Consider the following 57,671-nt stretch of genomic DNA (forward strand, 5'->3'; position numbering starts at 1 on the left):
GTCGAACGAGAGGCGGGCCGTCCGCGCCGGCACGAAGGCCGCGGCGGGCGGAGGAACATCGGCTTCCATCGTCCGGCAGCCCACCTGCCCCGGACATCAACCCCTGTGACCGTCCTCGGACCACCCCCAGGGATTAGCTCCCCCCCGCTCCGTCATCCCCCGGTATGACGCTGTCGCCCCGGTGTCCGGCTGGCTCGCCCAAGATGGTCAGGCGCCCTCAATGCGTCGGCCCAAAGAGGCACTGCGCTTCGTCGCGCCGCTCGACGACGGCCCCCTGCGCGCGATATCGGGGCCCTTCGGCTGACCGGCAGGTGGATCACTTGAGGCGCCGGGTGGTGGGGCGGCCGTCCCAGCGGTAGCGGCTCGTTGCTCGGCGGATCAGCATGCGGAGGGTGACCAGTGCGGCGGCGAGGGAGGTAGAAGTCCGCGATGCTGCCGTTCTTCTCGGTGCAGTGCCGCAGCTTGCCGTAGTCGTTCATCCACGAGTGGGTGCGCTCGACCACCCGGCGTTTGCCGGTCTGGATCGGGCCGGCACACCCTTGCGTGCGATCTCGGCGGTGAATCCCAACTCTGTTGTCCGTGCACGGGCCTTGGAACTGTCGTAGCCACGGTCGAGGTTGACGTTACGCGCTTCACTACTCGGAGTAGTTGCGCGATGGTCGCCCCGTGACCAGGGGTTATGCAGAGATCACTGTTACACCACTCGACGGGACACCACCCGAACCATCACCGCAGCACGGTCACGCCCGCATCAGAAAGGCCGAGCAGCACAGGGAAGTCCTGCACGTTTCAAGGGGATTGACACCCTCAACTCCCTCTTCAGTCACACCTCCACGCTACGAGGGGAAGGCCATATAGGAGAAGAGCGCCTCCGACTCTCCCTTCGTGGGAGGCCGGGGGTCGTTTCTTCGTTTCGGGCTCAGTCCAGAGCCCACCTCGGCTGGCCGTCGGCGACGTTCAACTGCTCGCTCCAGTGCCGGTAGACAGTCACTTCGGCTGATGCGGAGCGCGGCAACGACCGCCACCACGGAAGCCACACCTCACTGGACGCGTTCGATCAGTTCCTTCAAGGCGACCTCGTTGTCTCCCGGGTTTCCGGAAACCAAGATGTCCTCCACCCAGTCAACGACCAAGTGGCCGGTGCGCCGCGCTCGACAGCTGACCGAGACCGACCGGCCGACGGTGCCGAGGTGGAGCCCACGGCCCCCGGACGGGGAGCCGCCCGTGGGGTTCGGGCCGCCCGGCACCGGTCGAGCCGACCCCGCAAAAGGTGGAGAAATGGCATGAATGGCACATCCCAAAGGTCCACGGTCCCGTGTTCGACGGACCTTGGTCCCTGTTGAGGGGCCTTCGGTCCCCGAGACACTTCCGGTATGGAGAACGTGGACTCGTTGGTCGTCACCTTGAGCGATCACCTTTGGACCTGGCTGCTCATCCCCCTGGTCATCGGCGCCGGTCTGTACTTCACGGTGCGATCGAGGATGGTGCAGCTGCGCCTGCTGCCCGAGATGTTTCGGGTGCTGAAGGAGAAGTCGCCGCCGCGCGCCGACGGCCGCAAGCCGGTGTCATCCTTCGGCGCCTTTACCGTCTCGGCGGCCGCCCGTGTCGGCACCGGCAACATCGCCGGTGTGGCCAGCGCCATCACTCTCGGCGGGGCGGGCGCCGTCTTCTGGATGTGGATGATGGCGATCATCGGCGCCGCGTCGGCGTTCGTGGAGTCGGCGCTCGCCCAGCTCTACAAGGTGCGCGGCGCCTCCGGCGCCTACCGTGGCGGGCCGGCCTACTACATGCAGCGGGCCCTGGGAAAACGTTGGCTCGGAGTCCTCTTCGCCGTGGTCATCACCCTCACCTTCGGCTTCGTGTTCAACGCCGTCCAGGCCAACACCATCACCGCCGTGGCCGGGGGATCGCTGCCGGAACTGAACAGTCCCTGGGCCAATCCGGTCACCGGCCTGCTGCTGGCCGCTCTGCTCGGCCTCGCCGTCTTCGGCGGAGTCCGTCGGATCTCCTCGGTGACCACCGTGCTCGTCCCGGTGATGGCCATCGTCTACCTGCTCCTCGGCCTGGCCGTGGTGCTGCTGAACATCACCGAATTCCCGCGCGTGATCGCAGACATCGTCGGCGGAGCGTTCGGTCTGCGCGAGTTCGCCGCCGGCGGCATCGGCGCGGCCATACAACAGGGCATCCGCCGCGGCATGTTCTCCAACGAGGCCGGCCTGGGCTCCGCCCCCAACGCAGGGGCCGCCGCCGAGGTCTCCCACCCGGTCAAGCAGGGCCTGGTCCAGTCCCTGGGCGTCTTCTTCGACACCCTCCTGGTGTGCACGATGACCGCGTTCATCATCCTGGTCACCACACCTGAGATCGCCGGCCGACAGGGCGCGGACCTCACCCAGAACGCCCTCAGCGGCACCCTCGGCTCCTGGGCCGGCCACATGCTGACCGTCGTGGTCTTCATGCTCGCGTTCAGCTCGATGATCGGGAACTACTACTACGGCGAGACCAACATCCAGTTCATCACCCGCAAGCCCTGGGTGCTGTCCTCGTACCGGTCGCTGGTCCTGGCCGCCGTGGTGCTCGGCTCGCTGGGCTCCGTCTCCATCGTCTGGAACCTCGCCGACGTCTTCATGGGTGTGATGGCCCTGGTCAACCTGCTCGCGATCATTCCGCTCTCCGGCATCGCCTTCCGCCTCCTGGACGACTACCTGACCCAACGCCGGGCCGGCCTGGAACCGGTCTTCACCCGGGACCGCATTCCCGGGCTCAAGGGCATCCAGTGCTGGGGTGCGGATCGCGCGAACGACGACGTCCGGTCTCCCGCGGCGACCACCGCCTAATACTGCAATCGCATGTGGCGTGACCGGTGGCGTTGGGGCTCGTTGGTATGACTGTGTGCTGATGAGGTGACGGTTGCGCAGGTTAAGTCGTGGTCGGAGGGGATAGCCGGGTTGCATGCCCGGTTCGCCCACCGGTTTGGCAGGTCCGAGCCGCGTGAGCGGGCTCTGGACTATCTTCATGGGCTGGTCGCGCCGTTGGAGAAGAAGAACGGCTGGGTGCGCCACGAGGCGCCATGTGACCGAGTGGAGGTGCGAGACCTCTACCGCCGGGCCGTCGCAGCGGCCGGGTAGAAGCTGGGGGCAGTCCAGGCCGGGGAACGCCGGTGAGGACGGGAAGCAGCCCTGACAACGCCGGGACGGCGCGGTACTGCCAGACGCGTCGGGTTCGGCAAGCAAGGCCAGAGGGCGTAGGAAGAGGAATCCGTGTAAAGCCCCGTAAGTCTTGTCACCGGGCTCCAATCTGGCGGATACGGGCCCGGGGTGCAGTGCGTGACCGCTTGCTTCGGCAGGCGGTCAACTTCGAAGCTGGCCTCCAACTGCCGGTGGGAAGGCCCACGCTGAAGGTCTGCGGCGTAGGCGTGGTGATGCTGCCGGGGTAGTAGCGAGACGCCGACCTGGCCGATCGGCACATGGTGAACGTGGGAACCGCCTGCGGTCGCCCCCTGATTTGCGGACATCCATCCCGGAGAGCGGGGGCAGGCCCGTTGCCGGCTGAGGGCCGCAGGTGGGGCGGAGGCCCCGTAGTAGTCCGGGCGGAGGAAAGCTCCGTGCATGGCGAAGGGGGTCAGCAAGTCGGCGGGGAGGATGCTGCAATGCCGGGAGGCCACGGGTGAATACCCCTGCACTGGAGTTCGCGCTGCTCACGGCCGAGCGCCGGGTACTGGAGATGCAGACCAAGCTGCACTGTTGGACGACCGACGATCGTGATCGCCGGTTCGATGACCTGTTCAATCTCGTTGCCGATCCCGCGTTCCTGCTGGTTGCGTGGGATCGGGTGAGGAGGAACAGGGGCGCTCGCTTGGCTGGAGTGGACGGGCAGACTGCCCATTCCGTGGAGGACGGGCAAGGTGTTGAGGCTTTCCTCGACGAAGTGCGGTCCGATCTGAAGGGCCGCACTTTCTGTCCGCTTCCCGTGCGTGAACGGATGATCCCCAAGCCGGGGACGGCAAAGCGCCGTCGGCTGGGTATTCCGACCGTTCGGGACCGGGTGGTCCAGGTGAACCGCCCCGGGTTTGATGGAGATCATCAAGACCCGGAAGGATGCCGATCATGGCTGCTCCCCGTAAGTACCCCGACGAACTGCGTGAACGCGCGACGCGTCTGGCCGTCGAGGCCCGCAAGGACCCGGCCGGCCGGGCCGGCGCGATCAAGCGCATCGCCGATCAGCTGGACGTGCACCCCGAGGCCCTGCGGGGCTAACGCCGCGCCAGAGCGTGGGCAGCGACGAGTGCACGGGCATCGAAACGGTCTCCCACCAGGTGGCCTACACTCGCGGCCATCCCACCACATGCCACCGACGCTACGGTCGGTGAGCCCGTCACAGAAGTTGAGCCAGAGCGGTTTCAAGTGGACGAAGCCTGTCCGCCGGATCTGGGCACCGAAAGGCCGTCAGGCGGGCGCTCAGGAATCCAGGCGGGCTGCTAGCAGCGCTTCGAAGGCGGCTGCAGATGCGGCGACGGCCTCGCACTGCTCGCACCGGGCGCGGCCCGGCTCAATCCGGCGCACGGTGCACTTCGGGCACCGCTCCCACCCCAGGTGCTCGCCGCACAGGGCGTGGTCGGGCATCGCCGGGCGAGGGCACAGGCCGTCGTCGCCGTCGCAATTGCCGAGCGCGTCCATGGAGGCATATCCGGGCCTGGTGGGCATCAGGAAGGTACCGGAAGCGATGACGGCGCCATCGTTGTCGGTAAGCGTGACAGAGTCGTCCTCTTCGACTGTGACGTCCAGGATGCCGGGGTCAGAGTGTCCCCAGACCCTTGCACCAAGGGCCCCGGTGATATCAACGCTCTGGCTCTCCCCTTCACTGGAGGCTTTCGTGGAGCGGAGATAGATGGCGCCATCATGGCTGCCAATGTCGACGCCATCAGGCGCGGCGCAGAGGTCCGAGGAGTCGGTGCGAGTGTTGGGGCCGACACAGTATGCAAGCCACAGAGGGTTGGATGATTTGTTGGTGACGGTACGAATCTTCCACATAACAGTGTTCTCCTATCCAGTGCATTAACCGCAGTCAGTTGGATCGGGCTTGATTCGGTTGACGGACATCCAAGATCGGGGGCTCTGCCCGGGCTGTATCCGGCCACGGCCATCGACATCACCACCCGCCGCGTGACCAGCTGGCCCACCTCCGACCACCCGCGCACCGAGCCGGTCGCCGACGCTCCCAACGACCATCCACGAAACTCGTGGGTTTCCTGCTCGTTGGCGGGGGGATCGAGGGTGGGAATATGGGTGGCTGACCACTTGCCGCGCAGGAGGATCTGCCACTGCGCGACCGCGCCGCTGGAGTCCGGGCGGACTGGGGCGTACGGACAGGCCGCGAAGGTGTCCGGGGTGTCCCCGAGGTCGGTCGGCACCTGGTGGAGGACGTTCCAGGTTGATGGGCGGCAGGCATTGCCGACTGCTGTGCGCCAGCCACGGGCCGGGGCGGGTGAGTTGCCGGACCACTGGGCGCGCAAGGCGGTGGTGCAGGCGACGCCGCAGGGAGTGGGCACATCGCACATGGCTGCGCCGGCACGGCATCACGCCGCAATGGCCTGCCCGCCGCTCGTACCGGCAGCAGCCGCAAGCAGTGCGGGCGTGGCCGGAGGAGGAATATCCGGCGATCGCCGTGCGGGTGAAACGGGAGCAGGCCGAGCTGGTCCGCGCCGACCGGGCAGACCCCGCTGGTGCAGGTCAACGGCCGCCGCTTCAGAGGCAACGTCATGCTTGCTGTCGCCTCACGTGGCGTCGTGTGGTTCACCATCTTCCCCAGCAAGTTCACCGCGGAGGTGATGTGCTCGTGCCTCGAACGCCTCGCCCGTCAGTCTGGTCACTAGGCCACGCGGATCGGCACCCGGTACCGCAGCAAGACCGTCCGAGCCCGGCCAGAGAAGAACACCGAGCGCCCCGAGCCGCACCCGATGCCCGGGCACAGCCACGAACCCAACCCCAACGAGATCCTGAACCTCGACCTGAAACACCACGTCCATGCCGCCCGCGCTACCTGCACCGACGACAAGACCCTGCGTTTCTTGCGCCGCAGACAAGGCCCCCCGCATCGTCTGCGGCTACTTCGCAGCCCGCCACGTCCGCTACACGACCCTGCAGGAAACTCGCCAATTTCGGCTCAATATATTCTTGACTGGTACATGTCGGATACCGGGCAATGGTAGGGCAAGGAGAACAGTGAAGCGCCCCGCCTGCAAACGAGTTGAGAACGATTACTGCGCTAGCAGCGAGGGGCTTCACTGTCGCCCGGCGCCCCAGGGCGCAGGAGGTCAGCCGTCAGTGCCCGCGGAACATCACATGAACCTGGCCGTCGAAAAGAGCGAGGCCTGGTGTCTCAGGCGTGCTGTAGCCCTCGGTGATGCTGAAATCATGGGTCCAGGAGGTACTGCCAGTAGGGGATGTGGTGCCACGCCCGACGTGTACATGGCCACCCTGGTCCTGGTTGAAGTAAGCCATCCACAACTGTGAACCGTCGGCGACCATCGCTGGTCCGTCCTGGGTACGCCAGACGTCAATATTACCGGATTGAGTCTTGACCCAGACGCCTGATTGACGAGTGGCGACACCAATACGGAATTCGTCCGCCCTGCGGGCAACGCGCAGAAAACCGTTAGCGTTGCAGGCCGCTACAGAGCTTGCAGTATTCCAGTCCGGGATGGCTTGTGGGTCACCCCACCGCCCCGGAATAAGACTGAATTCGGTGAGATAAGTTCTCCCGTCCCCTTCAGCTCCCCGAAACACCAGGCATAGGGTATTGGTCCCGAGTGCAGCAAGCGCTGGCGTCATTGAATCGATTGAACTGCCGGTGGTCGGGACGCGCTCCGGGTTGCTCCAGGCCGAGCCATTGTAGTAGCTCACCCGTACGGTGCGGTCGCTCTTGTCGATGAAGGCGCAATATAGCCAGTCGTTCCAGACAGTCAGCGTCGGGGTAAAGTTCGACGCGGACAGCCGGTCTGCGGGGCCTAGTGATGGGGGAGTTGGCCATTCCCAATCCGCGCGGCCGTTGGCGACACCGTAGCGATTCCACACCAGGGTCCCGTCAGGCGCGGCGAAGACGGCGTACAGCTTGCCTTTGTATTCGCAGAGAGCCGGCGCAGTCGAGGAACTCCACCTCAGGCCGGGTGTTACTTCGTACCAGCTACCCTCTCCCCTACGGATCCAGTGGTGGACAGGATGAAGGGGGGAGGTGAAGTTGTCGTCGAGGGAGACCTTGCCAAGCCTAGGAGCGAAAGCCCAGGCGAGAGCGTAGTCACGGCGCGCCCAGAAACCGCCGAACACCTCATTGACTGCCTTGTCACGCACCGCGGTCTGCCAGTCCTGCAGGTCAATGACGTTGGATGAGTTGGTTCCGGCCTTGGTGGGGAACTGGTCGCGGATGGCCTCTGGGGTGATGCCACGGTGATCGCCGGTGGCGAGGATGTTGAGGATGGCCTCTTGGGACATCTTTGCGGTCTCGGAGGCGATACGTACACCGTCGCCACCCTTGAGCATGGTGTCATCGCCAAAGATCTGGAACGGGGTGGTGCGTGCCCGGGAGGAGACCCACAGGGACTGTTCATTGTAGTAGTCGTGGATGGCCGCCGTGGACGCCTGGGTGACGGTGTTGGTCAGGAAGGTCAGGTAATTACTGTACGCGAGGCCGAGGTCAGAGCCGGATACGCCGGAGGCGGCCCTCCGCGCATCGTAGGTTGCCATCTCCTGGGCCGTTTCGGGGTCTTTGACGGTACCCATATAGGGCCAGCTGGTGTACATGCTGCCCGGGGCCAGCCCGGGCTGCAAGGCTGCCGTCATCGTCTTGATCTGAGCCCAGTCCCCAGTGGAGATCCACTTATCCTCGACCCAGTCGAGGAACCACTGCATGACCGAGGTCTTGTTGACGAGGTGGCCGGCGGCAAAGGAGTCCTGCAGGAAATGGTCGGCATAACCGTGATAGAGCCACGCCTTGTATCGGTTCTCGCCGTTCGCCCCTTCTCCCGCATCCCAGGACTTCTTCGCGTAGTCCCGGGAGATCATATGGAACTGATACCAGCGATGCCATGAATACGGTGCGAAATGGCACGCGTTACGAGCAAGCAGACCATGGTAATGGCCGACCCCCTCTGTGCCAACGTTAATTGTCAGGTTGTTGATAGCTCTGCCCAAGACAATTTTCTGAATATATCCATACCATGGCCAGTAGCCCGTACTGTCCGAAAAGGATGTATTGAACCAATCCTCATTCAGGAGCCAGTCCACCGCAATCTTGTTGAATGTCTCCTCACGCAGAGTCTGCAGGATGGGCAACAGGATGCCCTCGGACAGGGTGTCCAGGACGGCTGGCTGGGGCAGGTAATCGGCCAGAGTGTTCAACTCTCCATAGGTGACGAGCAGGCCGCTGCCCTGCATCCTGATGGCCCGAATGTCGGGGAAATGTTCCCGCATCTGCGCTTCTGTTACGTCCTTGGGATTCGTCTGCCACAGCCCCAAGAGCTGGCGCATCTTCCTCAGAAACGCCCCGGAATCGCCCTGGCTTTTGTTACTGGCTTTGGCCACTGCGTCCAGCGAGTTGGTATTGCAGTCGCCGAGCATGCGGTGTTCCCAGGAAGAATGGCACTGAACCAGCATCGTTGCGGTATCTGCAAGTCGCTGCGGAGCCGCTGCCGGGCCTGGTACCTTCCGGCCGGACACCACAAGAGTGGCAGCCTGGTCCGCCGCGTACTCACTGAGGTCGTCATACGGCTGCACCCGCTCCGCGCCAGCCGCGCCAGACCCACGGTCCCGCTGCACAGCGTGCGCCACCTCATGCGCCAGCAGCCATCGCCCCACGCTGCTTCCTGGATTGAAGCAGCCATCCCGGAAGAAGATATCGGCGCCCACCGTAAACGCCTCAGCTCCGAATTCCCGGGCCAGCCGGTCAGCCTCGGCACCCGTGTGGATACGCACCTGCCCCATATCCACGCCGAAGCTGCCTTCAAGCCACGACCGCACCTCTTGTTCCAGCGCCACACCCCGACCCAGCTCCCTTCGGACACGGTGCGCAACTAAATCACGAATCACTGGCACAGAAATCACCATCCCATCAGTGAGAAATCAGATAGAGATAACCTAAAAGGCGGTAAGATTCGCCGCGATAACACGGAGAGTGGAGGGCGATATTCAGCCGGTATCGCGGGGAGAAATAACTGGGTTATTGAAGCTCTTCCAACCTGGACAGCTGCAGGTAAGGAGGGTGTGGACGGCCTGGACGATGCGGCTGAAGCGTTTGGTGGAGCGTCGGGCCCGGCGGAGGATGCGCCAGATCTTCAACCGGGCGAAGGCACGTTCTCCGGGAGTCGGCAGCCTGGCGTGGACGCGGTTGAACCGCTCGTAGTGCTCAGGGAGTTCGCGGTGTCCGTAGTACGGAATGCGGAAGATGGAGCCAGCTCCCTGGTAGGCCCGGGTCGGCAAGGACGAGGACCTGCCGGGTGAGAAAGAACCGCACGATCCCGTGGGCTCTGGCCGCAGCCAGGTCGTGGGTCCGTCCGGGCAGCGCGCGGCAGAACCCACAAGCAGGGCCCCGTCGGCACGGCCTATGACCCGCACGTTCATCCCGTGCCGCTTGCGCTTCTGCGCGTAGTACCGCTTGTCGGCTGCGATCCGGTCGGTAGGGATGAGAGTGCCGCCAACGATGACGAAGTCCCCATCACCCAGGCGGCGAGGTCGATGACGGTCCAGTCGTAGAACCGCTACCCCTTCGCGCCGCGCCCGGCAGAGAGCTTCTGCCAGGCTCGCTTCGGCACCTTCTTCACCAGGGCATCGGCGCGGAACGTGCCTGCGCCGGTGGGTACTTCGACCGAGCTGGCCACCGCGAGGACATAGCTGATGCCGCGATCCTCCAGAGCCGTACGGAGTCCTGAGTTGCCGCCGTAGACCTCGTCCCCGGTGACCCAGCCGACGTGGCGTCCGGCATCCCCAGGGATCGTTCGCTCATCGTGCGGACCAGTTCCGGCTTGGTCGCGAAGACGGTGCCCCCGCCGAGGCCGGCTTCCCGGCAGCGGTCCGGATCGCACGTCCAGGAGCGCGGGATGTACAGCTCCCGGTCCACCGCCGTGTGCCCGCGCATCCCGGCGTAGACGAGGTAGACCGCGACCGGGGAGTTCTCGATCCGGCCGGCGGTGCCGGTGTACTGGCGCTGGACCTCGACCGTGTGGTGCCCTTCTTCACGTCGCAGGTCTCCTCGACAACCAGAACCGAGGCCTCGTCATAGCGGCGCTCGACGACGAACTCGCGCACGTCATCGCGGACGCCATCGGCATCCCAGACGGCCCGGCACAGCAGATGCTGCATGCTGTGCCGGGCTGGCCTCCCCAGCCGCCTCCGCGATCGTCCAGCAGTTCTTGCGCGGCAGGTCCGACCGCAGGCCCAGCACCAACCGCCCGGCCCGCAGCCGTGGTTCGACCCGGGCAAACCGGCCCGCGATCCGACCCATGGCCACCTCGAACGCCTCCCGCCAACGGGCGGGATCTATGTTGTGACCTGCGGCCACCGTCTCATCGTCACTCCACACAAGTCACGATGATCAACGGTGGCCGCACCTGTCTCCGCAACGGCCCCGACCAGCAAGATCACGATCTACAGCTGGAGTACCGAGGGGTTGGTGCCAATCCGTCGGCCACGCCCAGGGCTTGTCGCGGCTGATGGCTCATTCGGCCGTGTTCTCCTGGCCGGTGGGGTCGATTTCTTGGGCGGCCAGGCTGAGTCCTCGGGTCAGCTCGGCGTAGGTGTAGGACGTGAACGGGACATCGAGGCCGCCGGTGGCGTCGTCGGCGACGTCGCCGCGCCGAAAGGCGATGAGGCGTGCACGGCGGCCCTCGACGTCGCGCATGCGAATGGTGTGGTTATCGAGGGCGTCGAACGAGATCCACGCGTCTCCCTTGCCAGCGATGTTCATGCGCAGGGAGAACCTGATCTCGTCGTCGTAGATGTGGGCGCGTTTGATGCTGCGCATATCCCAGCTGCCCGTGCTGCCGGCGATGCAGTAGTCCTGACCCTTGCGCTGCTTTGGGCGGAGCCATCCTCCGGTGCGCCCGCTGCGGTATTCGAAGGGCGTGCCGTCGAGATTGCCTTCGGTGAGTTCTGTCGCTGTCGTGTCGAAGCGGAATTGGAGGACGGAGACGGCCGCAACGTCCCCCACCGTCCTGAAGGCGAAGTCCTCCCTGGTATCTGAGTTGCCCCCGTAGAACGTCACGGGGTAGAACCTGTCGCGGTTCTCCCAGTCGTAGTAGAGGACGAAGGGGGTGTTTCCGGCGAGGCGGACCTTGTATCGGTTGAAGCCGTCGTCCTTGATGAAGTGGAGTGCCACGGTGTCTCCTTGGTTGTTCCGGGGTTTGGGTAGGGCTTTGTGGAACTTGGCCCACTGCCGTTCCGGATTGGATCAGGCGTGGGTGAGCGTGAAGGTGAAGAGGCCGTGTTCCCCGCGGGTGCGGTTCAGGTCCTCGGGGAGATGCGAGGCGTCGGCGGTGTCGATTGATCGAGGCAAACGGGAGGGGCCGCGCGGCAGACACAGCGCGGTCCCTTCGTACCTGCGCCCGTCCTACGCTGCTGCGACCACCTTGGACTGCTTCAACCGCCGGACGCAGCTGTCACCGTAGGAACGGTGCTGCGAAGTCGTTGAGCCTGAACTTCTGTGCATAGTGGTCGATGCACTCGTGCTGGACGATCGCGGCGCCGTCTGTAGTGTCTCCTCCGTAGACGGTGACGCACTTGTCCGCGAACGTCAGGAGCTCGAACCGCTCGTCATTGTCGAGCGGGCGGATGCGAAACTTCTGTGCGGGGAGGTCCGCACATCTGGACTGCTCGATCACAGCGGTGTTCGCGGTGCTGTTCCCTCGAACCGTCAGGCACCTGTCCGTGAACGTTTTGATCTCCCACCGCCCGTGATCGTCCGAGTGGAAGGTGAACCTCTGGTCGTAGAGTTGCGTGCACCCGTACTGGTCGATCGGAGCATTGTCCTCGGTGCTTCGGACCTTCAGGCACTTGCCGATGAAGGTCACGATCCTGTAAGTCTGATCTTGTTGGATGGAAGCCCCGGATGCTGCGGCAGCCTGCGGCACCCCCATCAGGGGGAACAGGACTGCCGCCGTCGCGGCTGCCGTGACCACTGACCGCCACGGAACCTTACTCACCTTGCTGATCACTCGGATCACTCCCTTATTCACGGCGGGACGCCTCCCGCGCTGATAACCGGCGCCGGACCCGAACGGCCGAGCCGTTCTGGTCTGGGACCTGGAACTCGAAAAACTCTTCCTGCGGACCGGAGCGCGTTTCGCTCGGGTGGAAGCCCGGCGACGGATGCGGGACGACGTCCGCGGACTGCTCGGCCCCGTCGGCCGAAACAACAGCTGGCAGCTGGCTGAGTACGCCGGCCACGCCACCCCACACAGCCTGCAGCACCTGCTCTCCCGCAGCCGGTGGGACGCCGACGGCCTGCAGACACACGTCGCCGATCAACTCGGCCACGCAGACAGTGTTTTGATCCTCGACGACACCGGCTTCGTGAAGAAGTGCACCGCGTCCGCCGGAGTACAGCGCCAGTACTCCGGCACCACCGGGCGAACGGAGAACTGCTAGATCGGGGTGTTCGCCGCCTATGCCACCAGCCGCGGCCATGCCCTGGTCGACCGCGAGCTCTACCTGCCCAAGTCCTAGACCGACGACTGCCAGCGCTGCCAAGCGGCCCGCATCCCCGACGAGCGCGCCTTCGCTACCAAGGGCGACTCGCCCGCGACATTATCCGTCGCGCCCTCGCCGCCCCGCTCCGCGTCGCCTGGGTCACCGCAGATTCCGCCTACGGACTCCCACTTCCGGCGCTTCCTGGAAGGCCACGGCCTGTCCTACGTCGTCGCCGTACCCAAGCCGCAGTCCGTGCATGGCCCGCGCGTCGACCATGTCCTCGCCCAAGCCCCGCCCGAGGCATGGCAGCGTCTGCCCACGCGTTCCTCGCGATGATGGCCGTCCAAGAGCGAGAAAGTATCAGGGACTTCGCCAAAGGAGAGCGCGGTGGTCTTGCCGGGCAGCCACTCCAGGTTGCCGTGCTTGCCGGGTGGACGACGGGGTGCGCGCCGAAGCCGCCGTCCTCGTGGGAGGCGGCGATCCAGCGGTAGGCGGCCGGGCAGTGGTGGCTCGGCGGGAGGTCCGGGTCGTGGTAGATGGCGCCAGGGTTCTCGCCGACGCCGCGCTGGGGCTGGATCAAGGCTCTGCCTGCGGACACGAGCTACTGATGCCGTAGTCGATCTCCCCCGTCATCCGCTCTAGGGTTTCGCGCCTGATCAGGGCTGCCTGTACGTCGCTGAAGGACTGGGCGAAGCATTCATGAACCCCTCGGATGGGCTCCCGCGTCTCTCGCACTTGTTGAATCAAGTAGATGAGCGAGTCGAGGACTTCATCAAGCTCTACAGTTGCTTCACGCATCATCTGCGCTAGAGGCTTGCTGGATCCTCGCCGCGCCTCAAGCCGCCGCTGTCCCACATCGCTGTACTTTCGTGAGAGTGCGTAGTGGTTTTGGTGGGAGCACACCATTGCCTCCAGATGTCTTTCAAAATCAATTCCGTGATGGTGCTGGTGGTCATGGATGTCCCCGGCCAGACAGCAGGTGCGGGCTTTCCAGCCGGTAGCGCAGTGTCGGGGGCTCTGTCGGCTCCTCGGCCTGGTGATGGTGCTGGCCAGGGACGTTTTCAACGACGTGCTCAGCGGGGGGGGGAGTGACGTCCGCTGAGCCGTGGAAAGACAGCCACGCCCAAGGGTCATGGAGTCCGTGATCGGCATCAGAGGGTCACGGGCGAGCCGGTAGGTGGTCGTATGCCGGAGGTCTTGCTGCGACCCATCTGACCCGAGCGTGGTGTTCACGCGGACGGACATCGCTCCCGCGGCGTGGTGGTTGATCGGACGAAACGGCCGGCACAGTTCCAGCGCAGTGGGGCGTCTGGGCCAGTTGGCACCAGATCGTGGGCTGCTCCTGGTAGTGCCGCAGCCATGCGAATACGTCCGGTGAAGTCAGCAGCTGCTGCAGGGGCGAGGGGTCGCTTGCGTACCACCCGTGCCCAACTGGCGCCCCGGACCTGCACCGGAGCGCCAGTTGGGCAGTTCGCAGGCCTGGCTCCGGTCGAGGCCCAGAGGGCGACACGGTCCGAGGACAGCCGGTCGAACAGCCTGTTGAACACCGCATCGGGGATCTGACGCAGGATCCGCTGCGGCCGCCGCGGCCGGAACAGGCCCACCCACTGCGAGTGCCAGGGCGTCATCGGATTGTGGTGTTCGTCCACTCAGGTGCCGCGGTCAGCAGGAACGGGTTGATCAGGAGACCGATTCCGGCCTCGGAGGGTGAGTGCAGAAACTTTGCGGAGCACAGTCTCGTTGCTCGCGATCACAAATGCGGCGTGCCGTCTGATCGACTGCTTCCCGGTGGTCGGCTTGTGCCGGGCAGCTGGCCGAACACGCCGACGGGTTCGATCCCGATCGTTCACATTTCCTTGTAGTAGCGCCCCCTCTCAAATCCCTCTCTGCCGCCAGCCTGCGCCTTCCCGCAGGTAGTTGCTTCTTTCCTTCCCGCCTTGGACGGCCTTGGCCGCCGTCCCGGCAGGGCAGGTCCTCGGCGGACAGTATTGTCAGGTTATGTTGACAGGTTACAAGCTCGCCACTGGTTTAGCTATGGATTCATCGGCCGATACTTCTCCACACCCAGAAAGTCGAGGGCCCGTAAGGGCGTCAGGTGTAGGCCAATGATATCGATTACAGGTGTGGATCACGGAGAGGTTTCGAGAGGCTTCGAGGTTCCTGTCAGCCCGTCGAGCATTTCATGCGGACATGCACAAAGAGGCACTTCAGCCCAGTGCGTACAAGCCCGCGACATCGGAGACACTCCCTGTGCATGCCGGGTCTATCGAGATCTTGAAGGTGCCCGAGAGGTGCGGTTTCAGATTCTCCTCACGCCAGATGCGGGCAATGTAATGCCAGGGCGCCAAAATACCCTTGCGCCGCTTCAAATGGCCGGCCAGCGTCCACGTCGACCAGTGCGAGAGCCCGGAATCCGTCGGTGGGGACATCCTCGTCGAGGCGATTATCCGGGCCCACACCCGAGGCGGCACCTACACCCGAGGCCCGCCCCGGCATTAGTCCACCAGCTCAGCAACACCCCGCTCGGCATAACGGGACTTGCAGCGATCCACCGTCAACGGTGCCACCCGGGCGAGTTCGGCGATGTCCTTGTGCCACCGCCCTTGGCCGACCACAACACGATCCGCGCGCGAAGCGCCACAACGACCGGCACATCTCGCGAACCCGCCAACTGCCGTAGCTCGGCCATCTGTTCAGAGGAGAGATCCGTGCCAGAGTCAACGATCAAAGGCACCTCAGGTTCCACAATCAGGATCACAGGGCACTAGTCAGCGAATGCCGAGGTCATCCGGCAGTTCGAAGGTGCCTCTTCGCCGGTGCGGTTTCAGCTTCTCCTGGCGCCCCATCCGGGCGATGCAGTGCCAAGAAGCAGATGGCCGCGGTGTGTCAGAGGTGGGCAGCCAGGGCCCCTGTCGGCCCGTGCGAGCGCGGCGATGTTTGCGGGAAACCCTTCGCCAGCCCACAGCCAGATCCAAGCCCCCAGATTCCGTCGCAGCCGAAACATGCCGGGCTTTTGATCAACTCCGGCAGTTCTGAAGGCGTCACCAATAATCATGGGAAATGTCGACGCAACGCCATCATGCCGACTGGAGGCCGGAATGGATAATGCGCAAGATGCCAACTATCCCGCCGAAGCCGCGCGCAATAGAACTTCTGAACATTCCGAACTTGACGCGCTTGATGATCTACTTGTGGAGCGCAGTTATCGAATTATGTGCGCTTGGATATCAGACAGATCAATCTTTCGCAGACTCCAACAAATCGGGCCCTTCCGTCTCCCCTACCTGGCGTTGTGCAGCGATCCAGACGTGGTCAGTGAAATCGCTGGCTTGACCGTAGCAGTGGCCCTGAAGAAATTTCGCAACAACATCGGTGGCCGACACGGTTGGGATCCATCTCAGGGGTCCACTCTGAGCACTTTTTTCATCGGGCAATGCCTACTGTGCTTCCCAAATGAATATCGCCGTTGGCTCAGGGAAAACCGGTCGCTTCAATTCAGAGATGCCTCACCAGGCGAGATCGAGAACTCGCTCAGCGCATACAATAATGACCCGGAATTTATTGTCATGAAGCGACTTGCCATACACGGCATCCTCTCAACAGTCGACGAGCGCACTCGCCTGGCCTTGATCGCATATGCGATCGGCTATCCGCAACGCGACATCGCGACTATTCTGAAGATAACACCCAAAGCCGTGGAAACACTCATCTATCGCGCCAGGTCCCGAATACGCCATGAATTCCACATGTCTCAATAAGGGTTCTCGTCCTGCGGCTCAGGCTGGTGATCTCGCTGAGCCTCCGCCGACGACTCCCGTACAGCGCCTTGCCGTCCCGCGACTTCCAGCCCGACCCGGCTGCGGCCAACACCCGCTGGTGCGGTGACATCACCTATGTCGCCACCGAGGAAGGCTGGCTCTACCTATAAGTTACGTGGAATCACGCTCATGGATGGACCTGCTGTTGGGGGCGGTACTGGAGCCGCGGTGTCCCGTTGAGCGTGTTCGTGACGGTGTTGTCGGGGAAGTGGCCGGTCCTGGATCGGCATGCGCGGGCGGCCGAGTGGCTGCAGATCTGGTCGGATCTGGGCCGGGCGCCCCGAACGATCGATGCGTACGCCCGCGGGCTCGGAGAGTTCCTGTTGGTGTGCGAGCGGGACGGGATTGCCCCGGATACCGCGAACCGCAGCCATATCGCCGCCTTCGTAAGGGAGTTGAGGACTCGGTCGAGTCGCGGTGAGGCTAACGTGCTGGCCATGGACTCGGGAGCTGGCCCGGCTAGTAGGGTCGGGGACTGGCGCGGTGGCTTCCGCTCCGTTTCCAGCCCCCGCCGCTTCAAACCGTACGTGCGGTTCTCCCGCATACGGCTTTCCGACATCGTTCACCGACTGGCATGCGCCGTCGCCCTGCGTACGGTTCCGGTAAGGCGGTAGACCCGGAGCCGTGTGATCCACCCGTAGGTGAAACGGGTGGTCCAGTTCCGACCCCGCAGGCCGTCTTTTCGGCTGGCGAGGATCGCCAGCCGTTCGTGGACGTAGCCGTCGATCGCGTTGAACTTCCGCCCGGAGTTCCCGTTGCGGAAGTACGCTCCCCAGCCCCGCAGCACAGGGTTGAGGTCGGCGACCACGGCGGACAGCGGCCGTTCAGCCTTCGAAATGACGGTGGCTGCACGGACTTTGTCCCGCAGCACCCGCATCGCTCTGGCCGAGGGCCACCGCTGCAAGTAGTACTTGCCCCGCCATTTCCACGACTCCACTTTCCGGTGGTGGAAGCCGAGAAACTCGAAGCCCAGCCCGCCCCGGGTGAGGCAGGTGATGCCGGACTTCTCCGGATGCAGCCGCATCCCGAGCCGTTCCAGCACCCTCGCCGCCAACAGCTGGGCTTGCTCGGCCCGTTGTCTGGTCGGCGACAGGACCACGAAGTCGTCGCAGTACCTCACCAACACCCCCAGCCGGCGGCCCTCGACCTGCCATGCCTCATCGAGGACATGCAGGGCGATGTTCGCCAGCAACGGGGAGATCGGTGAGCCCTGCGGGGTTCCCGCCCCGCTCGGGGAAGTCACCCCGCCCTCCAGGACTCCCATCCGCAACCAGGCCCGGATCAGCTTCAGCATTGGCCGGTCCACCACACGCCGGGCCACTTGGGCCATCAGCGCGTCATGGTCGATCGTGCCGAAACAGTCCCGGATATCGGCCTCGAACACCCACTCCCGACCCTGGTTCGCCGAGACGCGCACAGCTTCGCACGCGTCGATCGCGGACCGCTTGGGCCTAAATCCGTAGCTCGCCTCGGTGAACTGGGCCTCGAAGACTGGTTCAAGGACCAGCTTCGCGGCCGTCATCACCACCCGGTCCGCCACGGTGGGAATCGACAGCGGCCTGAACTCCCCCGGCCGCCCCGGCTTGGGAATCTTCACCCGCCGAAGCACCGACGGACGATACGCATGCGTCCGCAGTTGCTCGGCCAGGCCCCGGAGGAACGCATCCACCCCAGAGGCCGCCACCGCGTCGACGGTCACGCCGTCCACGCCGGGGGCTCCCCGGTTCGCGCACACACCGGCCCATGCCCGCCGAAGAACGTCCATGCGGTGGACATGGCTGAACAGGGCATGAAACCGGCGTTCGGGTTCTTGCTTGGCACAGCGGTAGAGCGTCCGCTGCAAGGCTCGGACCTTGTCCAGAGGACGACCGCCCGGTCCTGCGACGGCGCCTTCCTCCCGGCGGACGGATCTAGCCGAAACGGCACTCATCCGGGCCCCTCCCTGTTCGCGGATCGCATCGATGAAGCAGGGGTCCTTCGCTCCCAGCGGGTTGTGTTGTCCCGCCGATCCGCACTACTACGACCCCCTCCGACTGCCTCTCGGCAGCCCGCCACTTCCCGGTTCCGCCGGTTATAGGCGAGCCACGCTTCCCGCACCGCAATTCGCGGGGCCGAGGAGGCTCTCTCCAGTTCCCAGGACAACCGTCCGACCATTCCACGCCCCTTACGCCGGGAGGTTCTTCGGCGACCGCTCCAGGTCCAAGATCGCCTTCCATGGCCTTCACCGAACAAGCACAGGCTCGGCTCCTCCTTGGCCCCGCCTCACGGCGGGCTTAAATGACGACGCTGCAGGCTTCACTTCATGTTGCGGACTGGCCGGTTGCACACCCCCTACGGGTGCTTGTCACTCCACTTCGACGCCACCCTTTCGAGGGACGCCGGGAGTCAGCTACCGGGGACCCTGGCGTCTCCCCGGACCGGACTTGCACCGGCTGGCTACCCTGGACTTGGCGCCCGGTTACATCGCTTCACCTCCTATGAGCTGGGGCGATACCCGAGCTGCTGGACATACGCTTGATCTTTAACCTTTGCGGCGGGGCCTTGGCATTGTTGGCTTCTTCGTTCGTCGTTTCGTTATGTCCATTTTGTGGACTGTGTGGACGTCGTGGCGGGGTGCGGGGTGGGTGTTCTTGCGGCCGGGAGGTCGGCCTGGGCCGGGGCGGGAGGGTTTCGGTGCTTCGGTCGGGCAGAGGGTCTTCGGGCGGAGGTGTCTGAAGTCGCGGCGGACTCGGGCAGGGGTGAGACGGTCGGACGGTTTCGGTTTCTCCCACGGCCGCCGCAGGTCGGCCGCCGGCGGCCGGGCCAGACGTAGTTGGGCGTATGCGGCCAGGATGAGCCAGGTCCACCGGTCGGCGGCTTCGGGGGTGCGGATCTTGGGGTGGGTCCAGTCGAGGGTCTGCTTGAACAGTCGAAAGGTGTGCTCGATGTCGAAGCGTCGCAGGTAGACCTGCCAGAGCAGGTCGACCTGGGTGGGGGTGGCGTCGGTGCCCGACCACCACAGCCACACCGGTTTTGGGATGGCGCCGCTGGGCAAGTGCTCGACCCGCAGATGGATCACAGTTCCCTCGATGAGTGGGAGGGTTCCCAGTTCGGCGACCCAGGCAGAACGGTGTGTCAGCCGTGGGTGGAGACGGTCCCATGCCCGGGCGGTGGCGGTCCCATACAGCCGGGTCTGCGTGAGGGTCTGCGTGTCGGGGATGTCCCAGGTGGACTGGTCGCCGAAGGCGAACTCGCTGCCGTGACGCGGCGGGCGGCGCATCGTATGGGGCTTTCGCGGTGGGACGGACCGACGCAGGACACGGTCCGAACGCATCCGGCCAAGCACCTGAACCGGCAGATCCTTGAGCAGGAACGCCAGGCGGGGCACGTCGTACCCAGCATCTACCACGATGAGGATCTCCTGGTCGGCGTCCTTCCACTGCCCTGCCTCCATCAGTCGGCCGACCAACTCGCGCATCTGCCGGGCGGTGACCGTGGCGGCGTCGTCGCCCGGTGCCAGTCGCAGAGCGTCCAGCGGCGCGGTCCACGAACTGCGGCCCGTCTCCAGCGCGCAGATCACCGAGTACGGCCAGCCCGGAACGGGATTGTTGGTCTTTGCCGCGGCCGTAGGAGTGGCACAGGATCCGCTGCGGTGCGGTGAACCGCCCCGGCTTTTCAGCGAAATCCATCAGGCTCATGCGGGCAGCTTCGCGTGGCGCTTTGACGTCCCGTCCACTGGGTCACGAGTGGTATGGTCGCCCGCTTCAGTGCGGCCGGTGGTCCTTGTGAGACTCCCGGTCGCCATTGCTTCGGTTACAGGCGCTCGCCCGGAAGGGCGCTGTACACCTTCCGGAGCATTTCGAGAACCGGATCGTTCGTTGCGAACTCCGTGTCGTCGATGGCGTTGATCGTGCGAACGCCGATGGAGGTGTTCGTCGCGAAGGCGGCCCGCATGCGGGGAAGTTCCTTGAGAGTGACCGGAGCGGTGATGGTCTGTTCGTGAGCCTCCTGGAGCAACTGCATGGTGACGCCAGGAAGAACAGGAGCGTCGGGCCAGACCACGGTTCCGGCCTCGTCCACGAAGCCTAGGTTCCAGGTCCCTCCCTCGGACACCCGCTCATCGGTTTCCACGAAGACGGCGTCGTCGAAGCCGGCTACCTGCGCTTCGCGGCGCAGCCTCAGCTGACTGAACAGCCCGGTGTGCTTCACCAGGGCCGTGTCCCGACTGAAGGTGAACGTCTTTGCCTTCAGCGGCGGGGGAGACGTCGCGCCTGTCGGCCTGGAGGTCACCAGGATCTGCGGATGCGCGTCGGCACCAGGATGCCCCACTTCCAAGGCAGGGTCGAAGACGGTGACCCGGATGTTGAACGACCCAGTGCGCTCCCGGGTGGCCTGACGGACGTAGCTCAGGACCAGCTCAGGGGCGAGGTCCGTTCCGAACACCACTCGGCAGTCACGGACGAGCCGCTCCATGTGGAGAGTCAGCCCGCGGATGGCGCCGTCGTCGCAGCGCATCGAGGTGAAGTGCCCGTAGTTCGTGAGCGCCAGGGTCTGGAGCTCTTCGAGCGATACCGGTTTTCCGTTGAGTTCGGTCATGTGCCCAAGTCTGGCACCGAATTGGGACATAAAGTCCTGGTCAGAGAAGAGAGTTCGGAAAAGTTCGGTGCCAGGGCGGTGGGAGGTCCTACTCCACAGCGCCTTTCGCGGCGATGCCTCAGACATGTTCAGCACGCATCGGCTGCCCTCCCAGGCACCTCCTGTGAACGGGGGAACGGCGCGCATGGATCCCGGAACGGCTGCACTCCGGGATCACCGTCCGCGACACCCGGTTCAAGAGGTTGGGCGAGGTCATGGCGGTGGCCTGGTCCGGCTGTGACCGGCGTCAGACATGGCGGGCCTGGCTGTGACCGGGAACCCGCGCATGGACGACCTGATCGCACTCGGAGGTTCCCGTGATCCCGCTCTCCCATGACAGAGCCACGGAACTTGCCCGCCGCGTAGCGATGGTTCGCTCCTCTGCGCTCCTCGGCGCCGAGTGCCGGCCCGTGCATACGGCTGGGGCTCGTACCCTTGCCCGCTACCCTGCGCACCGAGAGCGAGCGTGGCACCTGCCAGGTCTGCCTCGTTCCGCGACCGCTGCCTCGCCCTCGCGATCGTCACGGACGACACCCGCGACGGCATCCGCGGCGGCCTGTTTCCCCTCCAGCAGGTGGCGCTCAACCGGCCGCCGGCGATGTCGGAATGTGCCGTGGCCAGACGCGCGACCAGTGCCATATCAGGCAACGTTCGCCCTGCCGTTGGTGTTGCTCCCGTTCCTCTTGGCGGAGCCGGCCATCCCGGCCAGGGATGCCCCGGCCTCCCCGCCGCCTGTGCGTGTGCCCGAGGCGGCCGTCGTCATGGTCGAAGTCCGGACATCGTGCCGAGCGGGTACTTGGCTGAGGAAAGTCCGCTGTGTCCTGAATTGCCATGAGTTGGCTGCCATGCGCCGACCGGTCGATCGCGGCCAATTCGGCGGTGATATCGAGCCATTTTGACTGGCATCGGGGTCCGATCTCCACATCTTATAAATGGCTGAAATTCGATGAACGCTCTGCCGGTTTGGTGGTGCGGTTCGGGGTGGGGGGCTCTCCGTGCCCGGCGGGAGCCCGAGGTCAGTGCGGCATTCGAGGTGGGTAAAGTGCCGAACGTCCCTACTTTGAGGGACTTGGCTGGCGATGGGTGATTCGGTCCGCTTCGGATGCCGTCGGCCCGTGCCAGGGGGCGTTGGACGGACCGATTGTGGCGTGTAAGCATCCCCGCGTGATCTACAAATGGCCCATATGCAACGTATTGGTAGGGCCGGTCCATGGTCGTTCCCCTGCACCAGTGATGGCCCACCAGCTCGAACCAGAGGTGGGCGAGCCCGGACGGAGCCCCGTGGGTCCGCGTGCCCAAAGCGGTCACGGGCCCTTCGCGCCCGTGCGTACGGCGGCTCTCCTCGTTCCTGACTCCTCGCGCTCATCCATCGGTTGGGGCCCGGCTCAGCCGGCCGGCCCGCACCGCACCGCGCCTGGCGGTATCGCGTCCGGGGCCGTCGCCGGCCGGGTGCGCCGATTCCCGGAAGCGCCCGCTCCGAAGGCCTCCCGCCCGGAAGGGTTACGGCTGTCCGCGCGGCTCGCTCCCGGTACCTGCCGCGGCCCCGCGGCGCCCGCCTCCGGAGGCCGTGCCAGAAGTGGGGCGGGTGACGGGCCCCGCCCGGGACGCGCTCCGGGGCGGTGATCCGGGTGACTCCGTGGACGCGCGCGGCGCGGTAGCCCGCCCGATGTGGCGCCGGCTCCCGTCATCCCGAAGTGTCACCCCGTGCCGCGCGGTCCGCCCGCGAGTTGGACCGCCTCCCCGCCGTGCCGAACGGCGAAGACCACCCCATGTTGTGAGAGAAAGCGTGACCTTGTGAACGCCGTCATGAATCCGCCATCCGGCATGTCCTTCAACGTCCTGGGGCCGGTGGCGGTGTCGTCCACCGTCGGCCCGCTCCCGTTGGGGCCGGCCCGCCAACGCGCCGTGCTGTCGGCGCTGTTGCTGGCCCCGGGTCAGGTGATGGGGTCCGAGCGGCTCGCCGAGGCCATATGGCCGACCAGCCCTCCCGGCAACGCGGTCGCCAGTCTCCACAGCTATGTCTCACACCTCCGCCGCCAGCTGGAGCCGGACTGCCCGCCGTGGGGGCGGAACCGGATCCTGCGGCGGGAGTCGCAGGGGTACCTCATCGCCGTCGAGGCGGACCGGGTGGACGCCCGGCGCTTCGAGTTCCTGCTGTGCGAGGGGCGGCAACTGCTCCGGGAGGGGAACTACCCGGAGGCCAGCCGGGTGCTCAGGGCGTCCCTGGAGCTGTGGCGGGGGTCGCCCTACGCTGAGCTCGGGGACTACGAGCCCGCCATGTGCGAGGCGGCGCGGCTGGAGGAACTGCGCCTGGCGACGCTGGAGGTCCTCTGGGAGACCGAGCTGGCCTGGGGGCAGGACTACGTCACCGCCATCGCCGAACTGGCCGCGCTGAGCGCGCGGTTCCCCGCCCGCGAGCGGCTGGGGTGGCTGCTTATGGTCGCCCTGTGCGAGGTGGACCGGCAGGCGGAGGCGGTGGCGGTCTACAACCGGATCCGACGGGCGCTCGCCCAGGAACTGGGAGTGGACCCGGGACGGGAACTCCGGTCGCTGTTCGCCCGGATCCTTCGTGACGAACCCGTCGGACGGGACTGCCTGCGACGCTGACGGCTGCCGGGGGACGCTGCAACCGTCCCCCGGCGAGCCTTCGGCGGCATCCCGTCGTTCAGTGGATCCGTCGGTGGTGGCCGGCCCAGTACGGCTCCCTGAGCCGGCCCTTCTGGACCTTTCCATTGCTGGTGCGAGGCAGGGTGTCCCGGAACTCCACGGAGGTGGGCGCCTTGTAGCGGGCCAGCCGCTGTTTGCAGTGGGAGATGATCTCCTCCTCGGTGGGGCGGGCCCCCTCGGCCAGCACGACCAGTGCCTTGACCGTCTCGCCCCACCGCCGGTCCGGCACGCCGATGACCGCCACCCCGGCGATAGAGGGGTGGCCGAGTAGGCAGTCCTCGACCTCCACCGAGGACACGCTCTCCCCACCGGTGACGATGACGTCCTTCACCCGGTCGAAGAGGACGAGGTGCCCCTCGTCGTCGAAGTCCCCCACATCACCGGTGCGGAACCAACCGTCCTCCAGCGCGGTCGCGTTCGCCCCCTCGTCCTGCCAGTAGCTGTCCAGCACCATGTTGGAGCGCGCCAGCACCTCGCCCTGGGGACCGGTCCGCAGCCGCACGCCCAGTGCGGGGGCGCCGGCCCGGGTCAGCCCGCCGTCCCCCTCGGCACCCGGCAGCCGACGGTTGAAGGTGAGCAGCGTCGTCTCGGTCAGGCCGTAGACCTGGAGGAACTCCCAGCCCAGTTCGTTCTCCACCTGGGAGACCAGCCGTTCGCTGACGGGCGCGCCCGCGCAGACCACGCGGACCCGGCCGCGCCCGGGGACCTCGCCCGGCCATTCCCGGGCCGCCTCGATCACCGCGTTCCACACGGCGGGGGCGCCGAACGCCAGGGTTACGCCGTGCTCCTGGACCCGGCGCAGGATCTCCGCACCGTCGATCCGGCGCAGCAGCACCTGCTTGGCGCCCAGCCCGGCGAGGAGGAACGGCACGCCCCAGCCGTTGCAGTGGAAGGTGGGCAGGGTGTGGAGGTAGACGTCCCCCTCCCAGATGCGGGCGTGGACGCCGAAGGTCATGGCGTTGAGCCAGATGCTGCGGTGGGTCAGTGCGACGCCCTTGGGGCAGGAGGAGGTGCCCGAGGTGTAGTTGAGGGTCGCGACAGCGTTCTCGTCGGGCCGTGACCAGGGGCGCGGCTCGACGTCGAACCGCATGACCTCACGCTCGGTCTGCTCGCCGAGGACGAACCGCTTCGGCCCGTCGACCGTGTCGAGGGCGGGGTCCACGTCGGGGTCGACGAACACCACCGAGGCGTCGCACTGGCGCAGGATGTAGGAGATCTCCTCCGGCGTCAGCCGGTAGTTGACCGGTACGCAGACCCGTCCACTGGCCGTGACCGCGTAGAGCAGTTCCAGCAGCCGGGCCGAGTTGGGGCTGACGACCGCGACGCGCTCGCCCTCGCTGATCCCCAGCGCGTCCAGGCCGGCCTGCCAGGCCCGTATGCGCCGCAGCAGACCGCCGTATGCGGCCGTGGGCACGGGGGCGGCCGGCTGGAGCGGCTCATCGACCAGGGCTGTGCGGTCGGCGGCGGTTGCCTCGGCGCGGACGAGGAAATCGGCCATGGTGAGGGGAACGTGCATGAGGTGTCCTCCGACGGAAGTACCGGGAGAGAGGCGAGGAGAGCCGGGGCGATGTACCCCGGTGCGCAGCGGACATTCCGGTCGTCCGAGGCCGCGCCATCGCTTCAGGCGCCCATAGTGGCACTCCCGATCGCATCCAGAAACCCTGGTCTTCAGGCGCCAAGTTCTGTCCAAGAAAGCATCAAGAGTGGTCGGCGACGATGCAACCAACCGCGGGCCGTCCACTCACCGAGATCCGCCTCGGACGTGCCGGGGACGGCCGGTCCCCGCCGGCCCCGCGGTGGTGCACGGGCACGAGGTCGGGAGAGACGATGCGAGACAGGGAGCCGGGCTTGGTGACCACCTGGGCCGCCCGAGGGTGGGTCGAGGAGGAGGGCATCGGCAGCGCGACCCTGCGCCGCCTGGTGCAGACCTGGCCGCGACGGGCCGCGGTGACGAACAAAGCCGAACTTCTGGAGGAGACGGCCGACTACGACGCGCTGGTCCCCGACTACCCGCTGGAGATCGTGCCGTTCGCCGAGCACCCGCTCTTCCGCGCGGCCGCGCCGGAACAGCGGCAGCGGGTGCTGACGGGCATGTGGATCGGCTACAACGAGCGCGTCATCGCCACCGAACAGCTCATCGCGGAACCAGCCTTCGACCTGGTGATGCACGGCGTCTTCGCGGGCAGCGACGATCCCCGCATACGCAAGAGCGTGCAGCAGGCGGTCGTGGACGAAAGCTTCCACACCTATATGCATATGCTCGCCATCGACCGCACCCGGGAGCTGCGCCGCATCCACGAACGGCCCGCGCAGCCCGAGCTCATCACCTACCGCCGGCTGCGCCAGGTCCTGGCGGGGATGCCGGAGCGGTGGGAACGCGACGTCGCCGTCCTGGTCTGGGGCGCGGTCGCCGAGACCTGCATCAACGCCCTGCTCGCCCTGTTGGCCCGGGACGCCACGATTCAGCCCCTGCACTCCTTGATCACCACCCTGCACCTGCGGGACGAGACCGCGCACGGCTCGATCGTCGTCGAGGTCGTCAAGGAGCTGTACGCCCGGATGAACCCCGAGCAGCGGCGGACCCTGGTGCGGTGCCTGCCGCTGGCTCTGGCTGCCTTCGCCGAACAGGACCTCGCCACGCTGCGGATGGAGCTGGACGCGGCGGGCATCCGTGGCACCGAGGAGATCCTCGGGGACCTGCGGGCGACGACCGGCGGCAGCCGGCTCGTCCGCGATTTCTCCGGCGCCCACAAGATGATCGAACAGCTGGGAGTGACCGGCGAGGTCGACTTCGACTTCCCCGAGCGGCCCGACTGGTCGCCCCACGCGGGCACCCACCACTGACGCCGGCCCCGGCGCACCCTACGGTCCGCGGCGCACGACGGTGGAGAACCAGCCTTGCGCAGTGCAGAACACGACGACCGGCCGCCTCACCCTGCCAGGAAGGAAGCGATGATGGAACTGCACGAGGGAGGCGACCGGCTGCGGCAGCGGCTGGCGGTTGCTCGGGGCCGGGAGCGACAGCGTCTGCTGCTGGACCTGATCCGCACCCACGCCTCCGCCGTCGTCGACGGGAACGGCCCGCTGCGGCTCGATCCCGCTCGGGCCTTCGGCGAGCAGGGCATCCGCGGGCGGGCCGCCGCGCGGCTGCGCGAGCTGCTCGGCGAGGCGACGGGCCTCGTCCTCCCCGCGACCATCGTCTTCGACTACCCGACCCCGCGGGCGCTGGCCGAGCGCATCGGCGCCCTGCTGCTCGGCGCCGACGGCGCCCCCGGGGCCACCGTCGGTCCGGGATCCACGGAGGCCGACGAGCCGATCGCGATCGTGGGCATGGGCTGCCGGCTGCCCGGCGGCGTCAGCTCCCCGGACGACCTCTGGGAGTTGGTGCGCACCGAGACGGACGCCATCTCCGAGTTCCCCACCGACCGCGGCTGGAACGTCGAGTACGACCCGGACCCCGACCACATCGGCACCACGGTCACCCGGCACGCCGGATTCCTCTACGACGCACCGGACTTCGACGCCGACTTCTTCGCGATCAGCCCCGGTGAGGCGGTCACCATCGACCCCCAGCACCGGCTTCTGCTGGAGACGACCTGGGAGGCCATCGAGGGGGCCAGGATCGACCCGACCTCGCTGCGCGGCAGCCGGACCGGTGTGTTCGTCGGCCTGATGTACAGCGAGTACGGCGCCCGGATACGGCAGGTGCCGCCGAGCGCCGAGGGCTACCGCGTGGTGGGCAGCATGCCCAGCGTCGCCTCCGGCCGCCTCTCCTACACCTTCGGTTTCGAGGGCCCCGCGGTCACCGTGGACACCGCCTGCTCGTCTTCCCTGGTGGCGATGCATCTGGCGGCCGAGTCGCTGCGCAGGGGGGAGTGCTCGCTTGCCGTGGCCGGCGGCGTCACCGTGATGTCCACGCCCTGGGGCTACATCGAGTTCAGCCGTCAGCGCGGCCTCGCGCCCGACGGGCGGGCCCGCTCGTTCTCCGCCGACGCGGGCGGCAGCAGCTGGTCCGAGGGCGTGGGCGTGCTGGTCCTGGAACGGCTCTCCGACGCGCGGCGCAACGGACATCACGTCCTGGCCGTCGTCCGCGGCTCCGCCGTCAACCAGGACGGCGCGTCCAACGGCCTGACGGCGCCCAACGGCCCGGCACAGCAGCAGGTGATCCGTCAGGCGCTGGCCGGCGCCGGACTGACGACGGCCGATGTGGACGTCGTGGACGCGCACGGCGCCGGCACCCGGCTCGGGGACCCGATCGAGGCCCAGGCCCTCCTCGCCACCTACGGCCAGGGCCGGCCCGCCGAACGGCCACTGTGGCTAGGGTCGTTGAAGTCCAACATCGGCCACACCCAGGCCGCCGCCGGCGTCGCCGGCGTGATCAAGATGGTGATGGCACTCCGCAACGGGGAGCTCCCGCGCAGCCTCCACATCACCGAGCCGACCCCCGTCGTCGACTGGTCCTCCGGCGCTGTGGAACTGCTCACCGAGGCCCGGCCCTGGCCCGAGACCGGCCGCCCGCGCCGGGCCGGCGTCTCCTCGTTCGGTGTGGGCGGCACCAACGCCCATGTCATCCTGGAACAGCCCGAGTCCGAGCCCGAGGCGCCGCGCGCGACGGCCCCGGCGTCCGACGAGGACGGCGCCGCCGCCCGGCCGCTGCCCTGGCTGCTCTCCGGCCGCGGCGAGGCCGGCCTGCGGGCCCAGGCCCGCCGCGTCCGGGACTTCCTGGCGGCCCACCCCGAGGTGCCGGACACGGACGCCGCCCACTCGCTGGCGGCCTCGCGGGCCGCCCTGCCGGACCGGGCCGTCGTGGTGGCCGCGGACCGCACCGAGGCGCTCGCCGGCCTGGCCGCCCTCGCCGACGGCCAGGAGACCGCGGGCACCGCCCTGGGCACCGCCGCCAACCGCGACGGCCTCGTCTTCGTGTTCCCCGGCCAGGGCTCCCAGTGGCCCGGCATGGCCGCCGAACTCATGGGCACCTCACGGGTGTTCCGCGAGTCGATCGAGGCGTGCGACAAGGCCCTCGCCCCCCACACGGACTGGTCGCTCACCAAGGTGCTGTGCGGGAGGTCCGGCGCGCCCACCCTGGAGCGCGTCGACGTCGTACAGCCCGCTCTGTTCGCGGTGATGGTCTCCCTCGCCGCGGTATGGCGGTCGTTCGGCGTGGAACCCACCGCCGTCGTCGGGCACTCGCAGGGCGAGATCGCCGCCGCCCACGTCGCCGGCGCCCTCTCCCTGGAGGACGCGGCCCGCATCGTTGCCCTCCGCAGCCGGGCACTGCGGGTGCTGTCCGGGCGGGGCGGCATGGTCTCCGTCGCCGCCCCCGTCGACCGGGTGCTCCGCGAACTGGGGCGCCGGCCCGGCCCGGTGTCGGTCGCCGCCGTCAACGGGCCACGGTCCGTGGTGATCTCGGGCGGCCCCGCGGCGCTGGACGAGGCCATCGAGGCGTTCACCGCCGACGGCGTGCGCGCCAAGCGGATCCCCGTGGACTACGCCTCGCACTCGCCGCAGGTCGACGAGATGCGCGAGACCTTGCTGGAGGCCCTGGCCGGCGTCGAACCGCAGCGGGCGGCGGTGCCGTTCTACTCCACGGTGTCCGCCGAGCCCATCGACACCACCGCCCTGGACACCGAGTACTGGATCACCAACCTCCGCGAGACCGTCCAGTTCGACCGCACCGTCCGCCGGCTGATCGCCGACGGCCACACCGGCTTCGCCGAGATGAGCCCGCACCCGGTGCTGACGGTCGGTATCCAGGAGACGGCCGACGACGCGGCCGCCGACGGCGTCCTGACCCTCGACTCACTGCGGCGCAACGAGGGCGGCCCGGCGCGGCTGCTGGCCGCGGTCGGCGAGGCCCACGCGCACGGCGTCGCCGTCGACTGGTCACCGGCCTTCGATCACGCCGACCCCCGCCTGGTGGACTTGCCGACCTACGCCTTCCAGCGGCGCCGCTACTGGCTGGAGGACGACGCCGCGCCGCAGGCGGACGTGAGGGCGGCCGGCCTGGACGGGGTGGACCACCCCCTCCTCGGCGCCGCGATCCCGCTCGCGGACGGCAGCGGCACCACGCTGTACACCGGCACGCTCTCGGCCGCGGCCCACCCCTGGCTCGCCGACCACGGCGTCGCCGACGTCCTCGTGGTGCCCGGTACCGCGCTCGTCGAACTGGCCCTGCACGCCGGCGCGCAGACCAGCTGCGAACTGCTGGAGGAGCTGGTCCTCCAAGCCCCGCTCCTCCTGCCCGAACAGGGCACCGTCCGCCTCCAGCTGACCCTCGGCGGACCGGACGTCACCGGCCGCCGCGCCGTCACCCTCTACTCCCGCGCGGGCGACGCCGGCGCCGACGAACCCTGGACCCGGCACGCCGAGGGCACCCTTGCCCCCGGCGACGGGCACGGCGAGAACCTCCCCCGGCCGTGGCCGCCGGCCGGCGCCGAAGAGGTCGCACTCGACGACTGCTACCGGCAGCTGGCCAAGAACGGACTCCACTACGGGCCCGCCTTCCAGGGCCTGAGCCGCTGCTGGCGCCTCGACGGGGACGTCTACGTCGAGGTCGGGCTCCCCGAGGGCGGCGGCGACGCCGGCCGCTACGGGCTGCACCCCGCCCTGTTCGACGCGGCGCTGCATGCCGCGGCGTTCGTCGGACTCTCCGGCACGGCCCCGGACGACGCGGTGACCCGGCTTCCGTTCTCCTGGAACGGTGTCGCCCTGCACGCCGCCGGCGCCGACCGGCTGCGCGCCCGGATCCGGTTCACCGGACCCGACTCGCTGTCCCTCACCGCCACGGACCCCACCGGCCGCCCCGTCGCCACCGTGGCGTCCCTCGGGATGCGCCCGGTGGCAGCCGAGGCCCTGCACCGGGCCGCGGCCTCGGCCGGCACCTCGCTGCTCCAGCTGGAATGGCGTCCCGCCGCCCGGTCCGAACCCCGCGTCCCCGACGCCCGGCGCTGGGCCTGGACCGGCCCCGAGGACCCCGCGACCGCCGCCGGCCACGAGCACCACGCCGACCTCGCGGCCCTGCGGGCCGCCCTGGACACCGGCGCCCCCGCGCCCGATGTCCTCGTCCTCGCCCAGCCGGCCGTCGCGGCGGAGCCCGACCCGGCCACCGCCGCGCACCACGCCGTCCACCGCGTCCTGGCCGCCGTCCAGGACTGGCTGGCCGACGACCGGCTCGCCGCCTCCCGCCTCGTCGTCCTCACCCGAGGCGCCGTCGCGACCGCGCCCGGTGCCGCGCCCGACCCCGTCGCCGCCGCCGTGTGGGGGCTGGTGGCCTCGGCGCAGTCCGAGAACCCCGACCGCATCACCCTGGTCGACCTCGACGCCCACGCCGCCTCCGCCGCCGCGCTCCCGGCCGCCGTGGACAGCGGCGACGCCCGGACCGCGGTGCGCGAGGGCACCCTCCTGGTACCGCACCTGACCCGGGCCACCACCCCGGCGTCCACCGGCGGACCGCTCTGGCGCACCGACGGAACGGTCCTGGTGACCGGCGGACTCGGCGTACTGGGCCGGATGACCATCCGTCATCTCGTCGCCTCCCATGGGATCCGGCGCGTCATGGTCGTCTCCCGCTCCGGGGCCGCGACCGACGGGGCCGCCGGGTTCGTGGATGAACTCACCGCCCAGGGAGCCGAGTTGCACCTGGTGCCCGGTGACGCCGCCGACCGCGGCGTCCTGGAGCGGGCCCTCGCCTCGATCCCGGCCGACCAGCCGCTGACGGCCGTGGTCCACCTCGCCGGCACCCTCGACGACGGCGTCCTCACCTCGCTGACCCCTGAGCGCGCCGACCGCGTGCTCCGCCCCAAGGCGGACGCGGCCTGGCACCTGCACCAGCTCGTCACCGACCCGAACGTGGCGTTCGTGGCCTTCTCGTCCCTGTCGAGCGTGCTCGGGCCCGCCGGCCAGGGCAGCTACGCGGCGGCCAACGCCTTCGTGGACGCCCTGGTCACCCGCCGCCGCGCCGCCGGGCTCTCCGGCCTCGCGCTGGGCTGGGGCCTGTGGGAATCCCGATCGGCGCTGACCGGCGACCTGGACGAAGCGGACGTACGGCGGATGGCCCGCTCCGGCGTCCGGCCGCTCTCCGACGACCAGGGCCTCGCCCTGCTCGACCTCGCCCGCGCCACCGACGCCCCCGTGGTCTTCCCCCTGCACCTGGACACCGCGGCCCTCGGCAGCGGCGACGCCGACGTCCCGCCCCTGCTGCGCGGACTCGCCCGCACCCCGGTGCGCCGCGCCGCCGCCCGCGCCACGGCACCGGAGGCTGCCGCCGGCGACTCCCTGGCCGCGCGCCTGGCCCGCGCCCCGGAGGCCGCACAGGACGCCCAGCTGCTGACGCTGGTCCGCACCCATGTCGCCGCAGTCCTCGGCTACGACGACCCGCGGACCGTCGGCGAACGCCGCACCTTCGTGGAGATCGGCTTCGACTCGCTGCGCGCCCTGCAACTGCGCAACCGGCTCAACGGCGCCACGGGACTGCGCCTGCCGGCCACCCTGGTCTTCGACCACCCCACCCCCGTCACGCTCGGCCGACACCTGCGCACCCTGCTGGTGCCGGACGCGCCAGCGGCAGGGGACACCGGCGACGAGGCGACAACGTCCCGTCCGGACACGGTCGTTCCTGATCCCGCACCGGCTACAGGCGGAGGAAGCGAGGCGATCGAGCAGCTCCGCTCGGCGGCCTCCCTGGAGGAAGTCTTCGACTTCATCGACGACCAGCTCGGCCAGTAGCCCGGTCCCGCTCGAACCCCACCGGGAGGCGCCCGATGCGTGTGCTCTTGATAGACAACTACGACTCCTACACCTACAACCTGTTCCAGCTGATCGCCGAGGTGTACGGCAAGGAGCCGACGGTCCTTGTCAACGACGCCCCCTCCTGGCCGGAGCTCGACCCGGACATGTTCGACTGCGTGGTCATCTCGCCCGGCCCGGGCCGCCCCCAGCACCCGGCCGACCTCGGCTTCTGCCAGGAGGTCCTGGACCGTTGGACGGACGTGCCCGTCCTGGGCGTCTGCCTGGGCCACCAGGCCATCGCCCACCGGCATGGCGCGGAGGTGACCGAGGGCACGCCCCGTCACGGCCACCTGGCCAAGGTCCGCCACGGCGGCCAGGATCTGTTCGACGGCCTGCCGCAGAACTTCGTCGCGGTCCGCTACCACTCGCTGCGGGCCACCGAACCGCTGCCGGAGGAGCTGGAGGCCACCGCCTGGGCCGAGGACGGCACCGTGATGGCGCTGCGGCACCGCACCCTGCCGCGCTGGGGCGTGCAGTTCCACCCCGAGTCCGTAGCCAGCGAATGGGGCGCCCAGCTCCTCCAGAACTTCGCCAGGCTGGTCGGCGCCGGCTACGCGGCCGCGCCGGTGGAGCGGCCGCGCTGGGCCCCCGCCCGGGAAGCGACCCCCGCCACCGGCCCCGAACTGCGGCCCGTCGTCGAGGTCCTGGACCGGGCGGTGGACACCGCGGAGCTGTTCACCGCGCTGTTCGCGGCCGGCGACAACTCCTTCTGGCTGGACAGCAGCGCGCCGGGGATCGGCGGCGCCCGGTTCTCCTTCCTCGGCGACGACTCCGGCCCCCTGGCCGAGACCCTGACCTACCGCACCGGCGAGAACCGGGTGGCCGTCCGCGACGCCCACGGCGAACGGACCGAGCCCGGCAGCATCTTCGACGTGCTCCAGCAGCGGCTCCGCACCCGCCGCCTCACCACGCCGGACCTGCCCTTCGACCTCAACGGCGGCTACGTCGGCTACTTCGGCTACGAGCTCAAGGGCGACTGCGGGAGTCCCAACGTCCACACCGCCGAGACCCCGGACGCCGTGTGGATCTTCACCGACCGCCTGGTCGTGGTGGACCATCAGGAGGAGAGGACCTACGTCCTGGCTGTCACGACCACCGGCGAGGACGAGACCGCGGCGGCCCGCGCCTGGGCGGAGGAGACGGCCCGCCGGGCCGCCGTCCTGCCTGACCCCGCCCCGGCCGACGGGACCTCCCCGGCCGCCTCCGCGCCCTCGGAGCGGGGCATCTCCCGCGACCGCGCCGCGTACACCGCCGACATCGGTGCCTGCCTCGACGAACTGCACAGCGGTGAGAGCTACGAGATCTGCCTGACCAACCGCATCATGCTGCCCGCCGTCAAGGACCCGCTCGGCTACCACCTGCTGCTGCGGAGCCACAACCCCGCCCCCTACGGCGCCTTCCTGCGCCATGGCGAGCTGAGCGTGGTGTGCTCCTCCCCGGAGCGGTTCCTGCGGATCGCCCCGGACGGCGTCGCCGAGAGCAGACCGATCAAGGGGACCGCGCCCCGCGGCGCGGACCCGGCCAGCGACGAGGCGCTGCGCCGGTCGCTGACGGCGTCCGCCAAGACCCGGGCCGAGAACCTCATGATCGTCGACCTGCTCCGCAACGACCTGGGCCGGGTGTGCGAGGTCGGCTCCGTCGACGTCCCCGCCTATATGGTCACCGAGTCTTACGCCACGGTGCACCAGCTGGTCACCACCGTCCGGGGCCGGCTGCGGCCCGATGTGGACCCGGTCGCCTGCGTCCGGGCCTGCTTCCCCGGCGGCTCGATGACCGGCGCCCCGAAGCTGCGGACCACGGCCATCATCGACCGGCTGGAGCAGGAGGCCCGCGGCATCTACTCCGGCACCATCGGCTACTTCGGGCTCTCCGGCGGTGCCGACCTCAACATCGTCATCCGCACTGCGGTGACCACTGGCTCGGGCACGGTCATCGGCGCCGGCGGCGCCATCGTCCTGGACTCGGACCCTGACGAGGAGTTCGACGAGGTGCTCCTCAAGGGCCATGCGCTGGTGCGGGCGCACGGCCTGCTGAACGGGACGGACGCGCCCGCCGGTGCCCGGTGACCGGCCGGCCGGACCATGACCGCCACCGACTCCAAGACCGCATCAGATTTCGCGGAACAGAACGCGGGGCGGCACCGCTCCCGTACGCCGAGGGAAGGATCGAACATGTCGACCACCGCACACGCCGAGCCGTCTTGGGCGGATCTGCCGTTCCTGGACTTCACCGACCCCAGCTTCGCCTGGGACTCCCCTGAGGTGGCCGAGGCCCGGGAGAAGTCCTGGATCGCCCGCACCCCGCTGGCCCTCCTGGTGCTGCGGTACGACGAGGCCGACCAACTGGCCCGTGACAAGCGGCTCGTCTCCGGCTTCCGCGGCCTGGTGGAGCTGGTGGGGACCCCCCAGGGCCCGGTGCGCGACTTCATGGTGGACTTCCTGCAGAGCCTGGACGGCGCGGACCACCGCCGGCTCCGCGGGCTGGCCACCCACCCCTTCACACCCCGCCGGATCACCGAGGTGCAGCCCTTCGTCCGGTCCACCGTGGAGCAGCTGGTCGACAAGCTGCCGAAGGGCGAGTTCGACTTCGTGCAGCACTTCGCCCACCCGCTGCCCGCCGTGGTGATGTGCCAGTTGCTGGGTTTCCCGCTGGAGGACTACGACACCGTCGGCCGCCTCTCCATCGAGACCAACCTCGGACTGGCGCTCTCCAACGACCAGGACGCGCTCGCCAAGGTTGAGCAGGGCCTCGGCCGGATGTTCGACTATCTGGTGGCGGCCATCGAGAAGCGCAAGGTGGAGCCGGGCGACGACCTCACCTCTGACATCGTCCGCGCCTTCCGCAACGGCACCCTGGACGACTACGAGCTGCGCACCCTGGTCGCCACCGTGCTGGTCGCCGGTTATGAGACCACCAACCACCAACTGGCTCTCGCCATGTACGACTTCGCCCAGCACCCCGACCAGTGGATGAAGCTCAAGGAGAACCCCGAGCTGGCTCCCCAGGCCGTCGAGGAGGTGCTGCGATGGAGCCCCACCCTGCCCGTCACCGCCACCCGTACCGCCGCCGAGGACTTCGAGGTCAACGGCATCCGCATCCCCACCGGCACCCCCGTCTTCATGTGCGCCCACGCGGCGCACCGCGACCCCCGGGTGTTCGCTGACGCCGACACCTTCGACATCACCGTCAAGCGCGAGGCGCCCTCCCTCGCGTTCGGCGGCGGCCCGCACTTCTGCCTGGGCACGGCGCTCGCCCGGCTCGAACTCACCGAGGGCCTGGCGGCGCTGGCCACCCGGCTGGACCCGCCGCAGATCGTCGGTGAGATCACCTGGCGGCACGCGCTGGGCGTCGCCGGGCCGGACACCCTGCCGCTGCGCTTCGGCGCGGCCTGACGTCCCCCGGGCCGATGGTGCACCAACTGCGCTCTCGGTGCCACCGACGGTGAGTTCCACGAGGTCCTGAATCTCCTTTGAAGGGCAGCACGTTCGACATGACCAATGACGTCAAGACGCTGGAATACCTCAAGCGCCTCACCGCCGAGCTGTTGGAGACCCGGGAGTGCCTGCGCACCGCGGAGGCGTCGACCCAGGAGCCGGTCGCGGTGGTGTCGATGGGATGTCGTTACCCGGGGGGAGTGTCCTCGCCCGAGGACCTGTGGCAACTGGTGGAGAGCGGTACCGACGCGATGGCGCCGTTCCCCGCCGACCGGGGCTGGAACGTCGAGGAACTCCTCGACCCCGAGCAGTCCGGTCGGACGTACACCCTGGAGGGCGGGTTCGTCGACGGGGCCGCGGAGTTCGACGCGGACCTGTTCGGGATCAGTCCGCGCGAGGCCACCGCGATGGACCCTCAGCAGCGACTGCTGCTGGAGACCGCCTGGGAGACCCTCGAACGGGCCGGTCTGGACCCCGAGTCGCTGCGCGGCCGGCCCGTCGGGGTCTTCGTCGGGTCCCTCTACGTGGCTGGCGGCAGCGGCGTCGGGACGGCCGAGGGCACCGAGGGCTACCACATGACCGGTAACGCGGCCAGCGTCCTGTCGGGACGCCTCTCCTACGTGTTCGGCCTGGAAGGCCCCTCGGTCACCGTGGACACCGCCTGCTCGGCGTCCCTGGTGGCCGTGCACCAGGCCGTCCAGGCGCTGCGGCAGGGCGAGTGCGAGATGGCCCTGGCAGGCGGCACCACGGTGATGACGACGCCCGGCGTCTTCAGCGAGTTCAGCCGGCAGCGCGGGCTGGCGCCGGACGGCCGGTGCAAGGCGTTCTCCGACGCGGCGGACGGTACCGGCTTCGGCGAGGGTGCCGGCCTGGTGCTGCTGGAGCGGCTGTCCGACGCCCGCCGGAACGGACACCCGGTCCTGGCCGTCATCCGCGGTTCCGCCGTCAACCAGGACGGCGCCTCCAACGGCCTGACCGCCCCCAACGGCCCGTCCCAGCAGCGCGTCATCCGCGCCGCCCTCGCCAACGCCAAACTCGGCCCGGCCGACATCGACGCCGTCGAGGCGCACGGCACCGGCACCCAGCTGGGCGACCCGGTCGAGGCCCAGGCGCTGCTGGCGACCTACGGCCAGGGCCGGCCCGCGGACCAGCCGTTGTGGCTGGGCTCGGTCAAGTCCAACCTGGGCCACACCCAGGGCGCGGCCGGCATCGCCGGCCTGATCAAGATGGTGATGGCGGTCCGGCACGGGGTGCTCCCCAAGACCCTGCACGCCGACGAGCCCTCCTCGTACGTGGACTGGACCTCCGGCGGGGTCCGGGTGCTCGGCGAGAACCACGACTGGCCTCGGACCGGCCGCCCGCGCCGGGCCGGTATCTCCTCCTTCGGGATCAGCGGCACCAACTCCCATGTGATCCTGGAACAGGCCCCCGCCGACGACACCGCCGAGGGGGAGCAGGCCGCCCCGGGCCCGCAGCCGCACCGGGTGCCCTGGGTGATCGCCGCTCGTGGCGACCGCGCCCTGCGCGGCCAGGCGGAGCGGCTGGCCGCCGAGGTGGTGGCCCGTCCGGAGCTGCGGCCGGCTGATGTCGGCTGGTCCCTGGCGACCTCCCGCGCGGCCCTCGACCAGCGGGCCGTGGTGTGGGCCGCCGACCGCGAGGGCCACCTCGCCGGACTCACGGCGCTGGCCGAGGACCGCCCCGCCCCCGGCGTCGTCCGGGGGACCGTGGCCGACGGCCGACTGGCCTTTCTCTTCTCCGGCCAGGGCAGCCAGCGCCCCGGCATGGGACGCGAACTGGCCGCCGCCTTCCCGGTGTTCGCCGAGGCCCTCGACGAGGTCTGCCGCCAGCTGGACCCGCACCTGGACCGCCCGCTGAAGGATGTGCTGTTCGCCGCCGAGGGCACCCCCGAGGCCGCCCTCCTGGAACAGACCGCCTACACCCAGACCGCCCTGTTCGCGCACGAGGTCGCCACCTTCCGCCTGCTCACCCACTGGGGCCTCACCCCCGACCTGCTGCTGGGCCACTCCATCGGTGAACTCGCCGCCGCACACGCCGCCGGCGTTCTGTCACTGGCGGACGCCTGCGCACTCGTCGCCGCCCGCGGTCGGCTGATGCAGGAACTCTCCGGCGCCGGCGCCATGGTGGCGATCCAGGCGACCGAGGCGGAGATCCTGCCCTGGTTGACGGAACACGCCGGTGAACTGTCCCTCGCCGCCGTCAACGGACCCGACGCCGTCGTGGTGTCCGGCGCCGAAGGGGCCGTGCTGGGCTGCGTCGCGCACTGGCGGGACCGGGGCCGCAGGACCAAGCGGCTCCAGGTTAGCCACGCCTTCCACTCCTCGCAGATGGACGGCATGCTCAAGGAGTTCGGCCGGGTTGCCGAGAAGCTCGCTTTCCACCCGCCCCGCATCCCGGTCGTCTCCAACCTCACCGGCGAGGTCGCCGGCGCCGACCAGCTGTGCTCGCCCGCGTACTGGGTCCGCCACGCCCGCGAGACCGTCCGTTTCCACGACGGCGTCCGCCGGCTCCTGGACGAGGGCGTGCGCGCGTTCCTGGAGGTGGGCCCGGCCGGAGTGTTGACGGCCATGGTCCAGGACTGCCTCGCCGCGGAACCCGGCGCCACCTCCGCCGTGCTCGCCGCCGTGTCGCGCGGCGGCCGCCCCGAGGCCGACACCGCGCTTGCCGCGGTGGCCGAGGCGTACGTCCACGGTGTCCCGGTCGACTGGACCCGGTTCCTCATGGACACCGGCGCCCGCCGGGTGGACCTGCCCACCTACGCCTTCCAGCGCCGCCGCTTCCCCTGGAACCAGCCCGGCCCCGACGCCGACGTGACCGCGGCCGGCCTCACCAAACTCGGCCACCCGCTGCTCGGCGCCGCCCTGGAACTCGCCGACGACCAGGGCACCGCCCTCACCGGTCGGCTGTCGCGCCGCACCGAGACCTGGCTCGCGGACCACGTCGTCCTCGGCGCCACGCTCGTCCCGGGTACCGCCGTGGTCGAACTGGCCGTCCGCGCCGGCGTCGAACTCGGCTGCCGCCGCCTGCTCGAACTGACCCAGGAAGCCCCGCTGAACCTCCCCGACCGGGGCGCCGTCCACCTCCAGGTGCGGGTGGGACCCGCCGGGGAGCAGGGCCACCGCCCGCTCGCCGTCCACTCCCGCCCCGAGGACGCCGCGGCGGACGAGCCTTGGGTCTGCCACGCCCGTGGCATCCTCGCCCCGGAGGCCGCCCCCGCCCCGGCCGGGCCCGGCGCCGCCTGGCCGCCCGCCGGCGCCGAACCCGTCTCCCTCGACGGGTTCTACGCGGACCTGGCGGCCGCCGGCTTCGCCTACGGCCCCGCCTTCCGCGGCCTCTCCCGCGCCTGGCGGCTCGGCGACGAGGTGCTCGCGGAGATCGCCCTCCCCGAGGCGGTGCGGTCCGGCGCCGGCCGCTACGGCGTCCACCCGGCGCTCCTCGACGCCGCCCTGCACACCGCCCTCCTCCGCCGGGACGGCGCCGCCCCGCCACAGGTGCGCATCCCGTTCTCCTGGCAGGAGGTGACCTTCCACGGCGGCGGCGAACCGGCGCTGCGCGTACGTCTGACCCCGACGGGGACGGACACCGTCGCCCTCGCCCTGTGGGACGGGCACGGCGCCCCGGTGGCCTCGGTCGAATCCCTGGTGAGTCGGCCCGTCTCCGTCCGACAACTCCGTGCCTCCCGCGCCCAGGACGCCCTCTTCCACCTCGACTGGACGCCGGCCACGGCCGCTTCGGCGGCCGTGCGCTGCGCCGTCCTCGGCGACGAGAAGCTGGCCACCGCCCTGTCGGCCCCGGCCTTCGCCGACCTCGGTGCGCTGACCGCGGCGATCGGCGCCGGCGAGCCTGTGCCCGACCTCGTCCTGCTGTCCTGCCGAGGCGACGGCGCCGGCGACGCCGAGACCGCCGAGAACAAGGCGGCCGCCGCGCGCGCTCTGACCGGCCGCGTCCTCGCCGTGCTCCACGGCTGGCTCGCCGAGGAGCGGTTGGCCCCGGCCCGCCTGGTCCTGCTGACCCGGGGCGCCATGCCCGTCACCGCGGGGGAGCCGGTCACCGACCCGGCCGCCGCCGCGGTCTGGGGACTGGTGCGCTCCGCGCAGGCAGAGCACCCCGGCCGCTTCGTACTGGCCGACCTCGACGGGCACGCCGCCTCGACGGCGGCCCTGCCCTCGCTCCCGACCGCGGACGAGCCCCAACTCTCCGTCCGGGAGGGCCGGGTGCTGGTGCCCAGGCTGGCCCGCGGCGTCCCGGCGGGCAGTCTGGTGCCGCCGCCCGGCACCCGGGAGTGGCACCTGGAGCGGACCGGCGCCGGCAACGCCGTCGACGACCTGGCCCTCACCCCGTTCCCCGAGGCCGCCGCCCCGCTGGCGCCCGGACAGGTCCGGGTCGCGGTGCGCGCCGCCGGCCTGAACTTCCGGGACGTGGTGATGGCCCTGGGCATGGTGCCCGACCAGCGGTCGCTGGGCGGCGAGATCGCGGGCGTGGTCACCGAGACGGCGCCGGACGTCACCGGACTCGCCGTCGGCGACCGGATCCTGGGCCTGGCACGCGGCAGCCTCGGCCCGGTCGCGGTCGCCGACCACCGGATGCTCGCCCGGATCCCCGAGGGCTGGTCCTTCGACCGGGCCGCCTCCGTCCCGGTCGCCTTCCTCACCGCCTACTACGGCCTGGTCGACCTGGCCGGCGTGCGGCCGGGCGACCGCGTGCTGGTGCACGCCGCGGCCGGCGGCGTCGGCATGGCCGCCGTCCAGCTGGCGCGGCACCTCGGCGCCGAGGTGTTCGCGACGGCCGGCCCCGCCAAGTGGGACACGGTGCGCGGCCTGGGCGTCGACGACGAGCACCTCGCCTCCTCGCGCAACGGTGAGTTCGAGGCGCGGTTCGCCGCGACGGCCGGCGGCCATGGGCTGGACGTGGTCCTCAACTCCCTGGCCGGGGAGATGGCGGACGCGTCACTGCGGCTGGTCCGCCCGGGCGGCCGGTTCATCGAGATGGGCAAGACCGACATCCGGGACACCGACGAGGTCGCGGCCGCGTACGAGGGCGTCGCCTACCGCGCGTTCGACCTGATGGACGCCGGACCGGAGCGCATCGCCGGGATGCTGGCGGAGATCCTCGCCCTGTTCGACGGCGGGCATCTCCGGCCGATCCCGGTGACCACCTGGGACGTCCGGCAGGCCCCCGAGGCGTTCCGCCACTTCTCCCAGGCACGCCACATCGGCAAGATCGTCCTCACGGTGCCGCCCGCCTGGAATCCCGACGGGACCGTCCTGGTCACCGGCGCCTCCGGGGCGCTCGGAGCCCAGGTGGCCCGGCACCTGGTCCGCACCCATGAGGTCGGACACCTGGTCCTGGCCAGCCGCCGCGGCCCCGACGCCGAGGGCATGGCGGAACTCACCGACGAGCTCGCGGCGTTGGGCGCGACGACGGTACGGGCCGTGGCCTGCGACGTCGCCGACCGGGCCGCAGTGGCCGGCCTGCTGGCCGCCGTTCCGGCCGAACACCCCCTGACCGCCGTGGTGCACACGGCGGGTGTGGTGGACGACGGCCTCCTGGAGTCCCTGACGCCGGAGCGGATCGACACCGTCTTCCGGCCCAAGGCCGTCGGCGCCTGGCACCTCCACGAGCTCACCCGGGACCGGGAGTTGGCCGCCTTCGCGGTCTTTTCCTCCGTCGCCGGCACGCTGGGCGCCGGCGCCCAGGCCAACTACGCGGCCGCCAACGCCTTCCTGGACGCGCTGGCCGCCCACCGCCACGACCAGGGCCTGGCCGCCACCTCACTCGCCTGGGGCATGTGGTCCGGAACCAGAGGCATGGCCGCCGACCTGGCCCGGGCCGACCTGGACCGCATGAAGCGCTCCGGCATCACCGGCCTGACCGCCGACGACGGCCTCGCCCTCCTGGACACGGCCCTCGCCTCCGGCCGACCGGTCCTGCTGCCGGTGCGCCTGGACACCCGGGCCCTGCGCGCCACCGCCGCGAGCGGATCCCTCGCCGCACCCCTGCGCGGTCTGGTCCACGCCGCCGCCACGGAGGCCGCGCCGGCCCCGGCCGTGGACACCCTGCGCGACCGCCTGGGGGCCCTCGCGCCCGAGGACCGCCACCAGGCCCTGCTGGACGTGGTGCGCGGCCAGGTCGCCCTGGTCCTCGGCCATGCCGACCCCGAGGGCGTGGAACCCCAACGCGCCTTCAAGGACCTCGGGTTCGACTCGCTCACCGCCGTCGAGCTCCGCAACCGCCTCAACGCCGCGACCGGACTGACCCTGCCCACCACGCTCGTGTTCGACCACCCGACCCCGGCCGCCCTCACCGACCATGTCGAAGGCATCCTGCTGGTCGGCCTGGGCTCGCCCGTCGCCCCCCTCCTCGCCCGCCTCGACGAATGGGCCGCCGAACTCGCCACCGTCCGGCTCGACGACGGCGAACGGGAACGGGTGGCGGCCCGGCTGCGGGCGCTCGCCAGGCAGTGGGGCGGGGACCCCCGCGCCCAGGACGACGCGACGACCCTCGTCGGCGCACTCGACCAGGCGACCGACGACGAAGTCATCGACTTCATCAGCAAGGAACTCGGCATCTCATGATCCCGTGTCGCATCCCGGGTGCGAGGGGACAACGGTGACTTCGACACGAGGTGGATTCACATGGTGAGCGACGACAAGGTCAGGTACTTCCTCAAGAAGGTGACCGCCGACCTCCACGAGACGCGCGGCCGCCTGAAGGAAATCGAGGACGCCGCGGGCGAACCCGTCGCGGTCGTGGCGATGGGCTGCCGCTTCCCCGGCGACGTCCGCTCGCCCGAGGACCTCTGGCGCCTGGTCGTCACGGGACAGGACGCGGTGACGCCGTTCCCCGCCGACCGCGGCTGGGACCTGGACGGCCTCTACGACCCCGACCCCGACCGGGCCGGGAAGACCTATGCCCAGAAGGGCGGCTTCCTTAACGACGTCGCCTCCTTCGACGCCGGGCTGTTCGGCATCAGTCCGCGTGAGGCCCTGGCCCTGGACCCCCAGCAGCGCCTGCTCCTGGAGGTCACCTGGGAGACCTTCGAGCGCGCCGGCGTCACTCCGGCCGCCCTGCGCGGCAGCCGCACCGGCGTCTTCGTCGGCACCAGCAGCCAGGAGTACGCCTTCCTGGTCCGTGATTCCCGTGAGAACCTGGAGGGCTACTCGACCGGCTTCCTCGCCAGCGTCATGTCCGGCCGCCTCGCCTACACCTTCGGCCTCGAAGGCCCCGCGGTCACCGTGGACACCGCCTGCTCGGCGTCCCTGGTCGCCCTCCACCAGGCCGTCCAGTCGCTACGGCAGGGCGAGTGCGGCCTGGCCCTGGCCGGCGGCGTCGCCGTCATGGCCACCCCCGGCATGTTCATCGAGTTCAGCCGCCAGCGCGGGATGGCCGTGGACGGCCGCTGCAAGGCGTTCTCCGCCGCCGCCGACGGCACCGGCTGGGGCGAGGGCGTCGGCATGCTCCTTCTGGAGCGGCTGTCCGACGCCCGCCGGAACGGACACCCGGTCCTGGCCGTCATCCGCGGTTCCGCCGTCAACCAGGACGGCGCCTCCAACGGCCTGACCGCCCCCAACGGCCCGTCCCAGCAGCGCGTCATCCGCGCTGCCCTCGCCAACGCCAAACTCGGCCCGGCCGACATCGACGCCGTCGAGGCCCATGGCACCGGCACCGCCCTTGGCGACCCCATCGAGGCACAGGCCCTTCTGGCCACCTACGGCCAGGACCGCCCCGACGGCGAACCCCTCTGGCTGGGCTCGCTGAAGTCCAACATCGGCCACACCCAGGCCGCCGCCGGCGTCGGCGGCATGATCAAGATGGTGATGGCCCTGCGCAAGGGCGTCCTGCCGCCCACCCTCCATGCCGACGAACCCACCCCGCACGTCGACTGGTCCGCCGGCGCCGTCGAACTCCTCACCGAGGCTCGCGACTGGCCCAGCGACGGCCGCCCCCGCCGAGCCGGCGTCTCCTCCTTCGGCATCAGCGGCACCAACGCCCACCTCATCCTGGAACAGGCCCAGGACCACCCCACCCCCGCCGACGGCCGGGAACCAAACGCCCCCGCGGAGCGGCGCGCCGACCAGCCCGCCGGACCCGCCCCCTGGCCCTGGACCGTCTCCGCCCGCACCGCCCGCGGCCTCCGCGATCAGGCGGCCCGGCTGCGCGACCACGTCTTCGACCACCCGGAGCTCTCCCCGCCGGACGTCGGCCACACCCTGCTGGCCGCGCGGACCCACTTCGACCACCGCGCCGTCGTCCTCGGCACCCACCGCGACGACTACCTCAACGGCCTCGCCGCGCTCGCCGAGGGCAGGAGCGCCCCCGGCCTGGTCGAGGGCGTCGCCACCGAACCAGGCAAGCCCGTCTTCGTCTTCCCTGGCCAGGGCGCCCAATGGATCGGCATGGCCGCGGAGTTGTACCGCGACGCCCCGGTCTTCCGCGACAAGCTCCATGAGTGCGCCGCCGCCGTCGAGCCCCATGTCGACTTCTCCCTGGTCGACGTCGTCCGCGGCACCGACGGCGGCGGCTCCCTGGACCGCGTCGACGTCGTCCAGCCCGCCCTGTGGGCCATGATGGTCTCGCTGGCCGCCCTCTGGCGCTCCTACGGCATCGAACCCGGCGCCGTCGTCGGCCACTCCCAGGGCGAGATCGCGGCCGCCTGCGTCGCCGGCGCCCTCTCCCTCGAACACGGCGCCCAGATCGTCGCCCTGCGCTCCCGCCTCGTCGCCGAACGCCTCTCCGGCCGCGGCGGCATGGCCTTCCTCGCCCTCCCCGCCGACCGGGCCCGCGAACGCCTCGCCACCTGGGGTGTGCGCCTGTCGATCGCCGCCGTCAACAGCCCCTCGTCCGTGGTCGTCTCCGGCGAAACCGAGGCCCTGGACGAACTGCTGGCCGCCGCCGAACAGGAAGGCGTCCGCGCCATCCGCGTCGCGGTCGACTACGCCTCCCATTCCGCCCACGTCGAATCCCTGGAGGCCGAACTCGCCCCGCTGCTCGCCGGGATCACCCCCCGAACGGTCGCGATCCCGTTCTTCTCCACCGTCACCGGCGACGTGATCGACACCGCCGGGCTCGACGCCGCGTACTGGTACCGCAACCTGCGCCGGACCGTCCAGTTCGACCCCGCCCTGCGCCGGCTCGTCGCCGCCGGACACCGCACCTACGTCGAGATGAGCCCCCACCCCGTCATCGCCGTGTCCGTCGAGGAGGTCCTCGACGACACCGCCATCGGTGGCGTCGTGTTGGCCTCGCTGCGCCGCAACGAAGGAAGCCTCCAGCGCTTCCTGACCTCCGTCGCCGAGGCCCAGGTGTGCGGGGTCCCGGTGGACTGGACGGCCCAACTCGGGCGGGGACGCCGGGTCGTCGACCTCCCGACCCACGCCTTCCAGCGCCGCCGCTACTGGCTGGAGACCGTCCCCAGGTCGGCCTCTCCCGGAGCGGCTCCGGCCGCGGCCGTGTGGGAGGACGACGAGGAGAACGAGCCCACCGGCTTCCGCGGCCGCCTGGACGGCCTCCCGCCCACCGAGCGGGAACGCGTCGTCCTGGAGACCGTCCGCGAGCACGCCGCCGCCGTCCTCAACCTGGCCTGCGCGGCCGACGTCGACGTCACCCGGCCCTTCACCGACCTCGGCTTCGTCTCCATGACCGCGATGGAGCTCCGCAACCGGCTCGACACCGCCACCGGCGTCCGCCTGCCCCCGGCCGCCGCCTTCGACCACCCCACCCCCGAGAAGCTCGCCGCCCACCTGCTCGACCGGCTGACCGACACCGGCCGGCACACCGCCGAACCGGTGCGTACCGCACTCGTCGCCGATGAGCCGATCGCCATCGTCGCCATGGGCTGCCGCTACGCCGGTGACGTCGCCACCCCCGAACAGCTGTGGGACCTGGTCGCCTCGGGCCGCGACGCCACCTCCTCCTTCCCGGCCAACCGCGGCTGGGCCACGGACCTCTACGACCCCGAGCCCGGCCGGCAGGGACGCACCTACGTCCGCCGCGGCGCCTTCCTGCGCGACGCCGACCGGTTCGACCCCCTCCTGTTCGGCATCAGTCCCCGCGAGGCGCTGGCCATGGACCCGCAGCAGCGCCTCCTCCTGGAGGTCACCTGGGAGGTCTTCGAACGGGCCCGGCTGTCGCCCGAGTCCGTCCGCGGCAGCCTCACCGGCGTCTTCGTCGGCATCGCCGGCCAGGACTACCTGCCGCTGCTCCAGTCCGCTCCCGACGACACCGCCGGCCACCTGATGACCGGCACCTCCAACAGCGTCGCCTCCGGCCGCCTCGCCTACACCTTCGGCCTCGAAGGGCCCGCCATCACCGTCGACACCGCCTGTTCCTCCTCCCTGGTCGCCCTCCACCTCGCCGTCCAGGCCCTGCGCCAAGGCGACTGCACCTCCGCCCTGGTGGGCGGGGCCACCATCCTCTCCACCCCCGGGGCGTTCGTGGAGTTCAGCCAGCAGGGCGGGCTGGCACCCGACGGACGCTGCAAGGCGTTCGCCGCGGCCGCCGACGGCACCGGCTGGGGCGAGGGAGTCGGCGTGCTCCTCATCGAGCCCCTCTCCGAGGCCCGCCGCCACGGACACCCCGTCCTGGCGCTGATCCGCGGCACCGCCACCAACCAGGACGGCGCCAGCAACGGCCTCTCCGCCCCGAACGGCCTCGCCCAGCGGCGCGTCATCCGCCAGGCCCTCGCCAACGCCGGCCTCACCGGCCGGGACGTCGACGCCGTCGAGGCCCACGGCACCGGCACCACCCTCGGCGACCCCATCGAGGCCGAGGCCCTCCTGGACACCTACGGTCAGGACCGGCCGGCCCACGCCCCGCTGTGGCTCGGCTCGGTGAAGTCCAACCTCGGCCACACCGCCGCCGCGGCCGGCGTCGGCGGTGTCATCAAGATGGTGATGGCCATGGACCGCGGCGTCCTGCCGCCCACCCTCCACGTCGACGACCCGACCCCGCACGTCGACTGGACCGCGGGCGGCGTCGAACTGCTCACCGAGGCCCGGAAGTGGCCGGACCAGGGCCGGGCCCGCCGGGCCGGCGTCTCGGCCTTCGGCATCAGCGGCACCAATGCCCACGTCGTCCTGGAACAGGCCCCGAACGACTCCGTCACCGGAGCGGCCGGGTACCCCGCCGCCGAACTCCCCGCCCTGCCCTGGGTGCTGTCGGGCCGCACCGGGAAGGCCCTACGGGCCCAGGCCGAGCGGCTGTGCGGATTCGCGGGCGAACACCCCGACCTGCCGGCGGCCGACATCGCCCGCTCGCTGGCCGCCACCCGGGCCGGTCTGGAACACCGCGCTGTGCTCCTTGGCCGGGACCGCGACGAACTGCTGGCGGCCCTGACGGCCCTGGCGGCGGACGACGCCTCGGCCTCCCTCGTCCGGGGCACGGCCCGTGCACGGGGCCGGGCGGCACTGCTCTTCACCGGGGAGTCCGGTGGGCGCGGCGGACTGGCCCGGGAACTGTACCTCCGGGCACCGGCGTTCGCCTCGGCCGTGGACGAGGTGGCCGCCGTCCTCGCCGCCCACCTCGACCGCCCGCTGGGGGAGGTCCTCACCGGGGACCGTGAGGCGCCGGACGACCCGGTCCTCGCCCGGGCCGCGCTCTTCGCCGAGGACGTGGCACTGTTCCGGCTCATGGAGCACTGGGGCCTGCGCCCCGGCTTCCTCGTCGGCCACGGCGTCGGCGAAGTGGCCGCCGCGCACTGCGCTGGCGTGCTGTCCCTGACCGACGCGGCGGCCCTGGTCACCGCCCCGGACCGGGCCTGCGTCGCCGCCGACCTGCCCGTGCGTCCGCCGGCCGTTCCCCTGGTCTCCAGCCGGACCGGCCGCCCCGTCGCACCAGAGGAGCTGCGCTCCCCGGAGCACTGGAGCGGTACCGGCGAACCGGCGGGCGCCGTACGGTGGTTGGCCGCCGAGGGAGTGCGCGAGATCCTGCGGATCGGCCCGCCGGCGGCGGAGCAGGCTCCCGGCGGCGACGACGACGTCCTCGTGGTGCCGACCCATAGTGCCGACGGCGGATTCGCCACGCTCCTCGACGCGCTGGCCCGGCTCCACGTCAGGGGCATCGCGACGGACTGGGAGCGCATGCTCGCCGACAGCGGAGCGAACCTGGTGGAACTCCCCACCTACGCCTTCCAACGCCAGCGGTTCTGGCCCGAGTTGACCGGGGTCTCCTACGGTGCCGTCGGCTCCCGGGAGACCGGCGGTGGCGCGGGCGGCGAGCGGGGTCGGGAGTTCCGTGAGCGCCTGGCCGCCGCGGCGGAGGACGAGCGGGAAGGGATCGTCGCCGCACTGGTCCGCGAGCACGTCGCCAAGGTCCTCCGACTGGCCGACACCGCCTCCGTCGACGACGAAACCCCCCTCCCCGAGCTGGGCTTCGACTCGCTGACCGCGGTGGACCTGCGCAACCGCCTCGGGGCGGACACCGGCCTCCGGCTGCCCCCGTCCCTCGTCTTCCAGCACCCGACGATCACCGCCCTCACCCGGCACCTGGCCGCCCAGCGGCCGACGGCGGACTCCACGGACACCCCCGGGAACGGCACCGCCGACGCCCCGTCCACCCTGGCTCCGCTCTTCGCCCGTGCCCATGAACTGGGCCGCACCGAGGAGCTTCAGGAACTGGTGCTGCGCGTCGCGGACTTCCGCCCCACCTTCGACGCGCCCGAGGAGCGGTTCCGCCTCCCGCACGTCCGCCTCGCCCGCGGCTCCGCACTCGCCCGGCTGATCTGCTTCCCGACGTTCGCCGGCGGCTCGGGAGCCCATCAGTACGCCCGGTTGGCCGCCGCCTCCGACGGCGAGCGCGACATCTGGGTCCTGCCGGCCCCCGGGTTCACCTGGCAGGAACCGCTCCCCGCCTCCGTCGGGGCGCTGGCCCGGCTCCAGGCCGACAGCGTCCAGGAGTGCGCCGACGGTCAACCGGCCGTCCTGGTCGGCTACTCGGCGGGCGGCTGGCTCGCTCACGCCACCGCGGCCGCCCTGGAGGAGCGCGGCGCCGCCCCCGCCGCCGTCGTCCTCCTGGACAGCCACCACCCGGACAGTGCGATGCTCCCGCACCTCCACGCCCACATCGGCCGGTCCCGCACCACAGGGGAGGGCGATGTCCTCTGGATCGAGGGGACCCAGGACGACGCCTACCTCACGGCCATGGCCCACTACGCCCGCCTGTTCCACGGCTGGACCCCGGCGGACATCAGCGCGCCGACGCTGCTCGTCCGGGCCGTGGAACCCCCCTTCGACGGGGCGCCGGACGACTGGCGCACGTGCTGGAACCACCCGCACAGCAGCGTCGACACGGCCGGAAGCCACTTCTCGATCATTCGTGAGCACAGCGCGTCCACCCTGCGCTCCGTACACGACTGGCTCAAGGTCCTTCACTGAGGACGCGAAGGTCTCGACATGAGAGCGATCAACTCTCCGGGCCGAACGGCAGGGGCACGGTCTCTCATCCGGACTCGACGCCCGGGAACAAAGAGTGCTCACCTGCCGCCGGCTACCACAGGGAGTCTGCCGGATGCCCGACTCCCCGAACTGATGAGGAACAAGATGACCACTACCAGCGCAAGCTCCACCCAGCTTCTCGACCAGGACGTCATCGAAGGGCAGTCCGGCTACACGAAGTCGTTCCTCAACCTGTACGACCTCGCGGTCTTCCGGGGCACCGCGCCCCTCGCCTGGCAGTGCCCGCCGGCCGTCTCCCGTCAGCTGTACGACACCTGCGTCGGCACCGACCATGTGGAGATCGGTGTCGGCACCGGCTACCTCCTCGACCACGCCACGTTCCCGGTCGACAACCCTCGGATCACCCTCGTCGACCTCAACCCCAACTCCCTGGCGCACACGGCCCACCGCCTCCGCCGCTACGACGTCACCATGGTCCGGGCCAACGTCCTTGAGCCCCTGCCGCTCCCCGAGCGGTCCATGGACTCCGTCGGTATGAACTACCTGCTCCACTGCGTCCCCGGCAGCATCAAGGAGAAGGGCATCGCCCTCAAGAACGCCGCGGCCGTGGTCCGCCCTGGCGGCGTCGTCTTCGGCGCCACCGTGCTGTCCTCCGGCGTCCCGGTCAGCGTCCGCGGCCGCTGGACCATGAACTGGCTCAACAAACAGGGCGCCTTCCACAACGACCAGGACGACTACGACGACCTCCGCGACCAACTGGCCCGGCACTTCGACCGCTTCCAGCTGACCTCGCGCGGCTGCGTGGGCATCTGGCGGGCCTGGACGGCGGGCTGAGGCGGAAGAAGTGGGCGGTGTGGCCCGGCAACAGGAATGAAGGCAATGGGCGTCGGGGTGAGAGGGGCGGGGTCCGGCTGGAGGGCCGGGGACGGTGCCTTCGGAGCGGGGTCTGGTTCCCGGTCCGGGAGGCGGGGCGGGGTGGCCGGGTGCGGGGCGGTCGGGCGGTCGGCGTCCAGGAGGATCTTGCCGGGATCGTGGACGGCCCGCGGCTTCCGCCACGGAGCCAGAGCTGGGGATATGGCCTGGTCAAGGCCCGTCTTGCGGACTGTTTCGACGAGTAGGACTGATCCGGCCGGGAGGGAAAGTGCCTCCGGCTGGAGCGGGAACAAGGGCCTCAGCAATCCTCATTCTCGCAGGTCAGAGGCGCTTTCTGCTTTCCTGGCCGCCTGTCGGACAACCCGCTTCATGAAAGCCACCGGAACTCGCGCCCAGGACGGCAGAGCGGGGCGGCGGTGCGATCGTCGACGCGACCCCTGTCGCTGCCGGGTGTGGGGTTGCGGGCCCACCCGCGTCGAGGGCAACAGGCAGGTGTACGGCGTTGCCTGGGGCGTGAAGGGGAAGTGCGGGTCATGGCGCTCAGCGCGTAAGGTGGTTGGCGTGACTGGCGAGAGTGATCTGCAGAAACTGCTGAGCGGCATGCGTCCGGAGCTGAATCCGGGCCGTTATGTGTTCACCATGGTCGAGGGCGGTGTGCCCTCCGGCGTTGCCCCTGTGGTCACAGTCGCCGAGCGCGAGGGCCTGACCGTGGTTGTGCCGCTTGAAGAGGCGGATGCGGCGGGGATGGCATACGACTACGTGGCCGGCTGGATCACTCTGCGCGTCCACTCCGCGCTTGAGGCGGTCGGCCTGACCGCCGCGATCTCGCGGGAACTCTCCGACGCCGGCCTGAGTTGCAACGTCGTCGCAGGGTTCCACCACGACCACCTGTTCGTCCCGTACCAGCACGCTGACCGAGCGGTCGCCCTCCTGGAGAGCCTGGCGCAACGCTCCGCCTGAGCCGGCACGGGAGAGGACCGGTCGCAGCCACTCGTTCCGTAGTCGGTGCGGTGACTGCCCACTACGCGGAATTGCCTTCAGCGTCGGGTAGTTGACTCTTCGGTGACTACCCGGATGATCGTCTTGCCGGGGATGCGTTTGTCGGGGGAGAACGCGGCGGGTGCCTCGGCGAGCGGCCGTACGGCGCCGACGTTTGCCTTGAGCCGTCCGTCTCTCAGCCGTGTTGCGAGGTCGGTGAGTCGAGCGCGGTCGGGTTCGACAACGAAGAAGACGGCCCTCCCCTGCCGGGGTTGGACTTTGGGCGGCATGGCGACGCTGACGAGGGTGCCGCCGGCGCGTACCAGGGCGGCCGAGCGGTCGAGGATTTCCCCGCCGAGCACGTCGAACACGACGTCGACTTCGCCGACCTCCTCCAACTTCTCCGCCTCCAGGTCGACGAAGGCGTCCACGCCGAGCGCGAGCGCCCGGTCCCGGGCGTTGGCCCGACCGGTGCCGATGACCCGGGCCCCGACCTCGCGGGACAGCTGTACCGCGATCGAACCGACGGCGCCTGCGGCGCCGTGGATCAGAACGGTCTGCCCCGCGGTGAGGCGGCCGTGGTCGAACAGGCCCTGCCATGCGGTCAGCCCGGAGATCGGCACCGCGGCGGCCACGGTGTGGTCGATATCCGCCGGCAGCGGAGCCAGGTTGCGGGCCTCCACCGCGACGTACTCGGCGAGCGTGCCGTTGCGGGCCCAGTCGGTCAGGCCGAACACCCGCTGGCCGACACTCAGCCCGGTGGTGCCGAATCCCAGCTCGGCGACGACTCCGGACATCTCGTGCCCGGGTACGCTCGGCGCCCGGTCACGTCCTGCGCGGTCAGTCCACGTACCGGGCCATTCCAGCTCTCCAGGGGTGAAGCCCGCAGCGTGTACGCGCACGATGACGTCGTTCTCGGCCGCGTGGGGATAGGGCATGTCCGCTGTCAGGGACAACCCGGCGATACCGGCGTCACGGTCTCGAATGGTGATGGCTTGCATGGCAGGTGTCCTTACTGGTGTGTCGAGGTCCGCGACCTCATCGGGAAGATGAGGCATCCCCTCCCGGACGCGACAGCTCGGATGCGGGAAAGCGTGTCCGGATCGAGCCCCGCGGCAGGCGGCGATCACCGACCGCGCTCCGCACCCGTATCGGCAGCGCAGACGTGGCCTTCCCGGTGGAACACCAGGCCGGCTCACCGCCGACCTCGACGAAGTCGTGTCGTCCCGAACGCCACTGGTGCCCCGCACACACTCTTGGCCACGCCTTCACCACCATGGATGAGCTTGCGCCCCGCGGCAACCTTGCCGCCGCCGTCGGTGACGTGGACGGTCTGCGCGTGCAGGAGCTTGACCAGGCACTCCAGACAGCCGGACTTGCGGTCGACGTGGCAGAGCGCCGACACGCGCGCCGCCTTTGGTGCCTGTGGCGTGGACTGCTCCACCTTGGCCAGGCACCTTCGCGCCTGCCAGGCAAGCCGCCGGCAACCGGTACGGAGAGGTGCAGCACCTCAACGATCCGGCCGCACTCGGGGGCCTTTCCAGGCGCAGGGCGAAGCTGATGCGGACGTGCTTCAGCAGTTCGCCCCCGACGGCAGGAGCCCGGTTTCGCCGCCATGCCTGTCCGCCCTGCCGGCGCCTCACGACTGCCACCGCTCTTCGATCGTCAGTTCCCATACCCGGCCGGCGTCTTCGAGACGGGCCAGACAGGGCCGGGGAAACGGCGTGTCCACGCGTCAACAGGCCTTCGTACGCTGCCAGTCGGGGCTCCGTGCTCGCGCGGATCCTGAGGTACGGTGACGGACATTCGGTGGCTTCGCGCCGAATATGAAGCGGCCCCCGGCGGTGTTAGCAGCACCGGTCCGAGGGCCTTCACCGCCAAGGAGTTAGGAGCTCCCTGGGATGCTTAGGCATGCTATCGCGCCTGCGCGCTTCTTCTCGCAGGTGCCGAACGAGATCATCCGCCATCCCCGCCTGTCGTCGGACGCCGTGCGTCTGCTGACCTGGCAGTTGTCGCTTCCGGACGGCGCGGACGGGCCGCTGTCGGCGACTGCGAGGCGGGCCGGGATCAAGAAGGCGGCGTTCATCCGCGCCAAACGGGAACTGTCCGCCGAGGGCTATCTGCATGAGTGGCGGCGGCAGGGCCCGACCGGGCGTTGGTCGACCGTGCAACTCGTCTCCAACGTGCCGCTCGGCCCGGCCGAGGCCGCCGAGGTGCGCGAGGGTCGACCGACGGACGGGATTCCGGCCGCCGGTCAGCCGACGGGCCGGGCCGTCGGCCGTTCCCTGGAGAACACCGTCGAGAACACCCCCCACCCTCCCACCCCCGATCAGCGACAACTCGACGACCAGGCCCACGCGTTGGGCGACCCGAAGCACACCGGTGGGCGGGAGCGCGGGCGGCCCCAGAACGACGAAGCGCCCCCGACGCAGGAGGCAGCCGCTGCGGCGACGATGCCTCGGGAACTGGCGGAACGCGCCGTTCAGGCGCTCGCGGCCGTATCGCACGCCGAGCGGCGACTGCGGCTCGGCGGGCGCGAGTTGAGGCAGCTCGCGCCGTTGGCGGGCACGTGGTTGCAACGTGGGGCCACTGCCGCGGACATCCGGGAGGCCTTGGTCTCCGGGCTGCCTGAGACGGTCCACTGGCCGGCTGCGCTGGTGCGCGATCGGCTGGTGCGGAAGATGCCGGACGCACCGCCGTTCGCCGACCAGCGAGCGACCGGAGCGTCCGCGAAGCCGCCCGTGACGCCGCCCGTGGCCGCGATGCGCGAATGCGCCGGCGAGCATCCACAGCCGTTGCTCTTCCGACCGGTGGCCGACGAGCGACGGTGTGCGGCATGCCGCAGCGAGCCGCCCGAAACGGCCACTGCCGACGACGAGCCCGCCCCCGTGAGCGCGGGGAAGGCACTGTTCGCCGCTGTCCGCGTCGCCATGCGACCGGCGCGACTCAGCCGCGCCGGGTAACCCGACGCGTCCATCGCCTGGTACCGCCCCGGCCCAAGCGCCAGCATGCGTGGGCTGCCTGGTGGGGCTGTGGAGGGAGGTGGCCAGGCCGGTTTCGCCGTGTCGGGCGAGGCTGGGGAAGGGCTTGAGGCCCAGTTGGCGAACGGACGCCACCCCAGACAAGTTCGATGCTCTCCTTCGACGGCGGAACGACAGACGCCAAGCCGAGGAACTCAACTTCGCCTGAGATCAAGAGGGATGGAGAGGGGCCATCGCGTCGCTCATTTCCCGACCGGCGTCACCAACGCCACCACCATCGCGCGCAGCGCGGCCAGCGCTTGCTCGGGGTCGATCCGGTCGGGCGCCAGCAGCCACTGCTGGTGGATACCGATCCCGGCGCCGATGATCGCGGCGGACAGGGCCTCGGCTGATACCCCGGGCGGGAGCGGCAGTTGCTCCAGCTGTCGTCGACAGTGGGTGCGCAGGGTGTGGTGGATCTCGGCGTAGCGGCTGTGGATCGGCGAGTCCGGCTCCAGCGCCTCCACCAGGAGTGTGGCGAAAAGCTTGGTGGTGGGCAGCGCCCACAGGGCGTGCGCACCTTCCGTGATGCGGTCGAAACTCGCCTCCACCTGTTCGGTACCCGCAGGCTCCTCGGCGAGGCCCGCGCTGATCAGGTTCACCGAGCGTTCGAGTACGGCCAGGAGGAGTCCCTCCTTGCTGCCGAAGTGCCAGGGGATCGAGCCTCTGCTGATCCCGGACCGCTCGGCCACGGCGGCGAACGTGGTCTGCCGGTAGCCCTTCTCCGCGAACAGCTCCGCCGCGGCACTGAGGATCCGCTCGCTGCTCTCGTGACTTGTGTGCTCTCGTCGCGTAGCCACGACACCTCCTTCTATGCTAGGAATCATATTCTATGCTGGCCAACACAGAGAGCCGGCAGGCAGAAGGAGGTCGTTTTGCGCTTCGTCACCTACGCCTCGAATGACGGTGACCGGGCCGGTGTCATCGACGGTGACCTGATCCACGCGTTTCCACAGGGCACGACCCTGGTGGAACTGCTCGGCCCCGCACTGCGGGAGGCCGGCGAGCGGGCGCTCGCCGAACCCGCCGAGGTCGTTGCCCTCGCCGACGTCACGCTGAAGGCCCCCATCCCCAGGCCGCCGTCCGTTCGGGACTGCCTGTGCTTCCTCGACCACATGCGCGCCGGCCTCAAGGCGATCGGCGGTACGGGGGAGTTGGAGCCGACCTGGTACCAGATCCCCGCCTTCTACTTCGCCAATCCCACCACCGTCATCGGCCCCCATGACGACGTGACCATCTCGCCCGGCAGTGCCTGGTTCGACTTCGAGCTGGAGATCGCCGCGGTCATCGGCACCGCGGGCCGCGACCTGACGCCCGAACAGGCCGAGGACCACATCGCCGGCTACACACTCTTCTGTGACTGGAGCGCCCGCGACCTGCAGGGCCTGGAAAGTCAGCTCAAGATCGGCCAGGCCAAGGGCAAGGACGGCGCATCCACGCTCGGACCGTGGCTGGTCACTCCCGATGAGCTGCCCCTCGGCCCGGACGGCGGACTCGCACTCCAGGTGCGGGCCGAGGTCAACGGCGAGAAGGTCGGCGAGGGCCGTACCGACGCCATGGACTGGTCCTTCGCCGAGGTCATCTCGTACGCCTCCCGCGGAGTAGAGCTCCAGCCGGGAGAGGTCTTCGGCTCGGGCACCGTTCCCGGCTGCTGCCTGCTCGAACACCTCGACCTCGGCGACCCCGCGGCGTTCCGTGGCTGGCTCAAGGACGGCGATGTGGTGTCGCTGCGCGCCGAGGTGCTGGGCGAGGTACGGCAGATCGTACGGGCAGGCACCGCCCCCCATCCGCTCGCCGCCCGCCCCCACCCCACGGCCAAGCCCCGCCGGCCGCGGGTCAACACGGCTACCTCCGCCCTGCCTTACACCAAGGGGCTGCACCAGGTCGGGGACGGCGTCTGGGCCTGGCTGCTGCCCCACGGCGAGTACGGCATGAGCAATGCGGGGCTGGTCGCGGGCGACGGCGCCGCCCTGCTGGTCGACACGCTCTTCGACCTGCCGCTCACCGCCGAGATGCTCGACGGCATGCGGTCGATCACGGACCGCCACCCGCTGAGCCATGCCGTGCTCACCCACTCCAACGGTGACCACACCCACGGCGGCCAGCTGCTTCCCGACACGGCCCGGATCATCGCGGCCAAGGGGACGGCAGGCGAGATGCACAGCGAGATGCCGCCGGAGCTGACCGCGGCCCTCCAGGTGATGGACCTCGGGCCGACGCTCACGCCCTACCTGCGCGAGCGTTTCGAAGCGTTCGACTTCGGCGGCATCCGCCTGCGCATGCCCGACCAGACCTTCGACCGGCGGCTCACCATCGAGGTGGGCGGCCGCGAGGTGCGGCTGCTCAATCTCGGGCCCGCCCACACCGAGGCCGACACGGTGGTGCACGTTCCCGACGTGGGGGTGCTCTTCGCGGGCGACCTGTTGTTCATCGGGTGCACGCCGATCGTGTGGAGCGGCCCCATCGCCGGCTGGATCGATGCCTGCGACACGATGATCGGGCTCGGGGCGTCGACCGTGGTGCCGGGCCATGGCCCGGTGACAGACGCCGACGGGATCCGCTCGGTCCGGGACTACTTCCGCCATGTCGTCGAGCAGGCCGATGCCGCGTTCGCCAAGGGGCATGACTTCCAGGAGGCGGCGTTCGGCGTCGATCTGGCCGAATACGCCGACTGGCTGGACGCCGAACGGGTCGTGGTCAACATCTACCAGCGCTACCGCGAGATCCACCCCGACCAGCCCGTGGTCGACAAGGTCGCCTTGTTCGGCCTGATGGCCGAATGGGACCGACGCCGACAGTCGTGAGCCCGGCAGCCTGTCCGGTCGCGCCCCGGGCGCGTCGATCCGGTTCGCCGTGAACGCGTGCTCAGCCGGCCGGGGCCGCGGGCACTGCCTGTGTGCGGTTGCCGCGCGGCGAGGCCAGGGTGAGCAACCGGGCTGTGCCGCGGCCGGCCTGGCGGAACGGCTCCTTTGAGCCTCTCAAGCGGGCCAGTACGTAGGCGCGTTGGCGGATCGCGAGGGCGGAGACGGCCAGGCTGTCGAGGCCGATGTCGGGGGAGAGTTCGCCGCAGGCGACGTCCCAGTCATAGCTATTTCTGTAGGCGTCGGACCGCGTCGATGCGGTCCGACGCCTCGTGCCGTCCTGACGGCTGTTGCGGTGTCCTGCGCGCGGCGGTGGGCCGGCGTCATGGCTTGGTGGACTCCGAGCGTTGCCTCTCATCGTCGCCCGCGCCTCCGCGCCGTCTCCTTGCCTGGGCTTGTCCGGGCCGTCGACCTGCCGGTTCACTCTTTACAGGCCGGAGGTGATAAAAGGCATCAAAGCGGGCAAACGGAAGTCATGCGGAAACTGGGTCTTCCGGATGCCGTACGTGCCTGTCTGTTCGACATGGACGGTGTGCTGA

The 57,671-nt window shown here is 69.9% G+C and carries 31 protein-coding genes and 4 pseudogenes (1 of these 35 running past the window's edge); 18 read left to right on the forward strand and 17 right to left on the reverse strand.

From position 1 onward, the window contains the following. Window positions 1-316: 316 nt before the first annotated feature. Window positions 317-625, reverse strand: a pseudogene (locus tag ACIQE0_RS36265) (IS5/IS1182 family transposase); the annotation flags it as partial. A 748-nt stretch (window positions 626-1,373) separates the two neighbouring features. Here ACIQE0_RS36265 and ACIQE0_RS36270 point away from each other — a divergent pair. After that, window positions 1,374-2,834, forward strand: a complete 1,461-nt coding sequence (locus tag ACIQE0_RS36270; RefSeq protein ID WP_402339971.1) for an alanine/glycine:cation symporter family protein — start codon at window positions 1,374-1,376, stop codon at window positions 2,832-2,834. Between the two features lie 784 nt (window positions 2,835-3,618). Here the strand turns inward: ACIQE0_RS36270 and ACIQE0_RS36275 are convergent. Further along, window positions 3,619-4,083 (reverse strand): hypothetical protein, encoded by a 465-nt coding sequence (locus tag ACIQE0_RS36275; protein WP_402339974.1) that lies wholly within the window; start codon window positions 4,081-4,083, stop codon window positions 3,619-3,621. A 20-nt stretch (window positions 4,084-4,103) separates the two neighbouring features. Between ACIQE0_RS36275 and ACIQE0_RS36280 the strand changes: the two genes are divergently transcribed. Then, the gene (locus tag ACIQE0_RS36280) at window positions 4,104-4,253 is read left to right on the forward strand and encodes a hypothetical protein (RefSeq protein WP_366340046.1); all 150 of its coding nucleotides are present in this window, start codon (window positions 4,104-4,106) and stop codon (window positions 4,251-4,253) included. Window positions 4,254-4,454: 201 nt separating this feature from the next. Here ACIQE0_RS36280 and ACIQE0_RS36285 read toward each other — a convergent pair whose 3' ends face one another. Further along, window positions 4,455-5,027 carry a hypothetical protein gene (locus tag ACIQE0_RS36285; protein WP_402339977.1) on the reverse strand — a complete coding sequence of 191 codons (573 nt, stop codon included), beginning with the start codon at window positions 5,025-5,027 and terminating at the stop codon, window positions 4,455-4,457. 403 nt (window positions 5,028-5,430) lie between these two features. On the opposite strand from ACIQE0_RS36285, the gene ACIQE0_RS36290 reads away from it, so the two are divergent. Then, a complete protein-coding gene (locus tag ACIQE0_RS36290; RefSeq protein ID WP_402339980.1) occupies window positions 5,431-6,174 on the forward strand; it encodes a winged helix-turn-helix domain-containing protein in 744 nt (247 codons plus the stop codon). Between the two features lie 143 nt (window positions 6,175-6,317). On the opposite strand, the gene ACIQE0_RS36295 is transcribed toward ACIQE0_RS36290, so the two are convergent. The 5 genes and pseudogenes from ACIQE0_RS36295 to ACIQE0_RS36315 all read right to left on the reverse strand — a co-directional run bounded on the left by ACIQE0_RS36295 (window position 6,318) and on the right by ACIQE0_RS36315 (window position 12,196). Next, window positions 6,318-9,026, reverse strand: a complete 2,709-nt coding sequence (locus tag ACIQE0_RS36295; protein WP_402339983.1) for a DUF4157 domain-containing protein — start codon at window positions 9,024-9,026, stop codon at window positions 6,318-6,320. 150 nt (window positions 9,027-9,176) lie between these two features. Next, entirely contained in the window at window positions 9,177-9,785 is a 609-nt protein-coding gene (locus ACIQE0_RS36300) for a transposase family protein (protein ID WP_402340039.1), read from the reverse strand. Beyond that, window positions 9,749-10,488: pseudogene (locus ACIQE0_RS36305) on the reverse strand (IS701 family transposase); the annotation flags it as partial. The gene ACIQE0_RS36300 and the pseudogene ACIQE0_RS36305, both read right to left, overlap by 37 nt. A 213-nt stretch (window positions 10,489-10,701) precedes the next feature. Further along, the gene (locus tag ACIQE0_RS36310; protein ID WP_366340054.1) at window positions 10,702-11,361 is read right to left on the reverse strand and encodes a hypothetical protein; all 660 of its coding nucleotides are present in this window, start codon (window positions 11,359-11,361) and stop codon (window positions 10,702-10,704) included. A 280-nt stretch (window positions 11,362-11,641) separates the two neighbouring features. Next, a complete protein-coding gene (locus tag ACIQE0_RS36315; protein WP_402339986.1) occupies window positions 11,642-12,196 on the reverse strand; it encodes an RICIN domain-containing protein in 555 nt (184 codons plus the stop codon). 136 nt (window positions 12,197-12,332) lie between these two features. On the opposite strand from ACIQE0_RS36315, the gene ACIQE0_RS36320 reads away from it, so the two are divergent. After that, entirely contained in the window at window positions 12,333-12,629 is a 297-nt protein-coding gene (locus tag ACIQE0_RS36320; RefSeq protein ID WP_402339989.1) for a transposase, read from the forward strand. Window positions 12,630-13,030: 401 nt separating this feature from the next. Here the strand turns inward: ACIQE0_RS36320 and ACIQE0_RS36325 are convergent. Next, window positions 13,031-13,251 (reverse strand): annotated as a pseudogene (locus ACIQE0_RS36325) (cobaltochelatase subunit CobN); the annotation flags it as partial. A 2,518-nt stretch (window positions 13,252-15,769) separates the two neighbouring features. Here ACIQE0_RS36325 and ACIQE0_RS36330 point away from each other — a divergent pair. Together ACIQE0_RS36330 and ACIQE0_RS36335 are read left to right on the forward strand one after the other, a co-directional pair. After that, entirely contained in the window at window positions 15,770-16,429 is a 660-nt protein-coding gene (locus ACIQE0_RS36330) for an RNA polymerase sigma factor (protein WP_402339992.1), read from the forward strand. Between the two features lie 26 nt (window positions 16,430-16,455). Continuing rightward, window positions 16,456-16,599 (forward strand): hypothetical protein, encoded by a 144-nt coding sequence (locus ACIQE0_RS36335; RefSeq protein WP_402340048.1) that lies wholly within the window; start codon window positions 16,456-16,458, stop codon window positions 16,597-16,599. Window positions 16,600-17,051: 452 nt separating this feature from the next. Here ACIQE0_RS36335 and ltrA read toward each other — a convergent pair whose 3' ends face one another. From ltrA to ACIQE0_RS36350, 3 genes and pseudogenes are all read right to left on the reverse strand, one after another. Continuing rightward, window positions 17,052-18,419 carry a group II intron reverse transcriptase/maturase gene (ltrA, locus tag ACIQE0_RS36340; protein WP_402339994.1) on the reverse strand — a complete coding sequence of 456 codons (1,368 nt, stop codon included), beginning with the start codon at window positions 18,417-18,419 and terminating at the stop codon, window positions 17,052-17,054. 591 nt (window positions 18,420-19,010) lie between these two features. After that, window positions 19,011-20,130, reverse strand: a pseudogene (locus ACIQE0_RS36345) (transposase); the annotation flags it as partial. A gap of 151 nt (window positions 20,131-20,281) precedes the next feature. Then, on the reverse strand, window positions 20,282-21,064 hold the full coding sequence (locus tag ACIQE0_RS36350) for an aminotransferase class IV family protein (protein ID WP_402339997.1): 783 nt from the start codon (window positions 21,062-21,064) through the stop codon (window positions 20,282-20,284). 1,845 nt (window positions 21,065-22,909) lie between these two features. On the opposite strand from ACIQE0_RS36350, the gene ACIQE0_RS36355 reads away from it, so the two are divergent. Next, complete coding sequence (locus ACIQE0_RS36355) at window positions 22,910-23,710, forward strand: BTAD domain-containing putative transcriptional regulator (RefSeq protein WP_366336256.1); 801 nt, start codon at window positions 22,910-22,912, stop codon at window positions 23,708-23,710. 58 nt (window positions 23,711-23,768) lie between these two features. Here ACIQE0_RS36355 and ACIQE0_RS36360 read toward each other — a convergent pair whose 3' ends face one another. Continuing rightward, window positions 23,769-25,286: an AMP-binding protein gene (locus ACIQE0_RS36360; RefSeq protein WP_402340000.1), complete on the reverse strand. Its 1,518-nt coding sequence runs from the start codon at window positions 25,284-25,286 to the stop codon at window positions 23,769-23,771. Between the two features lie 311 nt (window positions 25,287-25,597). Between ACIQE0_RS36360 and ACIQE0_RS36365 the strand changes: the two genes are divergently transcribed. The 8 genes from ACIQE0_RS36365 to ACIQE0_RS36400 all read left to right on the forward strand — a co-directional run bounded on the left by ACIQE0_RS36365 (window position 25,598) and on the right by ACIQE0_RS36400 (window position 51,233). Next, entirely contained in the window at window positions 25,598-26,614 is a 1,017-nt protein-coding gene (locus ACIQE0_RS36365) for a 4-aminobenzoate N-oxygenase (protein ID WP_402340003.1), read from the forward strand. A 111-nt stretch (window positions 26,615-26,725) separates the two neighbouring features. After that, window positions 26,726-32,494, forward strand: a complete 5,769-nt coding sequence (locus ACIQE0_RS36370; RefSeq protein WP_402340006.1) for a type I polyketide synthase — start codon at window positions 26,726-26,728, stop codon at window positions 32,492-32,494. Between the two features lie 35 nt (window positions 32,495-32,529). Beyond that, complete coding sequence (gene pabB, locus ACIQE0_RS36375) at window positions 32,530-34,623, forward strand: aminodeoxychorismate synthase component I (protein WP_402340009.1); 2,094 nt, start codon at window positions 32,530-32,532, stop codon at window positions 34,621-34,623. Between the two features lie 105 nt (window positions 34,624-34,728). Beyond that, window positions 34,729-35,949 (forward strand): cytochrome P450, encoded by a 1,221-nt coding sequence (locus ACIQE0_RS36380; RefSeq protein ID WP_366336266.1) that lies wholly within the window; start codon window positions 34,729-34,731, stop codon window positions 35,947-35,949. A gap of 152 nt (window positions 35,950-36,101) precedes the next feature. Beyond that, window positions 36,102-42,584, forward strand: a complete 6,483-nt coding sequence (locus ACIQE0_RS36385; RefSeq protein ID WP_402340042.1) for a type I polyketide synthase — start codon at window positions 36,102-36,104, stop codon at window positions 42,582-42,584. Between the two features lie 60 nt (window positions 42,585-42,644). Further along, complete coding sequence (locus tag ACIQE0_RS36390) at window positions 42,645-49,379, forward strand: type I polyketide synthase (RefSeq protein ID WP_402340012.1); 6,735 nt, start codon at window positions 42,645-42,647, stop codon at window positions 49,377-49,379. A 165-nt stretch (window positions 49,380-49,544) separates the two neighbouring features. After that, complete coding sequence (locus ACIQE0_RS36395) at window positions 49,545-50,234, forward strand: class I SAM-dependent methyltransferase (protein WP_366336272.1); 690 nt, start codon at window positions 49,545-49,547, stop codon at window positions 50,232-50,234. Window positions 50,235-50,834: 600 nt separating this feature from the next. Next, on the forward strand, window positions 50,835-51,233 hold the full coding sequence (locus ACIQE0_RS36400) for an ACT domain-containing protein (protein WP_366336274.1): 399 nt from the start codon (window positions 50,835-50,837) through the stop codon (window positions 51,231-51,233). A 77-nt stretch (window positions 51,234-51,310) separates the two neighbouring features. Here the strand turns inward: ACIQE0_RS36400 and ACIQE0_RS36405 are convergent, their stop codons facing one another. Together ACIQE0_RS36405 and ACIQE0_RS36410 are read right to left on the reverse strand one after the other, a co-directional pair. Then, entirely contained in the window at window positions 51,311-52,252 is a 942-nt protein-coding gene (locus ACIQE0_RS36405; RefSeq protein WP_402340045.1) for an NADP-dependent oxidoreductase, read from the reverse strand. Window positions 52,253-52,446: 194 nt separating this feature from the next. After that, window positions 52,447-52,695, reverse strand: coding sequence for a hypothetical protein (locus tag ACIQE0_RS36410; protein ID WP_402340016.1), 249 nt, complete (start codon window positions 52,693-52,695; stop codon window positions 52,447-52,449). A gap of 457 nt (window positions 52,696-53,152) precedes the next feature. Here ACIQE0_RS36410 and ACIQE0_RS36415 point away from each other — a divergent pair, with 457 nt between their 5' ends. Continuing rightward, on the forward strand, window positions 53,153-54,214 hold the full coding sequence (locus tag ACIQE0_RS36415) for a hypothetical protein (RefSeq protein WP_402340019.1): 1,062 nt from the start codon (window positions 53,153-53,155) through the stop codon (window positions 54,212-54,214). 260 nt (window positions 54,215-54,474) lie between these two features. On the opposite strand, the gene ACIQE0_RS36420 is transcribed toward ACIQE0_RS36415, so the two are convergent. Next, complete coding sequence (locus ACIQE0_RS36420; RefSeq protein WP_366336282.1) at window positions 54,475-55,071, reverse strand: helix-turn-helix domain-containing protein; 597 nt, start codon at window positions 55,069-55,071, stop codon at window positions 54,475-54,477. A gap of 75 nt (window positions 55,072-55,146) precedes the next feature. Between ACIQE0_RS36420 and ACIQE0_RS36425 the strand changes: the two genes are divergently transcribed. Continuing rightward, window positions 55,147-57,075: a fumarylacetoacetate hydrolase family protein gene (locus ACIQE0_RS36425; protein ID WP_402340022.1), complete on the forward strand. Its 1,929-nt coding sequence runs from the start codon at window positions 55,147-55,149 to the stop codon at window positions 57,073-57,075. A 61-nt stretch (window positions 57,076-57,136) separates the two neighbouring features. Here the strand turns inward: ACIQE0_RS36425 and ACIQE0_RS36430 are convergent, their stop codons facing one another. After that, complete coding sequence (locus ACIQE0_RS36430) at window positions 57,137-57,556, reverse strand: hypothetical protein (protein WP_402340025.1); 420 nt, start codon at window positions 57,554-57,556, stop codon at window positions 57,137-57,139. Window positions 57,557-57,607: 51 nt separating this feature from the next. Here ACIQE0_RS36430 and ACIQE0_RS36435 point away from each other — a divergent pair, with 51 nt between their 5' ends. Beyond that, window positions 57,608-57,671, forward strand: partial view of an HAD family hydrolase gene (locus ACIQE0_RS36435; RefSeq protein WP_402340028.1) — the 5' end (the start) only. The gene runs 680 nt beyond the window's last position; 64 of the gene's 744 nt are visible here — the first part of the coding sequence; the start codon lies at window positions 57,608-57,610; its stop codon lies off the right edge, out of view.

The sequence above is a fragment of the Streptomyces sp. NPDC093097 genome (assembly GCF_044754325.1).
Lineage (GTDB): Bacteria > Actinomycetota > Actinomycetes > Streptomycetales > Streptomycetaceae > Streptomyces.

Excerpts from the sequence above, each read along its gene's own strand:
- ACIQE0_RS36270 (WP_402339971.1), top strand. The coding sequence starts at position 1,374 with ATGGAGAACGTGGACTCGTTGGTCGTCACCTTGAGCGATCACCTTTGG.
- ACIQE0_RS36280 (WP_366340046.1), top strand. The coding sequence starts at position 4,104 with ATGGCTGCTCCCCGTAAGTACCCCGACGAACTGCGTGAACGCGCGACG.
- ACIQE0_RS36285 (WP_402339977.1), bottom strand. The coding sequence starts at position 5,027 with ATGTGGAAGATTCGTACCGTCACCAACAAATCATCCAACCCTCTGTGG.
- ACIQE0_RS36290 (WP_402339980.1), top strand. The coding sequence starts at position 5,431 with ATGGGCGGCAGGCATTGCCGACTGCTGTGCGCCAGCCACGGGCCGGGG.
- ACIQE0_RS36330 (WP_402339992.1), top strand. The coding sequence starts at position 15,770 with ATGGATAATGCGCAAGATGCCAACTATCCCGCCGAAGCCGCGCGCAAT.
- ltrA (WP_402339994.1), bottom strand. The coding sequence starts at position 18,419 with ATGAGTGCCGTTTCGGCTAGATCCGTCCGCCGGGAGGAAGGCGCCGTC.
- ACIQE0_RS36350 (WP_402339997.1), bottom strand. The coding sequence starts at position 21,064 with ATGACCGAACTCAACGGAAAACCGGTATCGCTCGAAGAGCTCCAGACC.
- ACIQE0_RS36355 (WP_366336256.1), top strand. The coding sequence starts at position 22,910 with ATGAATCCGCCATCCGGCATGTCCTTCAACGTCCTGGGGCCGGTGGCG.
- ACIQE0_RS36360 (WP_402340000.1), bottom strand. The coding sequence starts at position 25,286 with ATGCACGTTCCCCTCACCATGGCCGATTTCCTCGTCCGCGCCGAGGCA.
- ACIQE0_RS36365 (WP_402340003.1), top strand. The coding sequence starts at position 25,598 with ATGCGAGACAGGGAGCCGGGCTTGGTGACCACCTGGGCCGCCCGAGGG.
- ACIQE0_RS36370 (WP_402340006.1), top strand. The coding sequence starts at position 26,726 with ATGGAACTGCACGAGGGAGGCGACCGGCTGCGGCAGCGGCTGGCGGTT.
- pabB (WP_402340009.1), top strand. The coding sequence starts at position 32,530 with ATGCGTGTGCTCTTGATAGACAACTACGACTCCTACACCTACAACCTG.
- ACIQE0_RS36380 (WP_366336266.1), top strand. The coding sequence starts at position 34,729 with ATGTCGACCACCGCACACGCCGAGCCGTCTTGGGCGGATCTGCCGTTC.
- ACIQE0_RS36390 (WP_402340012.1), top strand. The coding sequence starts at position 42,645 with ATGGTGAGCGACGACAAGGTCAGGTACTTCCTCAAGAAGGTGACCGCC.
- ACIQE0_RS36395 (WP_366336272.1), top strand. The coding sequence starts at position 49,545 with ATGACCACTACCAGCGCAAGCTCCACCCAGCTTCTCGACCAGGACGTC.
- ACIQE0_RS36405 (WP_402340045.1), bottom strand. The coding sequence starts at position 52,252 with ATGCAAGCCATCACCATTCGAGACCGTGACGCCGGTATCGCCGGGTTG.
- ACIQE0_RS36415 (WP_402340019.1), top strand. The coding sequence starts at position 53,153 with ATGCTTAGGCATGCTATCGCGCCTGCGCGCTTCTTCTCGCAGGTGCCG.